Below are 56,015 nucleotides of genomic sequence, written 5' to 3' on the forward strand. Positions count from 1 at the left end.
GCCGCGGCAACGAGCATGAGCACCGCCGCCACGGCGCCGGTGATCGTCACACCGGAGTCGAACGCCGCACGAGCGCTCTCGAGCAGCGCCTGACCGGCCGAGCCTCCGAGGTCGGCGGCGGCCGACACGGCACCGCCGAGGGTCTCCTGCGCCGCTGTCCGGGCCGAGCCGGCGAGGGCGTCCGGCACCACGACGTGCGACCGGTACGCGGTCGCGAGGATCGTCCCGAGCACGGCAGTGCCGAGCACCGCGCCGATCTCGTACGCGGTCTCGGACACCGCCGACGCGGCACCGGCCTTGTCCGCGGGGGCCGTCGAGATGATGAGGTCGTTCGTGACGGTCTCGGACGCCCCGATGCCGATGCCGAGCAGCACGAAGGCGAACGCCAGCGCGACGATCGACGCGTGGTGTCCGAGGACCGACACCATCGCGTACGCGGCGGCCGAGAACGTCAGGGAGACGGCCACGACCCAGCGGGGTGCCACCCGCGCGACGATCGGCACGACGACGAGTCCGGCGACGATGGTGAGCACCGAACCGGGCACGAGCACCAGACCGGACGCGAAGGGGTCGAGCCCGGCGACGAGCTGCAGGTGCTGCGCGATGAAGAACAGGAAGCCGGTGAGCGAGAACATCGCGGCCATGTTCATGAGCACGCTGCCCGTGAACGCGGTGCTGCGGAACAACCGCAGGTCGAGCATGGGCGCGCGGGAGCGGAGCTGGCGGCGGACGAAGGCGATCCCGCAGAGCACGCCGACGGCGAGCAGCGCGATCGCGAACCCGCGCTCCTCGGGGTGCACGACCGACTTGATCGCCCAGGCGGTGGGGGCGAGGGCGCCGAGCGACAGGAGCATGCTCGGGACGTCGACGGGGCCGGGCTGCGGGTCGCGCGACTCCGGCACGGTGAACGGCACCGCGACGAGCATGACGACGAGGATCGGCACCGCGACGAGGAACACCGCACCCCAGTGGAAGTGCGCGAGCAGGACGCCGCCGACGAGCGGGCCGAGTGCGTTGCCGGCCGCGAACATCGTCGACCAGACGGCGAGCGCCATCCGCCGTTCCCCGGCGTCGACGAAGACGTTGCGGATGATGGAGAGCGTCGCCGGCATGAGCATCGCACCGAAGACCCCCATGACGGCGCGGGCTGCGACGAGCATCCAGGCCTCGGTCGCGAAGGCCGCCGCGACGGACAGCAGTGCGAACCCGGTCGCGCCGATCACGAGGATCCGGCGTCGCCCGATGCGGTCGCCGATGCTGCCCATCACGACGAGCAGGCCGGCGAGCACGAGGGGGTAGGCGTCGACGATCCAGAGCTGGGTCGTCGCGCTCGGGTCGAGGGCGCGCGCGATGGTCGGCAGCGCGAAGCTCAGCACGGTGTTGTCGACGGAGATGAGCAGCACCGGCAGCATCAGGACGGCGAGCGCCGCGAACCGTCGGGCGCGGCTGCCGGTGACGGCGGTGGCGACGGGGCTGGTGAGCAGAGTGGACACGGTGACTCCCTGGGGAACGAGCCGGACCAGGTCGACGGCGGACACTTTCGGTGGGGCAGACGAGACGGGACGCGGAAGTGGTCACGCGCCCCGTCAGGACTCCATGAGTGTACCGTCTGGACGGTTGTGGTTGCAAGTGCAACCAACGGGCGGACGGGAGGCCCGTGGCCGGACCGCCACGAGCCTCCCGTCCGCCCTCCGCTCCCGTCGGCGACCGTGCGCGCTCAGGCGGACTCGCGCACCAGCAGCCGGTGGCGGACCGTGCGCTGCACCGCCGCGCCGGAGCGCGGCAGGTCACCGGCCAGCATGCCGATGGCGAGGTCGAGGGCCTCGCGCGCGACCGCGTCGAGGTCGACCGCGAGCGTCGTGAGGGTCGGCGCGACGAGCGTGCCGATCGCCAGGCCGTCGACCCCGACCACCCGCACGTCGCCCGGCACGTCCACGCCGGCCCGGCGGCAGGCACCCAGGACCCCGAGCGCCATGAGGTCGTTGAAGGCCAGCACCGCGTCGACGCGACGGAAGCGCTCGAGCGCCCTGGTCGTCATCGCCGCGCCCAGCTCCGAGGTCGGGGCGTCGGCGATCGCGATCTCGGGCAGGTACCCACGGCGCCGGAGGGCGTCGAGCATCAGCCGGCCACGACCGCTCGGACGGCCGGTGTCCGACGCATCGACGATCACCGGGTGCCGGACCCCCGTGTGCACGAGGTGGTCGGCGAGGTCCTCGACCGCCTCGGCGGGGTCGATGCGGACGGCACCGCGGAGGACCTCGCCGGCAGGGTCGAGCTCCACCACGGGGACGGTGCCCAGACGCTCGATGAGCTCGGGCGCCCGGGCACCGAGGTAGCCGAGCACCACGTCCGTCTGGACCCCGAGCGCCTGGACCGCGCGGTCCGAGTCGCCTGCGAGCCCCGCGTCGGCCAGCATGACGTCCCACCCACGACCCGCAGCGAGCCGGAGCACCGCCGCCGCGAGCTCCGGCGAGTACGGGTTCCGGAGGTCGTCGACGACGAGACCGAGCTGGCGGTCGCCACCCGTGACGAGCCCACGGCCGAAGCGCGACGGGCGGTAGTCGAGCGCCGCCGCCGCCGCGAGCACACGCTCCTTCGTCGCCGGGCTGATGCCGTACAGGCCGTTCACCGCGCGGGTGACCGTCTGGCGCGAGACCCCGGCCGCGGCCGCGACGTCGTGGATCGTGGCGCGCGCCGGGGTCCGGCCGACGGTGCGGCTCAGGCGCGCAGGTCCAGCCACGCGACCTGCTCCGCGCTGAGCTCGACCGACAGCCCCGTCATCGAGGAGCGGGCCTCGGCGATCGTGCGCGGCCCGAACAGCGGGAACGTCGGGAACGGCTGGTGCAGCACGTACGCCAGGGCGATCGCCGTCGCCGGCACGCCGTACTGCTCGCCGAGCTCACGGGCGCGACGCAGCCGCTCGAAGTTGTCGTCCGAGTAGTAGCAGCGCACCAGTTCGGCGTCGCTCGTGTCGTCCGGGGCGGCGCGGCCGGTGAAGAACCCGCGGGCCTGCGACGACCACGGCAGCAGCGGCACCTGGCGCTCCTCGAGCCAGCGCTTCGACGCCGGGTCCGTGGCGTGCTCGCAGCCGTCCCACGGCACGTCGTACGCCTCGGCCAGGCCGAAGTGGTTGCTGAGGACCTCGAAGCCGTGCTTCCCGTTCGCCGCCGCGTAGGCGTTCGCCTCGTCGAAGCGCGCCGGCGTCCAGTTCGATCCGCCGAAGACGCGGATCCGGCCGGCGCGACGGTGCTCGTCGAGGACGTCGACGAACTCCCCCACCGGCACGTCCGGGTTGTCGCGGTGCATCATGTAGATGTCCGCGTGGTCGGTGCCCTGACGCTCCAGGCTCTCCAGCAGCTGCCGGGTCAACGACTCCGGGTCGCAGTACGGCGTGTGCGCACCCTTCGTGATGACCACGACGTCGTCGCGGATGCCGCGGTTCTGGATCCACTGGCCGAGTCGTCCCTCGAGCACCCCGCCGCCGTAGACGTAGCCGGTGTCGAAGACGTTGCCGCCCTGCTCGACGAACATGTCGAAGATCGCGCTCGCGTGGGCGAGGTCGGGCTGGTTGTCGACACCCATCACCAGGCGGGACATGCGCTTGCCGACGCCGGGGACCTCGCCGTAGCGCATCGGGGCGTCGTCGCGGACGCGCAGCGGACGGCCGCTCACCGTCGGGACGTCGGCGGTCTCGGCCTCGAACGGGTAGCGCAGGCCGATCGCGGCGCGCCAGCGGTCGAGCGTGCGGGCGGTGGCGAGGCTCTCGTCCAGGGTCATCTGCGCCGCCTCGACCGCGCCTGACGCCAGCGCCGCCGTGGTCGCGTCGGCCTCGAGCGCGTAGGGCTGCGCACCGGCGAAGGACACCGTGCGGGGCTCCTCGTCGACCGTGTGGACGGTGATCGTCGGGTCGGTGGAGAGCGTCCACGGGTCGGTCAGCACGATGCGGCCGCGCGAGCCGTGCACCGTGACGGCGTTCTCGTCCTGCACGCGGACGCCGGTGCGGACGCTGGCGGTGGTGCCGTCGCGGTAGGTCAGGTGTGCGACCGTCCACTCGTCGACGCCGGTCGGCCCGAGGGTGCCGGTGGCGGTCAGCTCGACGGGCTCGGCGACAGCGACGCCCGTGGCGGCCTGCACGACCGCGGCGGCCATGGTCACCGGGTACCCGCCGACGTCGAGGATCCCGCCGCCGGCCGTGGCGACGTCGAACAGCCGACCGGTGCGCTCCCCGCTGCGGAACGCGAAGGACGCGTCGACGTGCACGACGTCACCCACGACGCCCTCGCGCACGAGGTCGAGCAGTGCGACGGTCTGCGGGTGGAAGCGGTACATGTACGCCTCGACCAGCGGCAGTCCGACCTGGCGGGCGGCGTCGGCCAGGGCCATCGCCGTGCCGTGGTTCGGGGCGAGGGGCTTCTCGCAGAGCACGGCCTTGCCGGCGTCGAGGGCGCGGAGCACCAGGTCGGCGTGGCCGGTGTGCACGGTCGAGACGTACACCGCGTCCACGGCGGTGTCGGCGAGCACGGCGTCGTACTCCCCCGCTCGGACGTCGGTGAAGCCGTGGTCGGCCGCCTCGTCCGCGAACGCCTGCGCCCGGTCGGTCGAGGAGCTGCCGGCGGCCACGAGGGTACCGGTGCTCGCGGGCAGCTGGGAGAGGAAGCGGCGGGCGATGCCACCCGGACCGAGGACGGCCCAGCCCGCTCTGGTCGGGGCCGGGGTCGCCGAGCCGTCCGGACCGGGGCCGTCGGCGGGCGTGCTGGAGGGGGTCGCGGTCTGCGCTGACATGCGGATCCTGTTCGTGTCGTGAACCTTCACGGTCACGGCGACGCTAGCCGCGCAGATGCTGCGGGACAACCCGTTCGTGAACGTTCACGGAACCCGGCGGTCGTCACGGTCCGGACGGTTCCCTAGACTCGTCCGCATGGCAAGTGCCCGAGACCGTGTCCTGGACAGCTTCGTCGCCATCGTGTGCGAGGAGGGCGAGCGTCCGGCGACCCTCGACGCCGTCGCCGCGCGGGCCGGTGTCTCGAAGGGCGGGCTGCTCTACCACTTCGGGTCGAAGGCAGCGCTGGTCGAGGGGCTGTGCGAGCGCCTGTCCGACCTGTCCGCCATCGACGTCGACCGCATGCGCGACGCCGAGGACGGCGCTGCGCGGTACTTCGTGCGCAACTGCCTCTTCGTGGGCAGCGAGCTCGACCTCGCCCTGCTCGCGGCCAGCCGGCTGCAGCAGGCCGGGTACGAGGAGGCCGGGCGCACCCTCGACGAGACCGAGAACGCGTGGCTGGAGACCCTGGTCGACGCACTCGGGGACGTCCCCACGGCGCAGGCGGTCAAGTTGCTCGGCGACGGGCTCTACCACCAGGCGTCCCTCGGCGCCGCGATCGCGACCGACGTCCGCCCGAACCGCGGCACCGTCGACATGGACGCCCTGCTCGCGGTCGTCGACCGGCTCATCGCGACCCGGCCGGCAGCCTGACGTCGGCGTCTCCCGGACGTCCGTGAACCGGTCCGCTCCTTCCTGGGGATAGACTGGTCCCGATCCACCCGCTCGAACCGGAGGTACCACCGTGGGCCGCGTCATCGCCGCTTTCTTCTCGATCCTGCTGCTGCTGGTGTCGATGTACCTGTTCGGGTTCGCGTTCCAGGTGCAGTCGGGGCAGGCCTTCGTCTTCATGGGCGGCCTCGTCCTCATGAGCCTCTCGTTCTTCCTGCCGATCCACGTCTTCGGCAAGAAGTAACCACAGCCGTACCGCGACGGCCCCGCACCTCTCCGGAGGGTGCGGGGCCGTCGTCGTCCGTGCGGGCGCCGTGGCGGACGGACGGGCGGTCTGGACGACGGTCGGACGGGCACGAGCACGTCGTGGTTGCAACTGATCCAGCACAACGGGAAGCACCTCGCGCCACGCAACTGCGTGGCGCGAGGTGCTTCCCGTTGCGCGGTGGGCGCGAGGAGGTGACCCTGACGCCCCGCAGGGCTCGTGCCCGCTCGGCCGCTCCTCGTCGCGGGTCAGGCCATCTGGCGCAGGCTCCGCAACGAGAGGGCCGTGGCGATCGCCGCGTGCGCGGCCTCGGCGCCCTTGTCCTCCTTCGACCCGGGCAGACCGGCGCGGTCGATGCCCTGCTGCTCGTCGTCCAGCGTCAGCACGCCGAAGCCGACGGGCTTGCCGGTCTGCAGCGCGACGCTCGTCAGACCGTCCGTCGCCGCACTCGACACGTACTCGAAGTGCGGGGTGCCCCCGCGGATGATCACCCCGAGGGCGACGACCGCGTCGAACCCGCTCTCGAGCGCCGCCTTCGCGACGACCGGCAGCTCGAAGCTCCCCGGCACCGGGACGACCTGTGCGGTCGCGCCGAGGCGCTGCACCTCCCGCTGGGCTCCGGCGAGGAGGCCCCCGGCGATCGTCTCGTGCCACTGCCCGGTCACGATCGCCACCCGGACGCCCGTCCCGTCGACGTGGTCGCGCTCCGCCGCTCCTGCTCCGCTCATCGTGTCGTTCCCTCCTGGGGTGCGGACTCCGCCGCCGCCCGGTCTGCCGCCTCGAGCCACTCGACGAGTGCGGCGATGGTGATGACGGGCACGCCCTCGCGCGCCCCGAGTTCGACGAGGCCCGGCAGACGCATCATCTCGCCGTCCTCGCCGACGATCTCGCAGATCGCCGCCGCGGGCCGGAGCCCGGCTGCGGTGACCAGTTCGATCGCGGCTTCGGTGTGCCCGGCGCGTTCACGGACGCCGCCGGGTCGGGCCCGCAGTGGGACGACGTGTCCCGGGCGGTGCAGGTCGTCCCGGACCGAGGTCGGGTCGGCGAGCACCCGCAGCGTCCGTGCCCGGTCGTGCGCGCTGATGCCGGTCGTCACACCGACCGCAGCGTCGACCGTCACCGTGTACGCGGTGCCGCGGACGTCCTCGTTGTGCGCGACCATCGGGGGCAGGTCGAGCGCATCGGCGATCTCGGCGCTGACCGGGGCGCAGATGAAGCCCGACGAGTGCGCGACCGTCCACGCGATCCACTCCGGCGAGGCCGTCTCGGCGGCGAGGATCACGTCGCCCTCGTTCTCACGGTGCTCGTCGTCGGCCACGATCACCGGACGCCCGGCGGCGATCGCCGCGACCGCGTCGGCGATGCTCGACAGGTGCGGCCCGACCGCCTGCTCGGCGTGCGGGGCGTCGACGGCGCTCACCGTGCCTCCGGGACGAGAGCCGTGGCGGCGTCGAGCCGGAGCATGCGGCGGACGTGTCGCGCGAGGACGTCGGTCTCGATGTTGACCCGGTCGCCGGGCACCCGGGTACCGAGCGTCGTGGCCTCGAGTGTCTCCGGGATGAGGCTGACCTCGAACCAGGCATCGGTCGGCGGGACGTCCTCGGCGGAGACGGCGCTGACCGTGAGCGAGACGCCGTCGATCGCGACCGACCCCTTGTCGACGACGAGCGGGCTGAGGTCGGGGGCGAGCGAGAACCGGACGCGCCGCCAGCCGTCACCGTCGGCGGTCTCGAGCACCGTGGCGGTGCCGTCGACGTGCCCCTGGACGATGTGGCCGCCCAGTCGGTCGCCGACCGAGGCCGCTCGCTCCAGGTTGAGTCGATCACCCACGTCGAGCGCGCCGTGCGCGCTCATGTCGAGCGTCTGCTTCATGACGAAGGCGGTGAAGGTCTCGTCCGTCTGCTCGACCACGGTCAGGCAGACGCCGCTCGTGGCGATGGAGTCGCCGTGCCGCGCGTCGGCGACGACCTTCGGGCCGCGGACGGTGAGCGCGACGGAGTCGCCGTGCTGCTCGACGGCGGTCACGGTGCCGAGTTCCTCGATGATGCCGGTGAACACTGGTGTCCTCTCAACGGGACTCCGGGGGTGCTCGACGATCGTCGGCATGGACGGACGGGTCGCGGCACCCCGGGTACGAGGGCACGTCCTGTCCGCCTGCGCTTCCTCCCGTCCGGACTCTCACCGTCGGTCCCGGAGTTCCGCCGGGTCAACATCGGCGGGGTTCGCACCCTGCGTCAGCTCGTGGACTGTCACCACCGGTTCGGAATTGCACCGACCCCGGAGCGCTTGCGTGACTGAAATGATACCCCACACACCGGGCGCCCGTCCGGGGCCGTTGCCCCGTGTGACGCGGAGATGCCTGCCGGGCACGGGACGGACGGGAGGCGCGGGGCGGCGCCGCCACGGGCCTCCCGTCCGTCCCGTGGTGCGTGCGGGACGCCGGCGTCGGTCCGACACGGCCGGACCGGTCTCAGCTCCGCCCGCGGACCAGCGCCACCGCCTGCCGCAGGGACAGGTCCGGCAGGTAGGCCCGCACGACGGCGACACCGATCGCCGGGAGCGCCACCGGGTCCGGGTAGGCGAGCACCAGCGGGTGCAACTCCGGCCCGAACTTCGCCTTGAAGCGCAGCAGCGAGCGGAACCCGTAGACCGGTTCGAGCACGCCGCCCACCAGGTCGAGCAGGTCCTGCACACCCTCGCCCGTGGGGGCACCCTCCGCGGACTGCGCAAGCGGTGCGGCGGACAGGCTGAGCCGCTCGACGCCGTCCTCGCGCATCCGCTGCGCCGCACTCGCGACGAGGAACTCCATCACCCCGTTCGGGGCCGCGCCCGTGCGCCGCATCACGTCGAGCGTCCACCCCACGACCCTGCCGGCACGGTGGCTCGGCAGCCAGCTCGTGACGGCGAGGACGGTGCCCTCGGGGTCGAGCGCGACGAGCGTGCGCACCGCCGGGTCCCGCATCTCGTCGACGCCACCGAGCGTGAAGCCCATCTCGGGCAGCTCGCGCTCCGAGACCCACTCCTCGGAGATCGCCTCGATCTGCCGGACCGTCGCCGGGGGCAGGTCCTGCCACGAGGACCACAGGGCGGTGATGCCCTCGCGGTCCGCCTTGTTCACGGCGGTGCGGACGTCCTGCTTCTTCTTGCCGCTCGTGGTCCACGTGCGGGGGTCGAGGTCGGCGTCCTCCGCGACCGGCAGCGTCTCCCACCCCTGCGCGGTGAGGGTCCCGGCGGCCTCGGTCCCGATGCCGTAGAAGACGGCGGTCCAGCCGTTGTCGTCACACCACCTCGCGAACGCGACCATCGCCGCGTCGCGGGCGTCCGGCCACCCGAAGGGACCGCCGACCGTCACCGCGACCCGCCCGTTGCGGCGGAACGCGACACCGGCGCGGCCGTCCTCGCTGAACCAGTACGCGTTGCCCTGCCAGGTGGTCATCCACCCGAAGGTGTCGCCGCCGGCGGCCTCGAGCAGCGTGCGGGCGCGGAGTCGGCTCTCGCGGAGTCCGTCGACGTCGGCGTCCGGCTCGACGGCGCCCGTGGGACGGACGGCGGCACCGGCCACGACCAGCCAGAGCACCGGGCCAGCGGCGCCGAGCACGAAGCGCAGCGCCGGGTCGAGGGACGCCAGCCGGTCCCAGAACACCACGGGCGACAGCGGGCCGAGCGCCGCGACGACGAGCCGCAGCGGGTCCGCGACCGTCTCGCGCGTGGACGCCGCGGTGACGAGCACGACGGTCGTCACCACGCCGAGTGCGACGAGGACGACCACGGCGAAGGTCACGACGCGTCGCCGTGCGGGCAGCACCGTGAACGAACGGCGGAGCAGCACGAGCACGAGCGCGGTGGCGAGCGGCACGACGACGGAGGCGGTCACCGAGACGGTGACCACGAACCGGTTCTCGGCCCCGTGCAGCTCCGCCGCCCCGGCGGGCAGGAGCCCGTAGGTCACGGCGGCCGCGACGGCGAGCACGACGTCGACGACCACGGCGAGCCAGACCGCGAAGCGACTCCCCCGGAACAGCCCGAGGCCGGCGACGAGGAGCACGAGGAGCGGTGCGACCGCGAGCACGAGCGTCCACGGGTCGGTGGCCCGGTACGCCAGCAGCCCCCGCAGGCACTCGCCCGACGCGCTGTCCGCGTGGCAGCCGTGGACGGGGGTGACCGGCCCGGTGCCGACGACGGCCGCGAGCGGGGCCAGGAGCCCGACGCGGGCACGGGAGAGGAGCGCGATGACCGGACCCACGGCCGACACGAGGACCACGGTGCCGAGCAGGACCCGGGTCTCGCGGTGCGAGCTCCTGGTCCAGCCGATCCGGGCGGGGCCCCGGCGGAGCAGGTCGCCGAGCAGCCACCCGGCCGCCGCCGCGAGCGATGCGTAGAGGTCCGAGGCGTGTCCGGCGTACAGCAGCAGCGCGGCGACGACGGCGACGACGTTGACCCGGATCCGTCGGCGCCACAGCGGGCCGGCGAACGCGCTCGCGGTGACGATCGTCCCGACGATGGCCGTCCACGGGTCGAAGCTCGTCGCGCGTCCGAGCAGCAGCGCGCCGGCCGCGCGGTCGTCCTGGTCGACGAGGGCCGTGAGGGCGCCGAGCCCCGTGCCGACGACGGTGGTCACGACGAACGCGAGGGCCGTCCGCCTGCTGCCCATCAGTCGCTCCGACGCCCCGACGAGCGCCACGACCCCGGCGAGGGTGAGGACGAGCGCCAGCGCCCCGGTGGTGACGGCGAAGACCCGGAAGGGTCCGAAGTGCACGGTGTCCAGGGAGCCGGTGTGCCCGACGACGCGGACGACGAGGCCCGCGATCGAGGTGAGGAGCACGAGGACGAAGACGACCGCCGTGACCGGGTGCCGCCGGGTCGACCTGACGATCCGCGACCCGAGGGCGGCCGCTCCTGACGTGGTCCTGCTCACAGCGCACCGTCCTCCTGCGGGAGACCGAGGTGTGCCAGGACGACCGGCAGTCCGTGGGCCAGCACGTACCGCACGGTGTTCCAGTCGTGCGCCGAACCCGGCGACACGATGACCTGCGTCTGCATGCCCGCACGGACCGCTGCGGCGTGCAGGGTCTCGGTCGACGCCCGGTAGGGGGCGTCGTCCTGACCGTAGCCGAAGACGGTGAGGTGGTCGTGGTACGGCCCGTGCGCCGCCATGATCGCGACGGGCGCCGCGGCACGGTAGGCGGCAGCCGAACCACCGAACGCCAACGCGGTGCTCCGCTGCGCGTCGCCGGTCACCGGGGCGAGCTCGCTCGAGATCGCCAGGGCCGCACCGAAGACGTCGGGGTGCTCGGTGGAGAACTGCATCGTGCACGTCGCGCCCTGCGAGAACCCGAGGATGCCCCAGGCTCCTGCTCCGCTGGCGACCGGCAGGTGCCGCTCGATCCACTGCACCGTGTCGGTCATCACGTAGGTGGCGCTCCTGCCGAGGCGCCGGGAGTCCACGCACATCGGGTTCCGGTTCGGCGCCGCGAGCTGGTCCGGCGACACGACGATCGGGGCGAGGCCGTGGTGCGCGGCGGCGTAGCGGTCGAGGAAGCTGCCGAGGTCGCCGGTCTGGAACATGTCGGCCGGTTGCCCGGGCTGCCCGGAGAGCGCGACGAGGACGGGCAGCCGCGGCGGGTGGGCCACCTGTGCGGCCGGCGGGAGCCAGACCACCGCCTTGCGCGCCCGGAAGTGCGACACCGTCCCCGGGATCGTCACGCTGATGGTCTCGCCCTTCGACGGCATGCCCGCCGGCGCGTGCCAGTCCGCCGCGTCGACCTCGAGGTGCGACCCCGGGTCCGACAGCGGCGGCAGGTCCCGGCTCCGGTAGGGGTTGGTCGCGACGGCCTGCTCGATGTTCTTGTAGAACCCGAAGTCCACGTTGACGCCGAGGCCCGCCGACAGCACGAGCGCACCGGCCGCGGCGACGGCGAGGACCCGTGCGAGCCACCCGCCCTGCACCGCCACGACGAGCAGGAGCGCCACACCCGCGAACGCGAACGCCACCCACATCCGGGTGACCGGGGTGAACTGCACGCCGAAGTCGTCCTGCACGTCGCCGGTCCACCACACGGCGACGAGGCCGATCGCCGCTCCGACCGCCGCTCCCCCGACCCGGACCGCGGCACGACGCAGCCGGTGCCGCTCGTGCACCGGACCGACCAGGACCCACCCGGCGAGGAGGGCTGCGAGGACGTACACCGGGACGAGCAGGCGGCTGCCGGTGATCGGGACGCGGAGGAGTTCGTGGAGCACGGGTTCATCGTGGCCCCGCACCGCTGCCGCACAGCCTCGGAAGCGCTTCCACTGCGCACAGGTTGAGCACTGATCGCTCCCAGGGATGCTCCAGGCGCTCCACAGCGGCATCCGGTTCGCGGACACGGGTCGGAGGGGCGCCGCGGACGACGCCCCTCCGACTCCCTGGTGTCAGGCGGTGCGCCTGCGGAGCACGAGCACGCCGGCTCCGAGGAGCAGGAGCAGGAACGCGATGCCCGCCGGGACCGTCTGCGAGCCGGCTCCGGTGTACGCGAGCTCCGGCTGCGCCGCCGGCGCAGCAGCGGCGGTCGTCCCCGTCGAGGACGCCACGGTCGACCGGGAGGCGCTGGTCGCCGTGACCGCGCCGGCCGCGGTGACCTCCGTGCTCGCGACCGGGACGGTGGTCGCCTCCGGCACCGAGGTGCCGGGGGTCGTCCCGCCCGTCGTGTCACCGGGCGTCACGCCCGGGTCCGTACCGGGGTCGGTCCCCGGGTCCGTACCGGGGTCAGTGCCCGGGTCCGTACCGGAGTCAGTACCCGGGTCCGTACCGGGGTCCGTACCGGGGTCAGTACCGGGGTCGGTGCCCGGGTCCGTACCGGGGTCGGTGCCCGGGTCGGTACCCGGGGTCGTGCCCGGGGTCGTGGTGCTGGTGCCGTCACCGACGATGCCGATGCCGTTCCCGCCGACGGTGATCGGCACACTGATCACGGGGATCACCTGCGTCCCGCCGAGCAGACCACCGTCGCCGGAGGTCGTGCCACCCGCGGCCGGGGTCGATCCCGATCCCGAGCCGGTGCCGGTCGTGCCGGTGCCGGTGCTGGTGCCGTCACCGACGACGCCGATGCCGTTCCCACCGACGGTCACCGGGATCGCGACCACCGGGGCGACCTGCGTCCCGGAGCCCACGCCGTCGTCACCCGACGTCGTGCCACCCACGACCGGGGTCGAACCCGAACCCCCGCCGGTGCCGGTCGTGCCGGTGCCGGTGCTGGTGCCGTCTCCGACGACGCCGATGCCGTTCCCGCCGATCGTGATCGGCAGGTCGACGATCGGTGACACCTGCGTGCCACCGAGCACAGCGTCGTCACCGGACGTCGTGCCACCCGCGGTCGGGGTCGAACCCGAACCCGAACCCGAACCCGGGGCAGCGGTCGGCGCCGTCCCCGTCGCGGAGCCGTCACCGAGCACCCCGATGCCGTTGCCGCCGACGGTCACGGGGACGGACACGACCGGGGCGACCTGCGTCCCGGACGCGATGCCGTCCGAACCGGACGTCACCGGCTCGGCTGCCGGTTCCGGGACCGCCGGGCTGCTCGTCGCCGCGGCCGGAGCGGACGCCGGAGCGGCTTCCGCGTCACCCACGACACCGACGGCGTTGCCGGTGACCGACACCGGAGCGGTGACGTCACCGACGACCTGCGTCCCCGACGCGACAGCGTCCGAGCCGGTCGTCGTCGGAGCAGGAGCAGGAGCCGGGGCGGGCGCGGGAGCCGAAGCGGGCGCCGGAGCGGTCGCCACGGCGTCGCCCGCCACGGCGACCGCGTTGCCGGTCGCCTGCACCGGTGCCGTCACGACGGGCGCGACCTGGGTGCCGGACGCGATGCCGTCGTCACCCGAGGTGCCCGGCGCAGGGGCAGGGGCAGGAGCCGGAGCCGGAGCAGCCGGAGCGGGAGCCGGAGCCGAGCCGGTCGTGGACACGGCGTCGCCGAGCACCCCGAGGGCGTTCCCGGAGACGGACACCGGGGCACTGATCGACGGTGCCACCTGGGTGCCGGACAGGAGGCCGTCGTCACCGGAGGTCGTGGCGGCGTTCGCCACCGCGGTCCCCCCGAGCGTCAGGCCGCCGACGAAGAGGGTGAACCAGAGCCCTCTCGAGACGTACTTGTTCATGGTCGTTCGTTCCTCACTGATCGAGATCTGTCCTCCGACCGCGATCGCGGTCGGGTGGTGCATGCCTGCCGTGCTGGACAGGCGCACCGATCTCAGTCAGGAGCGACGTCGTGGTCGCCGACGACGGACGCGGGGACCACGTCGTCGGCGAGGCTGCCGCGTGACCCCACAACGAGGGAGAACCGGACACCGGAGGTGCCGTCGAGCCCGACGGGCGCGGCGCCCGCGGAGCCGGAGGTGGCACCGCCCGCGGCACCGGAGACGCCCGGGCCGGACGGGAGGCCGTCGTGGCCGTCGCCGTCCGCCGGGACGAGCAGCGCCGCCCCGCCGACGGTCGCCGCGGCCGGCACCGGAGCGGCCGGGGCGGCAGCACCGACGACGGTGGCGACCGCCACGTGCTCGATGGCCGGAGCGACGTCGCGTGCGACGTCACCCGGTACTGCCGGGACACCGGCCACCGTCAGTGGGCCGCTGGCGCCGTCCACGGCGACGGCGGAGGCCGGGGTGGGCGCGTCGTGCCGGACGCGCACCGGCTGCTCGTCCGTGCCGCCCACCGGGGTCGGCGCGGTCCCGGGGACGGGCGCCGTGCCTCCCGGCAGGAGGGGCGGCAGCGGGGCCGGCGAGACGGGGAGCGGCAGGACCGGCGTCACCGGGAGCGGCAGGACCGGGAGCGCGTCCTCGACGGGCGGGAGGACCTGCTCGACCGTGCCGGGCAGCGATCCGACGGTCGTCCCGACACCGTCGACCACGTCGTCGAGCGCTCCGGTGACCGGCGCGGTGACGGTGCCGACGGTGTCGTCACCGAGCAGGTCGCGGGTCACCGGGAGGGCGCCGACCACGCTGTCGACCGTGTCGACGACGCCCGTGACGGGCCGTGCTCCCGTGACCGTCTGCACCGTCTCGGTGACGGGGCGGAGGGCGCCGGTGAGGGTGTCGGTGAGCGGCCGGGAGGCACTGCTCGCCACGTCCTCACCACCGGCGGTCGTCGGCGTGGCCGGGATCGCGGCGGTGCCGGTCGGCGGAGTCGGCGACGCCTGCGGCGTGGACGGGGCCTGCTGGGCCGCCGGCGTCTGCTGTGCGGTCGTCGTCTGCTGGGCCGCCGGCGTCTGCGGGCTGGTCGCTGGGACGGCCGGTGCGGCGTGCTGCACGACCGGCGGTGCCGGCGGGGCGGGACGCGCCGGGGCGGGAGCCGCGGCGGCAGGAGCCGGAGCGGCAGCGACGGGAGCCGGAGCAGCGGGGGCGGGAGCCGGAGCCGCTGGCACCGGGGCAGCGGCGGGCAGTGCGACGGCCTGCCGCACGGGGGCGACCGCACTGTCGACGGCCTGCGTCGCTCCCTGCACGGTGTCGCCGACGTCCTGGACCAGCCCGCTGACCAGCCCGCGCTGCTGCGGAGCCCCCTCGGCTGCTGCGGCCGGACGGGCACCGAGGAGCAGCGAGAGCAGCACGAGCGCAGCGGCGACCCCGACGCCCACGAGGGCGGTCCGGAGCAGCGCGCGCCAGAGGTCGCGCAACGGCTGGTCCATGCGCTCACCTCCTGATCTCGGCTGCGCACGTAGAGTGGTTGACCGGCACTGTACGCCGATCGATCCCGGACCGGAACCGGTCACGGAAGAAATTCTCAGGAAAGGCCGCACGTGGTCTCGATCTTCTCCGCCCCGACGCGCAACCTCGACATCGTGACGCTGCACGAGATCCTGCGGCTCCGACAGGACGTGTTCGTCGTCGAGCAGGAGTGCGCCTACCCGGACATCGACGGCCGTGACCTCGAGCCGGGCACGGTGCAGTTCTGGGCAGGGCAGGGCTCGGTGGACGCCACGCTCCGGCTGCTCCGCGAGGACGACGGCACCGAGCGCATCGGCCGCGTCGCCACCGCCCGGCACGCGCGGTCGCAGGGGCTCGGGGCGCAGCTCATGGAGGCGGCGATCGCCGAGTCCCGCTCGTCGTCGATCGCGATCAACGCGCAGGCGCACCTCGAGCAGTGGTACGGCCGGTTCGGCTTCGTGCGGTCCGGCGACGACTTCCTCGAGGACGCCATCCCGCACGTCCCGATGACGCGCACCCGCTAGGCGACCTGCCGTCCGCGTCCCGGGTCGGTGCGACGTCGTCGGCCCGGGTCAGGCGCGCCAGCGGCGGAGCTCGTCGAACGACCGCCCCTGGTGCGCGCGGTCCGCGACGAGCCGCTCGAACACGATGTTCGTCTGTGTCGTCGCGACGGCGGGGTCCCCGCTCAGCTCGTCGGCGACGAAGTCCCGCAGCTGCTCCGTCGACGTGCAGGCGATGTGCACGAGGAAGTCCTTGTCGCCGGCGAGGAACGCCACGTCCTGCACGACGGGCACCCGGAGCAGGCGCTTCGCGAAGTCGCGCAGTTCGTGCCGGGCCGCGGCGTGCACCCGGACGGACACCATCGCCTCGATCGCGAACCCGAGCTTCGCGACGTCGACGTCGGCCCGGTAGCCGCGGATCACCCCGGCGTCCTCGAGCGCGCGCACCCGCGTCAGGCACGTGGACGGCGCGACCCCGACCGCGGCGGCCAGCCGGTTGTTCGGCATCCGGGCGTCGCCGGCGAGGGTCCAGAGGATGCGCTCGTCGACCTCGTCGAGGCGCGGTGCGGGATCGGGGCGACGGACGGTTCGGTCGGACACGCCCCGACGTTACCGCTGGTCGACCCCCGCGCTACATCGCCAGCGTCATCCCGACCACGGCGACCGTCATCGCGAAGACCTCACCGCTGCGGACGGCTCGACGGTCCTCGCGCGCCCACTCGTACCGGAGCAGCCACCCGCTGAACGCGCAGTAGCCGATCACACCGGCTCCGAGGACCGCGGAGAGCGCGATCCCGTGTCCGGCGTGCCCGTCGGACAGCCCGGTCGCGTGCCCCATCAGGAGCATGCCGGCCATCACGACCGACGACAGTGCCCGGTGCACGTCCATCGGCTCCGCCCGACGCCCGTCCGGCCGACGGCGCCGCAGCACGGGCAGCGGCGCGAGGAGCAGCAGCGTCGCCGCGGCCAGCAGCGTCCACGAGGCGCCCGCCTGCACGACGGGGAGCACCATCGCCACGAGCATCACCGCGGCGGGGACGATCACACCCGGTCGGGGCCGGTAGCGGTCCCCCACGATGCAGCAGACCGATGCGAACTGCGGCACGACGAGCATCGCGTCGGCGACGGTCTCGTGCACGGCGGTCACGGCGAGCGGCGTCCGGGTCGGTCCGGTCGGTCAGTCCTGGGCGCGCGCAGCGGCCTTGTCGGCACGCTCCTGCTTCACGCGGGCGTTCTCGGCGTGCACCTCGGCCTGCGTCGCACGCTCACGCACGAGCCACTCGGGCATCTCCTGCAGGAGGGCCTTGACCTCGGCGGTGGTCAGGGGCTCCTCGACCCCGGCACGCACCAGGCCGGAGATCGACACGCCGAGCTTCTGCGCGACGACCGGACGCGGGTGCGGCCCTTCGCGACGGAGTTCCTCGAGCCACGCCGGCGGCTGCGTGCGGAGCTCGTCGAAGGCGGTCCGGGTGACCGGCTCCGCGCGGAACGACTCCGGGGCTGCCGCCAGCAGGATGCCGAGCTTCTTCGCAGCCGTCTCGGGCTTCATCGTCTGTTCCTGCGCCATGCGTACCAGGGTACGGCCCCTACACTCGGTTGCATGACCGCGGCCCTCACCATCGCCTTCGTCCCGGGGGTCTCCCCCGCGAAGTGGGTCCGGGTCTGGCGGGAACGCTTCCCGGACGCCGAGCTCGGCCTGCTGCCGATCGGACCGACCGAGGTCGACGACGCGCTCACCGGCGAGGCCGACATGGCCTTCGCCCGGATGCCCGTCGGCGCCCACCTCAACGCCATCCCGCTCTGGACCGAGACGGCCGTCGTCGCGATGCCGAAGGACGCGTCCCTCGCCTCCTCCGACGTGGTGACCGAGGCCGACCTGGCCGACGTGCACGTCGTCGACGCCGGGCCCGTGCCGGAGGACGTGTCCGCCGCCCTCGACCTGGTCGAGGCGAACGTCGGGGTCGTCGTGCTCCCCCAGTCCCTCTTCCGCGCGGCCAGCCGCAAGGACCTGGTGGCGAAGCCCCTCGACGGCGCAGCGGGCACCCGGATCGCCCTCGTCTGGCGCGACGCGGACGCCTCCGACACCACCGAGGAGTTCATCGGTGTCGTACGCGGTCGCACCGCCAACAGCTCGCGGAACGCCGCCGACCGACCGGGAGGCACGACGAACGCCGACGACGCCGGCTCGCGCGGAACGCGGGACGGCTCCGGAGCCGGTCGCGGCAGCACCGCCCGCGCCGGTGGTGGCAAGGCCACCGCGAAGCAGGCCGCCGGCGGCAAGGCGGGCGGCAAGGGCGCGCGCAAGCCGCGCGGGACCGGACGACCGGGCACCCAGCGACTCGGCAACGGCAAGCCGAAACGCGGGTCCAAGGGCAACCGGTGACGGACACGCGGCTCGTCCCGATGCCGGCCACGCGCCTCCCGGCCTGGCTGGACCGCACGATGGCGGAGTACGTCGGATCGCGCATGCGGGCCGGTGAGACCCGCGAGCAGGCCGAGGCGAACAAGCAGCGGTCGCTCGACCAGTGGTTCCCGGACGGGGCACCCCTGCCCGACCACTTCGTCTGGGACCTGGTCGACGACGCGGACGCCGTCGTGGGGTACCTCTGGATCGGACCGTTCTCGTCGGGCAGCACCGAGTGGTGGGTGTTCGACGTCGAGGTCGACGAGCCGTTCCGTCGCCGCGGTCACGCCCGACGGGCGCTCGAGGCCGGGCAGCGGGTCGCCCGTGAGCACGGCGCCACGAGCATCGGGCTCAACGTGTTCGGGTACAACACGGGCGCGCAGGACCTGTACGCCGCGCTCGGCTACCGCGTCACCGCGACGCAGATGCAGCTCCCGCTCGACTGATCGCGGCCTGTCAGGCCCAGACGCCGGACGTGCCGCGTCGGTGACTGCCGACCAGGTGCGTGTCGACGATGCCGAGTGCCTCCATCAGGGCGTGCATCGTCGTGGGCCCGACGAACGCGAACCCGCGCTTCCGCAGGGCCGTCGACAGCGCCACGGACGCCTCGCTCGTCGTCGGGACCTCGGCGATCGTCCGCGGCGCCGGTGTCGCGTCCGGCTGGAAGGACCACACGAGGTCGGCGAGCCCACCGTCGGCGCGCAGGGCGATCGTCGCGTTCGCGTTCGTGATCGTCGCGCGGATCTTCGCCCGGTTCCGGACGATGCCGGCGTCCGCCATCAGGCGCTCGACGTCGTCGTCCCCGAAGACCGCGACCACGTCCGGGTCGAAGTCCGCGAAGGCCGCGCGGAACGCCGGGCGCTTGGCCAGGATCGTGCGCCAGGACAGCCCGGACTGGAACGCCTCGAGCGACAACCGCTCGAACACCCCGCGCTCGTCGCGGACCGGCATGCCCCACTCGGTGTCGTAGTACTCGCGGAGCATCGGGTCGGTCGCGGCCCAGACCGGGCGCGCGAGGCCGTCCTCTCCGGTCACCAGGCCGTCGGGGATCATCGTCGGGTCGTCGCTCACGCGTCCATCCTGGCCGACCGCACCGACGACCCCGGGGTCACCGGTCGGTGCCGTCGCCCGTCATCGCGGCCTGGTCCATCCAGACGTACTCCCACCGGTGGCCGTCCGGGTCGGTGAAGCTGCGCTGGTACATGAAGCCGAGGTCGGTCTCCGGGCGGTCCTCGTTCCCGCCGCTCATGACGGCGGCGTCGACGATGCGGTGCACCTCGTCCTTCGAAGCTGCGCTCAGCGAGTTGATCACCTCGACCGTCCCGGGGGCGGCGATCGTCCCGTCGGTGAACTCCTGGAACTTCGCATGCGTGAGGAGCATCACGTACACGGTGCTGCTCACGACGATGCACGCGGCGGTCTCGTCGGTGAACTCCGGGTTCACCGTGTAGCCGAGCGCCTCGTAGAAGCCGACTGCCCGGTCCAGGTCGGTGACCGGCAGGTTGATGAACACCATCTGCTCCACGGTGGTTCCCTTCGTCGAGCACCAACCTGGCGCAGCCGCCCGTCGAGCGCAACCGTTCCTCTCTGCAACCGACTGGAACGTCATACTCTGGTCACGTGGAGCGGGCCTACGTCGACGAGTCCGAGCCCGGCGGTGGGCTCGATCACACCAGCTACGTCCTCGCGGCGGTGGTGGTCGTTCAGTGCCGAGCCGAGACTGCGCGTGCGGCGGTCCGGTCAGCCAAGCCCTCCCGCATGCGGAAGCTGCACTGGTACGAGGCGCTCCGGACACAGCGCATCTCCTGGCTGGACCTGCTCGCCGTCGCGGCAGCGGTCTTGGTCGTTCGCTACGACGGTGCCCCTGCGCGAGCGGAGCGGCGACGTCGGTCGTGCTTGGAGCGCCTCGTGTGGGAGCTCGAGGTCCGCGGGGTGCAGCACGTCGTGCTCGAGTCGCGAGGAGCCTCCTGTGATGCTGCCGATCGGTCGATGTTCGATGCGCTCCGTCGACGAGGCGTCGGTCGATCGGTCCGGTACGAGCACGTCCGAGGGACGGACGAGCCCCTTGTCGCCCTCGCAGACCTGGCCTGCGGCGCGTACGCGTCCGGGATGCACGAGGAGATCGGCGCAGAGATCGTCGTCGTGCGCTGAAGCGACTCGTCGTGCGATGGAGCGAACCGACGTGTCGTGACACCGGGCCCCGAGGCCCGGACAGCGCGAAGCCCCGGGCCCGCGCTGGCTGCAGGCGTATCCGGGGCTCACTTCCGGTCGAGCAACACGCGACCGACATGTCAATGCTAGGAACGATGACCGACGCCGTCAACCGCCCCGTGCCTCCTGGCCGCCCGGTGTTTCCCAGAACGCTCGAAGTGGGAAGCGAGAACGGGCGTACCTGGTCGGATGATCCGACCCGGTACGCCCGTTCGTGCCGGGTACGCCCGTTCGTGTCAGGCGGGCCGTTCAGCCGCGCAGCCGCGCGCAGCGGGGTCAGACCCGCTCGCGCCCCTCGCCTGCGGCGCGCTGGTCGGCCTCGGCCTCGGCCTGCCCGACGATGTCCTCGGCAGGCACCGGGTTCAGCCGGTCCCACAGGAAGAAGAGCAGCCCGCCGACGAGCAGCGACAGCCCGACCCACAGGTTGATGTGGATGCCGCCGGTCTTCTCGGGGTCGGTGTCCCAGTGGACGATGCCGACGATGGTGGTGATCACGCCGTAGAGCACGAACAGGCCGCCGAGGATGCGGCGCAGGTCGAGTCGGCGGGTGGAGCGGACGAGCGCCGCCTGCTCCTCGGTGAGCTTCGTGGTGTCCTCACGCATGGGAGTACTCCTTCGGGTCCGGGCCTAGAGGAACGGCAGGTAGAGGGCGACGCACAGCACGAGCGCGACGGTGCCGAGCAGCGCGGGCGAGCGGTACCAGGCGGTGTCCGTCGCGACGGCACCGGCGGTCATGTCGATCTTGCCGACGCCGTACACCAGGCCGCCGAGCTCCGACACGTCCTTCGGCTTCGTGGCGAGCGAGACGAGCACGCCGACGACGAGCACCGTGACGAACGAGATGATCGCGCCGTACATCGTCTCCGCCGTCGCCGTCGAGAACAGCGACGGGTTGACGAGGTACGCGATCCAGGTGATCGTCGGCGTCACGATGCCGAGCACGTAGCCCCAGAGCGCGCCCTGGGTGGTCATCCGCTTCCACAGCAGTCCGAGGATGAAGACGCCGAAGAGCGGTGCGTTGAAGAACGAGAACAGCGTCTGCATGTAGGTCATGATGTTGCCGGCCTGCGCGGCGAGGAACGCCGTGCCGATGCCGACGACCACGCCGACGACCGTGACCCAGCGACCGGTCTTCAGGTAGTGCAGGTCGGGCATGTTCGGCTTGATGTACCGCTGCCAGATGTCGTACGTGAAGACGGTGTTGAACGAGGAGACGTTCGCCGCCATGCCCGCCATGAACGAGGCGAGCAGACCCGTCACCGCGATGCCGAGCACACCGGTCGGCAGGTACATCTGGATGAGCTTCGGGATCGCGTCGTTGTAGGTCAGCTCCCCCGAGGCGAACTGGTTTCCCACGACGGCCGCCGCGATGAGCCCCGGCACGACGACGATGAACGGGATGAAGAGCTTCGGGATCGCCGCGATGAGCGGGGTCCGGCGGGCTGCCGACATGTTCTTCGCCGAGAACGCGCGCTGCACCTCGGTGAAGTTCGTCGTCCAGTAGCCGAAGGAGAGCACGAAGCCGAGGCCGAGCACGATGGCGAGCCAGTTCGCCCCGATCGGGTTCGTGACGTCGCCGATGCCGGTGCCCGTCCAGGCCTGCAGGTGCTGCACGCCCTGCGTCTCCTTGATCGCCTCGGTGAGGCCGCCCCAGCCGCCGACGCGGTGCAGGCCGACGATCGTCAGCGGCACGAGGCCCGCGATGATCACGAAGAACTGCATGACCTCGTTGTAGATCGCGCTCGAGAGCCCGCCGAGGGTGATGTAGGCGAGCACGAACGCGGCGGACACCAGGATCGCGAGCCACTCCGGCCAGCCGAGCATCGCCTCGATGACGATCGCCATGGCGTAGAGGTTGATGCCGGCGATGAGCACGTTCGACACCGCGAACGCGATCGAGTTCACCAGGTGCGGCGCCTTGCCGAAGCGGCGGAGCATGAACTCCGGCACCGACCGGACCTTGGACCCGTAGTAGAAGGGCATCATCACGAGCCCGAGGAACACCATCGCGGGCACGGCACCGATGAGGTAGTAGTGCAGCGTCGCCATGCCGATCTGCGCGCCGTTCGCGGCCATGCCGAGGATCTCGGTCGCGCCGAGGTTCGCGGACACGAACGCCAGGCCCGTGATCCAGGCCGGCATCGAGCGGCCGGACAGGAAGAAGTCCATGCTCGTCCGCACCTGCTTGCGGGCGGTGAACCCGATGCCGATGACCACCGCGAAGTACACGATGATCATCAAGTAGTCGACCCAGCCCAGTTCGAGCCGGATCCCGTTGGTCGCCGCAGCGAGAACCATGCGATCTCCACATCAGTGTGTTGCAGTCGGCAACTGCGCCGACCCGAGCGGGAACGTTACACCGCGATGTGACCGTTCACATAGCTCGCGCATCCGTCGCCGTCGCTGCAGCCCCGCCGCTCGGTAGGCTCTCCCCATGAGCGAGCCGGTCACCGACACCACGACACGCCCCCGGCGGATCCTCGTCCTGAACGGGCCGAACCTCGACATCCTCGGGCGTCGCGACCCGGCACAGTACGGCACCGTGACGCTCGCCGAGCTCGAGGCGATCGTGCACACCGAGGCGGCGGTCCACGAGCTCGAGGCGGACTTCCGGCAGACCAACCGCGAGGGCGAGCTCGTCGAGTGGCTGCACGAGGCGCTCGACGACTTCGTCGCGGTGGTCATCAACCCCGCCGCCTACGCGCACACCTCGGTCGCGCTGCACGACGCGGTCGAGGCACTGAGCGTCCCGGTCGTCGAGGTGCACCTCTCGAACACGTGGAAGCGCGAGCCGTTCCGGCACGTCGACCACGTCGCGACCGCGGCGACCGCGGTCATCGCCGGTGCGGGCGCCGACGGATACCGCCTGGCGGTCGCCCACGTCGCGTCACTGGTGGCCGACCCGACCGACTGACGGCCTGGAGGCGCGGCACCCGCCCGCCACGCGCCTCCCGTCCGCCCCGCGTCCAGACGTGCCGTCCGTCCCGTCCGTCCCGTCCCGTCCCGTCCCGGTGAGGTTCCGAACGGGCGATGTACGTCACGGTCGCGATCGACCGTGACGTACATCGCCCCCTCGGCGGACGACGCGCGGCGTGTCGTGCCCGCTCGGCGGCGCGACCGGCGGCGCGTCGTGCGACCGCGAGCGGCGGGCGGGCGGCGGCTAGAAGTCGGCGGGACGGCGGACGTCGTCGGCGCCGACGGCGGCGAACCCTCCGCGGACGATCGGCAGCGCGCGCCGGACCGCCTGGTCGATGCGCAGCTCGAGGTCGACGCTGGCGATGTCGTACCCGCCCTCGCGCTTGGTGAAGTCGCGCTCGTTCCCGAACACGCCGAGCGGCAGGGTCGTCGACTGGAAGAAGCCGAACAGCGGCCGCATCTGGTGCTCGACGAGCAGTGCGTGCCGGTCACTGCCGCCCGTGGCGGTCAGGAGCACCGGGGTGTCGACGAGGTCGTACTGCCCCACCCAGTCGAAGAAGAGCTTGAAGGCACCGGAGTAGGCGGCCCGGAACGCCGGGCTGCCGACGACGAGCACGTCCGCTGCCTCGACGGTCTCGAGCGCTCGCCGGGTGCGGTCCGACATCGCCTCGCGGGAGGGCGCGGCACCGAGGTCCGCGAGCAGGGGTCCGATCTCGACCTGTGCGGTCCGGGCGTCCGGCAGGTCCTCCGCCATGCGCGCCACGGTCGCCCCGACCAGGGTCGAGGTGCGCGAGGGGTCCGATGGGCTGCCGCTGACGCCGACGACGAGTGCTCCGTCCATGCGGTCGATGCTCACACGTCGTTCGAGGGCCCGTCCGGGTGTGACGACTTGTGTCGCCCACCAGCACGCGCGGGTACCGTCCGGGTGATGCAGACGTTCCTGCCGTACGCCGACTTCCGCGCCTCGGCCGAGGTCCTCGACGACAAGCGACTCGGCAAGCAGCGCGTCGAGACCCTGCAGGTGATGCGGGCGTTGACCCTGCCGGACTACGGCTGGCAGCACCACCCCGTCGTCGCCATGTGGCGCGGGTACCGCCCGGCGCTGATGGCCTACCAGGACGCGACGTGCCGGGTGTGGCTCGAGCGCGGGCACGCCGACACCTGCCTGGAGAAGACCCTGGCCGACCTCGGGCTGGTCCCCGAGGACCTGGTCGCGTACGAGCGCGGCGACTTCGCGGTGCCCGCGTGGAACACCGACCCGGCGGTGCACGCCTCGCACCGGTCGAAGCTCGTGCAGAAGGCGCCGGAGCACTACCGACCGTTGTTCCCCGACGTACCCGACGACCTGGACTACGTCTGGCCGGGCGTCCCCGAGCCGCCGGCACGCTGACACGCTCACCCCCGGGCACGACGACCGGGCGGCCGCCGCTCGACGGCGGGACGGCAGCTGCGCGGCCGTTCGACGCCACCGCGACCCGTCGTGGACTGACAGGGGGTGCGGCGCCGGTCAGGGTCCGGCGCCGCGTCCACGACGGGCGCGGCGGCCGCTCGGGCACGACGACAGGGGATGTCGTGTCCGGCGCCGGACGCGGTCAGGGGTTCTGCGTCCGGTCATGAGCACCGCGGGCCCCGGGGGGACGGGACCGCGCGGTGCTGGCCTCGGGTGGTGGGTTCCTCAGAGGTGTTCGGTGTCTCCTCGGTACCGGTCCGTCTCGCTAGGGGCGGGCATGGCCCGACGGAGTGCCGCGGTGCCGACCGTCGGGAGCAGGGCACTCACGACGGTGGCGAGTGCCCCCACGGTCGCGATGGCGCCGAGCGGGGCGGTGCCGAGGTCGTGCTGCGCGGCGAGTGCGATGGCGACCACGGTCGCGGGTGCCGGCAGGAGCTGGACCGCACGGAAGGGGACCTCCTGTCGGCCCCGGGTGGTGATCGCGTTCGCCATGGCTCCATGGTGACGGACGATCGCTGTCCGCAGAAGGGGGGACATCACCCCCAACTGTGGAGTAGAACGTCTAGTACACTCAGCTCAGGCGCCGAACCGCGGCGACCGACTCGGCGACCGCCCGCACCACGACGGCCACGTCCTCGTCCGTGAGCCCGTCGTCGAACGTCAGTCGCAGGGCCGTGCGCGCGGTGTCCTCCGACAGCCCGAGGGCGGTGAGGACGTGTGAGGCCTCGGTGCTCCCCGCGGCACAGGCGCTCCCGGAGGAGGTCACGACGTCGCGCTCCTCGAGTTCGAGCAGCACGGTCTCGCCGTTGACCGCCGGCGGACCACCCGGCACCGCCGGGAAGCAGAACGACGCGTGCCCCGGGAGCCGACCCGCCCCGCCCTGCGCCGACCCGACCGGCGCCGCCCCGGTCAGCACGGCACCGAGCACCGACGCCAGCACGCCCTCGACCACGGCGTCCCGGGTCACGGTCGCACGGGCGGCAGCGGCGTCCCGGGTGCCCTCGACGAGCGACACCGCGGTGGCGAGGGCGACCGCTCCGGCGACGTCCTCGGTCCCCGACCGTCTCCCCCGCTCCTGTCCCCCGCCGTGCAGCAGCGGCTCGAGCGGTACCCCGCCCCGGACTGCCAGTGCACCGGTGCCCTTCGGTGCGCCGAGCTTGTGCCCGGAGAACGACAGCGCGTCGACGCCGAGCCGGTCGAGCCCGAGGGGCAGCCACGGAGCGCTCTGCACGGCGTCGGTGTGGAACCGGGCCCCGACGCGGTGCGCGACCGCCGCGAGGGCCGGGAGGTCCTGCACGGTGCCGACCTCGTTGTCGGCGTGTGCCACCGAGACGAGCGTGGTGTCCGGACGGACGACCCGCGCGAGCGCCTCGGGCGTCACGGTCCCGTCGCGTTCGACCGGCACGAGCGTGACGGTGAACCCGTGGTGGCGCTCCAGGTACCGGCAGCTCTCGAGCACCGCCTCGTGCTCGATCGCGCTCGTGACGACGTGCCGGCCGCGGGGTGCCGCGAGCGCGATGCCCTTGACCGCGGTGTTCGCACCCTCGGTGCCGCCGGTGGTGAGGACGACCTCGCCCGGACGGCACCCGAGGAACCGGGCGATCGTCGCCCGGGCGTCGGCGAGTCCCCGGGCGGCCGCCTCGCCCACCCCGTGCGTGGACGACGGGTTGCCGAAGACGCCGGTGAGGTACGGCCACATCGCCTCGAGCACCTCGCGGCGGACCGGGGTGGTCGCGGCGCGGTCGAGGTAGAACACCGGGTCAGCCGCCGGTCACGTCGACGTCGAGCCCGAGGTCGAGCGCCCGCGCCGAGTGGGTGAGTGCGCCGACGGAGACGACGTCGACCCCGGTGCGCGCGATCGCGCCCACCGTGTCGAGCGAGACCCCGCCGGAGGCCTCGACGAGCGCACGGCCCGCGACCAGCCGCACGCCCTCGACGAGCTGCTCCGGCGTGAAGTTGTCGAGCATGATCGTGTCGACACCGGCCGCGACCACGGGTTCGACCTGGTCGAGCCGGTCGACCTCGACCTCCAGGTGGACCGTGTGCCCGAGCCGACCACGGGCTCCGCGGACGGCGTCGCCGATCGCGGTGCCGCCGGCGAGCAGCACGGCCAGGTGGTTGTCCTTGGCGAGGACGGCGTCGGACAGCGAGTTCCGGTGGTTGTGGCCACCGCCGCAGCGCACGGCGTACCGCTCGACGGCCCGGAGGCCCGGAGTGGTCTTGCGGGTGTCGACGATCCGTGCGCCCGTCCCCGAGACGGCCGCGACGTACCGCGCGGTGACGGTCGCGATGCCGGACATCCGCTGCACCAGGTTGAGCCCGACCCGCTCGGCGCGCAGGACCGAGCGCGCAGGGCCGTGCACCGTGGCGAGGACCTGTCCGGCGTCGAAGGGCTCGCCGTCGGCCAGGTGCAGCTCCGTGCGCACCGTGGGGTCGACGGCGTGCATCACGGCGGCGAACACCGCGCCGCCGGACAGCACGCCGGGTTCGCGGGCGGCCAGGGTCGCGGTCGCGCGGGCGTCGACGGGGATGAGCGTCTCGCTCGTGACGTCACCCCACGGAGCGTCCTCCTCGAGCGCCGTCTCGATCACGCGACGCAGGGCGTGCGGCGGGATCGTCCCGGGGTCGGCTGCGGTGGTGGTGGTCATGCGGGGACTCCCTGCTGGACGGGCGCGGTGCTGCTGGACTGCGCGGTGCTGCTGGACTGCGCGGTACTGCTGGTCGGGACGGAGGCCGGGGCGCTGCCGCGCCGGACGGCGCGGACCCACCCGCTCGACACCGGCGCGGAGGGATCGGTCTCCGGGTGGTCGGTGCGCGCGTGCGACCCGCGCGACTCGGTCCGGGAAGCCGCCGCGAGCGCGGTGACCCGCGCCAGGTCGAGCAGGGCGCGGTCCTCGTGGTCCCGCACGGTGCGCGCCACCGGCGACCGGAGCGCAGCGAGCGCGCGACGTGCGGCGGCGAGTCCGTCCGCGTCCCGGAGCAGGCCGACCCGCTCCGTCATCTCGGTCTGGACCGCCTGCCGGAGGTCGGTGGCACGGTCCGGGTGGGCGGTGCCTCCAGGCCGTCCGCTGCGGTCCGTCCCGTGCGGCGTCGATCCCGGCACCCCTCCGTCCGGCCGGGAGGCACGGTGCGGCTCCGCCTCCGTGCCCACCTGGTCGTCGGGCACGGTGCGCACGGGCAGGGCCGCGTCGCCGCGCAGGCGCAGCTGCGCGGGTCGTGGGGCACCGATCGCGTCGGCGGTCCGCACGCCGAAGACGAGCCCCTCGAGCAGGGAGTTCGACGCGAGTCGGTTCGCGCCGTGGACGCCGGTGCATGCGGCCTCGCCGACGGCGAGCAGTCCGGGGAGGCTGGTGCGCCCCTCGCTGTCGGTGGCGATCCCGCCCATCGCGTAGTGCGCCGCCGGGGCGACCGGCACGCCCTCCCGCGTCCAGTCGAAGCCGGCCGCGCGGGTCGCGCGGGTGAGGCCGGGGAAGCGTGCGACGAGCCGGTCCGCGCCGAGCCCCGTGGCGTCGAGGAGCACGGGGGCGCCGCCCTGGTCGCGGACGGCGGCCGCGATGCCGCGGGCGACCACGTCGCGCGGCGCCAGCTCGGCGTCCGGGTGCACGGCGCTCATGAAGCGTCGTCCGGCGGCGTCGCGCAGGACGGCACCCTCGCCGCGGACCGCCTCGGAGACGAGCCCACCGTCGGGCACGGCCAGCCGGGTCGGGTGGAACTGGACGAACTCCAGGTCGGCGAGGACGGCCCCCGCCCGCCAGGCCGCTGCGACGCCGTCGCCGGTCGCGACCAGCGGGTTGGTCGTCTCGCGGTACAGGTGGCCGGCGCCCCCGGAGGCGAGCACGACCGTGTCCGCCTCGATGCGTCGGGGCTCGCCGAGCAGGTCGAGCACGTCCACACCGACCACCGCTCCGTCCCGGACGACCAGGTCGGTGAGGCAGGTGCGCTCCAGGACCGTGACGTGCTGCCGGTGCAGGGCGGCGACGAGCGTGCGCTCGACCGCGGCGCCCGTGGCGTCGCCGTCGGCGTGCAGGACGCGCCAGCGACCGTGCGCGGCCTCGCGCCCGCGTGCCAGGTCGTCGCCGTGGCGGTCGAGGGACGCGGGGTCCGACGTCCGGTCGAACGGGACGCCCAGCGCGAGCAGGTCCCGCACCCGGGCGGGCCCGTCGGCGCAGAGCAGCGCGACGGCGCGCGCATCGGCCCCACCGACGGCCGCGACGTGGGTGTCGTGCTCGTGCAGCGCGACGGTGTCGTCGGCGCCGAGCGCGACGGCGATCCCGCCCTGGGCAGCGGCGGTGGCGCCGTCGGCGAGCCCGCCCTTCGTCACCAGGGTGACGTCGTGGCGGGCGCTGGCGCGGATCGCGGCGGTGAGCCCGGCGATGCCGGACCCGACGATGACGACGTGCACGGTGCGGTCCCCGGTGTCCTCGCGCGGGGCCGTCAGCCGCGGGGCTTCGCGGCGAGCATGCGCTCGAGCGCGACCCGGGCGTCGGCCTGCACGTCGGCGGGCACCGTGATCTCGTTGAGGACCTCGCCGCGGACGAGTGCCTCGAGCACCCAGGCGAGGTAGCCCGGGTGGATCCGGTACATCGTCGAGCAGGGGCAGACGACGGGGTCGAGGCAGGTGATCCGGTGCTGCGGGTACTCGGCCGCGAGCCGGTTCACCATGTTGATCTCGGTGCCGATCGCGAACGAGGTCGGTTCGGTGGCGGCGGCGACGGTCCGGCGGATGAGGTCGGTGCTGCCCGCAGCGTCCGCGGCATCGACGACGGCCATCGGGCACTCGGGGTGCACGATGACCTGCACACCGGGGTCCTCCCGACGGGCCTGGTCGATCTGCTCGACCGTGAACCGGCGGTGCACCGAGCAGAACCCGTGCCAGAGGACCACCTGCGCGTCGAGCAGGGTCTGTGCGTCGTTGCCGCCGAGCGCCTTCCGCGGGTTCCACATGGGCATGCGGTCAGTGCTGATCCCCATGGCCTTCGCGGTGTTCCGCCCGAGGTGCTGGTCGGGGAAGAACAGCACGCGCTGCCCCCGCTCGAACGCCCACTCGAGCACGGTCGCCGCGTTCGACGACGTGCAGACGATCCCACCGTTCCGGCCGCAGAAGGCCTTGAGGTCGGCGGCGGAGTTCATGTACGTGACGGGGATCACCGGCACGCGGCCGTCGGCGTCGGGCTCGGTGCCGTACACGGCGGCGAGCTCGGCCCAGGCCGCCTCGACGCTGTCGATGTCGGCCATGTCCGCCATCGAGCACCCGGCGGCGAGGTTCGGCAGGACCACACGCTGGTCGTCACGGGCGAGGATGTCCGCCGTCTCCGCCATGAAGTGGACGCCGCAGAACACGATGGCCTCGGCGTCGGGCCGGGTCAGGGCGGCGTTCGCGAGCTGGAACGAGTCGCCGAGGAAGTCCGCGTGCCGGACGACCTCGTCGCGCTGGTAGAAGTGGCCGAGCACGACGACCCGGTCCCCCAGCGTCGCCTTCGCCCGCTCGATGCGCTCGTGGAGTTCCGCGTCGCTCGCGGTCCGGTACTCGTCGGGGAGCTGCCCCTGCCGCGGTGCGGAGGTCGGGATGACGTCGGACATCGACGAGCCGGGGCCGTAGCCCGGGCGGCTGTCGAAGTCCCAGGTCGGCGCGGCGAGGTCGGGGGTGCAGGTGCTGCCGTCGGCCTTGCCGTTGGAGATGAGCTCGATCGTGGTGGCGATGGACACTGTGGTTCCTATCGGTTCTGCGGGTGGTGCTGCCGGGGGTGGGCGGGCTGCAGCGGGCCGTTGTCCGCGTAGGCCAGGTCGGGGTTCGAGCGGTACAGCCGAGCCGGGCGGTGCCGGTCACCGCTCGTGGTCTCGTCCGTCGCGATGACGGCGTCGGACTGCGCGACCTGTCGACGGAAGTTCGCGGGGTCGAGCGTCCGCCCGAGCACGGCCTCGTACACCCCGCGCAGCTCGGCGAGGGTGAACCGGTCCCCGAGGAACGCCTGCGCGATCCGCGAGTACGACACCTTGTTGCGGAGCCGCCAGAGGGCGTAGGCGACGATGTGGTCGTGGTCGAACGCGAGTGCGGGGTGCTCGTCGGCCAGGAACCAGCGGACGTTCCAGTCGTCGGGGACGGACTCGGCCTCGTCGGGGTGGACGAGCGCCCAGTAGACGATCGACACCACGCGGCTCGGCGAACGGTCGACGTCGCCGAACGCGTACAGCTGCTCGAGGTACCGCGGCTGCACGTTCGTCGTCTCGCGCAGGCGCGCCGCGGCGGAGTCCTCGAGCCCCTCGTCCGGGCCGACCCAGCCACCGGGCAGCGCCCACGACCCCTCGAACGGATCGGCGACACGGCGCACGAGCGGCATCCACAGCGCCGGGGCACCGGTGTCGGGGTGCGGGCGCAGGGCGACGATCACGGTGGAGACCGCGACGCGGATGCTGGTGGGATGTGTTTGTGTCATGATGACTCGAAGTGTTCGGGTTGCAATGACACTATCAGGCGGTTCACGGAACCGGAACAGCGCCGTAACGTGCAGGGTCCCCGACGTGCCTACATTGGCGCCATGACGACGGTGACGAGGGTGCACGCCGTGGTGTCCGGCTCGGTGCAGGGGGTCGGCTTCCGGTACTGGACCGCACGCAAGGCAGACGGGCTCGAACTCGACGGGTACGCCAGGAACCTGTTCGACGGGACCGTCGAGGTCGAGGCCGAGGGGCCGTCCGAGGCGGTCGAGGCCCTCATGGCGTTCCTCCGCACCGGTCCGCCGACCGCCACGGTCACCGACGTCGCCCGACGCAGCGTGGTCCCGCACGGCGACGGCGACGGGTTCGCGATCCTGCGCTGACCGCGCTCGGGGTGGACCTGTTCACGAGGACGACACACGGAAGCGGAATACTCGGATCCGTTCAGGCGGTTGCCCTGTCTGCGCGATCCGCGCGCCCTCGTCCTCTCCGCCGTACTCCCCCGTCACTCCCCAGGAGCCCCGCATGACCCAGGCCGTCGATTCCGCCCCGCGCACCGGGAGCGTCTCGCAGCCCTCCGCCGGCGAGACCAGACTCGTGATCGGGCTGCTGCTCGTCTCCGCGTTCGTCGTCATCCTCAACGAGACGATCATGGGCGTCGCGCTCCCCCGGCTCATGGAGGACCTCGACATCTCGGCGGCCACCGGGCAGTGGCTCACCACGGGCTTCCTGCTCACCATGGCGGTGGTGATCCCGATCACCGGGTTCCTGCTCCAGCGCTTCAGCACGCGCCAGGTCTTCATCGCGGCGATGGCGCTGTTCAGTCTCGGCACGCTCGTCGCCCTCGCGGCACCCGGCTTCCCCGTGCTGCTCGTCGGCCGCATCGTGCAGGCCAGCGGCACCGCGATCATGATGCCGCTGCTCATGACGACCGTCCTCAACCTGGTCGAGCCCGCGCACCGCGGCCGCATCATGGGCAACATCTCGATCGTCATCTCGGTGGCGCCCGCCGTCGGCCCGACCATCTCGGGCCTGATCCTCAACGCGTTCTCGTGGCGCTGGCTCTTCGGGTTCGTGCTGCCGATCGCCGTCGCCGCGCTCGTGCTCGGCGTGCTCAAGGTCCGCAACGTGACCACGCCCCGCCGCGCGCCGCTCGACGTCCTGTCGGTCGTGGTCTCCGCCGTGGCGTTCGGCGGGATCGTCTTCGGGCTGTCCAGCTTCGGCGAGGCCGGGTCGACCGGGCCGCTCGTCCCCGTCCTCGCCCTGGTCGTCGGCTTCGCGGCACTGGCGTTCTTCGTCGTCCGGCAGACCCGCCTGCAGCGCACCGACAGCGCCCTGCTCGATCTCCGGACCTTCCGCACGAAGGGCTTCACGGTCCCGATCGTCGCGATGGGCATCAGCTTCATGGCGATGTTCGGCACGCTGATCCTGCTGCCGATCTACCTCGAGCGCGTCCTCGGGCTCGAGGTGCTGACCGTCGGGCTCCTGCTCCTGCCCGGCGGCCTGATCATGGGGCTGCTCTCCCCCGTCGTCGGCCGCATCTACGACCGCCGCGGCCCCCGCGTGCTCCTCGTGCCCGGGTCGATCATCATCAGTGCCGTCCTCTGGGCGCTCTCCACGGTCGGGGTCGACACCAGCGTGTGGTTCGTCCTCGGCGCCCACGTCGTGCTGAGCATCGGCCTCGCGCTCACCTTCACCCCGCTCTTCACCGCCGCGCTCGGTGGCCTGCCGCCGAAGCTGTACTCGCACGGCAGCGCGGTGCTCGGGACGACGCAGCAGCTCGCAGGTGCCGCGGGCACAGCGCTCTTCGTCACGCTCCTGACGATCGGTACGGCCACGGCGGGAGCCGACGCGGACGCCGCCGGGGTCGCCGCCGCGACCGCCTCGGGCGTGCAGACCGCGTTCCTGGTGGGCGGCGTCATCTCCCTCGTCGGCATCCTCACCTCGGCGTTCGTCCGCCGCCCGGCGACGCCCGAGGGCGCACCCGCCGGCGCCCCCGCGATGCACTGACCCGCAACACCACCGGACCGCGCCGACGGTCCGCGATGCCACGTCGCCGACGGCGTGGCATCGTGGGCCGTATGCGGTCGACGGCGCGCGAGGTCAACTGGTCCGGTACGGTCACCTACTCGGCCGAACGGGTCGAACGGCCGCGCACCCTGGAGGAGGCCGCCGAGGTCGTCGCCCGGTCGCAGCGGGTGCACGGGCTCGGCACCCGCCACTCGTTCAACGACGTGGCAGACGCCCACGGGGTGCTGCTCGACCTGACGGGGCTCCCCACGGACCTCGTCGTCGACGCCGCCGCCGGCACGGCCTCGATGGGTGCCGGTACCCGGTACGGGGTGGTCGCGCCGGAACTCGACGCCGCGGGGGTCGCCCTGCACAACACCGGCTCGCTGCCGCACATCTCGATCGGCGGCGCGATCGCCACCGGGACGCACGGGTCGGGCACGACGCTCGGGTCGCTGAGCACCGCCGTCCGGTCGTTCGAGCTCCTCGGGGCGGACGGTGCCGTGCGGACGGTCCGTCGCGGTGACGACGACTTCGACGGGGCCGTGCTGCACCTCGGGCTGCTCGGCATCGTGACGCGCGTCGAGGTGGACGTCGAACCGTCCTACCGGATGCGCCAGGACGCGTACGGGCCCGTCCCGTGGGACCGGTTCGTCGCGCACGTGGCCGACGTGCACGCCGCGGCCTACTCGGTGTGCTCCTACACGGTGTTCGGGGACGAGGTCGGCGAGGTGCTGCTGAAGTCCCGCGTGCCGGACGGCGCCGACGACGTCGACGTCCCGGAGGCCCTGCTCGGCGCACCGCGGCTGCCGGGACGCCCGGCCGACGGTCACGTCACCGCTCGCGACGGCACCGTGGGCCCGTGGTGGGACCGGCTGCCGCACTTCCCGATCGACGCGGTGCCGAGCGTCGGGTCCGAGGTGCAGAGCGAGCACTTCGTCCCGCTGCGGCACGCTGCCGCCGCACTGGGGGCCCTCCGCGGGCTCGCCGACCGCATCCAGCCACACCTGCACGTGTGCGAGCTCCGCACGATGGCCGCCGACCCGTCCTGGCTCAGCCCGACGCAGGGCGAGGACGTCCTCTGCATCGCGTTCACCTGGCGGAAGCACCCCGAGGCGGTCGCGGCGCTGCTGCCGGACCTCGAAGCACGGCTCGCGCCGTTCGACGGCCGGCCGCACTGGGGCAAGACGAGCTCGCTCGACGCCGACGCGGTCGAGGCCCTCTGGCCGCGCCTGCCGGACTTCCGCAGGCTGGTGGCGGCGGCCGACCCGGAGCGGCGGTTCGCGTCCGTGTTCGGTGAGCGGGTGCTGCGGACCTGAGCCGCGCCTCCCGACCGGGGCCACCCCTCACGCGACGGGGGTGACCGTCTTCGTCTCGCCGTCCCAGTGGCGGACCCCGCCGACGGTCAGGGTCTCCGGCAGCGGGGTCGCCCGGAGCGCCGCGACCGCGGCGGGCAGGTCCTCGTCGCGCACCCGACGGGCGAAGGTGACGTGCGGCGACCAGCCGCCGGGCAGCGAGGTCTCCACGGCGTCGGGTGCCCGCCGGTGCACCGCCGCGTGGAAGGCCGCGAGGACCGGGTCCACGACGACGGCACGGACGAGCACGGACCGCCCGGCGCCGGCGGGGAACAGCAGGAGGCCACCGAGCCGGAGCGTCGTCGGCACCGCGGCGTCGAACCCCTCCGGGACCGGCAGCGCGTCGCCGGCCGCGAGGGTGACGTGCGGGTCGTTCGTCCCCGACCGGCCGAGGCTCGGCAGGTCGGCTGCCGTCAGGGCGTCCCACGCGGCGCGGACGGCGGCGTCGGAGTCGGGGTCGAGGACGAGTTCGAGGCTGCGCACGCTCCGAGTCAACCAAGCCCCGCAGCGCCCGGTGCTCGCCGTGCGGCACCTGTGGAGAACGGCACGGATGTAACACGGCGGAACGGATCGTGCGTGTCGCGCCGCGGGCAGCCACACTCGGAACCTGGCCGCGGCATCCCGCGGCTCCCCACGCACCGCCCGTGCACGCCGCCGTCCGGGCTCGCCCCGCCCGGCCCCGCCCCACCCGTCCGGGCACGTCCCCCACGAGGAGCACCCATGTCCGCAGCACCCGTCCTGCCCCAGAAGCCGAAGGGCAGGCGCCCCGTCGGCTGGATCATCGCCGCCGCGGTCGTCGTGGTCGCGATCGTCGTCGCCGTCGTCGTGGCGGCCGTCCGCTCCGGCGGGTCCGAGGGCGCTGCCTCCGGTGACGGCGCCGGGAAGACCGTGACGATCGGCGTCGCCGACAAGTCGCTCGGCTACTGGAGCACGTACACGAAGCTCGCGAAGGACGAGCTCGGCGTGACGGTGGAGCTCACCAACTTCTCGGACTACTCGCTGCCGAACCCCGCACTCAAGGACGGCCAGCTGGACATCAACCAGTTCCAGCACATCCAGTACCTGGCGGACTACAACGTCACCTCGGACGACGACCTGCAGCCGATCGGCTCCACCGCCGTGTACCCGCTGCCGCTGTACGCCACGCAGTACTCGAAGCCGAGCGAGCTGCCCGAGGGTGCGAAGGTCGCGATCCCGAACGACTCGATCAACCAGGCGCGCGCGCTCCTCATCCTGCAGTCCGCGAAGCTCCTCGAGCTCGAGGACGGCGGCTCGGCCTTCTCGACCACGACCGACATCGAGTCGTCGAAGGTCGACGTCCAGCCCCTCGACGCCTCGCAGACCGCGAACGCGCTCCAGCAGGGCTCCGTCGCCGCCGCGGTCGTGAACAACAACTTCGCCACCGCCGCGAAGCTCCCGACCAGCGACATCGTCTTCCAGGACGACCCGGCCAGTGCGAGCGCCGCCCCCTACGTGAACGTCTTCGCGGTGCGCGACGCCGACAAGGACAACAAGACCTACCTCGACCTGGCGAAGCTGTTCCAGGACCCGGCGGTGCAGAAGGCCTTCGCCAAGGACCTGCCCGAGGCCGTCGCCCGCGACGAGAGCGCCACGAAGCTCCAGGCCGAGCTCGCGACGGTCGAGCAGGACGCGAAGGCGGCCAAGCAGTAGTGCCCGCCCTCGTCGAACTCCGCGGCGTCTCGAAGCACTACCGCCGCGCCGACACCGGCGAGACCGTGGTGGCCGTCGAGGACGTCTCCCTGGACGTGCACCAGGGAGAGGTCCTCGGCGTCATCGGGTACTCCGGTGCCGGCAAGTCCACCCTCGTCCGCCTCGTGAACGCCCTCGAGCTCCCCTCGTCCGGCACGGTCACCGTCGGCGGCAGGGAGCTCACCGCGATCCCGGAGAAGGAACGCCGCCTGGCCCGCCGGAAGATCGGCATGATCTTCCAGCAGTTCAACCTGTTCCGCTCGCGGACCATCGCCGGCAACGTCGCGTACCCGCTCAAGGTCGCGGGTGTCGCGAAGGCCGAGCGGGACCGCCGTGTGGCCGAGCTCCTCGACTTCGTCGGGCTGCTCGAGCGCGCGCACGCGTACCCCGAGCAGCTGTCCGGCGGGCAGAAGCAGCGCGTCGGCATCGCCCGCGCGCTCGCCTCGAACCCCGAGCTGCTCCTCGCCGACGAGGCCACGAGCGCCCTCGACCCGGACACCACCTCCGAGGTGCTCGCACTCCTCCGTCGGGTCAACCGCGAGCTCGGAGTCACCATCGTCGTCATCACGCACGAGATGGACGCGGTCCGCCGGATCGCCGACCGGGTCGCCGTGATGGAGAACGGCCGCGTGGTCGAGGTCGGCGACGTCTACGACGTGTTCGCCTCGCCGCAGACCGGTGCGGCGCAGCGCTTCGTGCGCACCGCCCTGCACGACCGCCCCTCGGCGGAGCAGCTCGCGCGGCTGCGGGAACACCACCGCGGCCGCCTGGTCACGGTGCAGATCACCGACGAGGTGGGCCTGCAGAACCGGATCGACGCGGCCTTCCGCACCGCCGGGGTGTCGGCCGAGCTCGTGTTCGGCGGCGTCGGCGAGATCCGCGAACGCCGCATCGGGTCGCTGACCTACGAGTTGACCGCGGACGACCCCGCCGCCGTCGACCGCGCGATCGGGGCACTGCGCGACGGACACGTCACCGTCGACGAGGAGGTCGCAGCATGAACGGCAACGGCTTCCAGAGCGTGATCGACACGTCCGACGTGTTCCTCGCCGCGATCCGCGACACCCTCGTGATGACGCTGGTCTCCCTGGTGTTCGCCGGTGTGATCGGCCTCGCGCTCGGACTGGTCCTGTACGCCACCCGTCCGGGCAACCTGCTCGGCAACCGGGCGGTGTACACGGTCGTCAACGTGCTCGTGAACATCGTGCGCCCGATCCCGTTCGTGATCTTCCTGGCCGCGATCGCACCGCTGTCGCGCGTCGCCGTGCAGACCACGATCGGCGTCCCCGCGGTGACGTTCGCGATCTCGCTCGCGGCGTCCTTCGCGGTGTCCCGGATCGTCGAGCAGAACCTGCTCGCCGTCGACCCGGGCGTGGTCGAGGCAGCGCGGGCGTCCGGGGCCCACCCCGTGTCGATCCTGCTGACGGTGCTCATCCCCGAGGGCGTCGGACCGCTCATCCTCGGCTACACGTTCATCTTCGTGGGCATCGTCGACATGACCGCGCAGGGAGCCCTGATCGGTGGCGGTGGCCTGGGCGAGTACGCGATCGTGTACGGCTCGCAGCGGTACGACTGGTGGATCGTCTACGTGTCCGTGGCGGCGATCGTGGTGATCGTCCAGCTCGGGCAGTTCATCGGCAACCGGCTCGCGCGGGCGACGCTGCGTCGCTGAGGCGCGGACCGGTCGCCCCGGCGATCGACGACGGACGGGAGGCACGGTGCCAGCTGGCACCGTGCCTCCCGTCCGTCGGCGGTGGCGTCCCGCCGCGGGGGTCGCGCCGAGCGAGCACGATCCGTCACGCCAGGCGGTGCTGGCAGCCGAACGTGCCCGCTCGACGGACGGACACGGCACGTCACGCCCGTTCGGCGGGACGGTGCCGGAACGCGGGCGAGGGACAGCGAGCACCCGGCCGTGGCGGCCTCAGGCGGCGGGGGTCTCCGGGACCTCGACGGCGGCGGTCGCGACGCCGGGGTGCTCGTAGTGCGCGCGGACCAGGATCGGCCGGTGGTCGGAGATGCCCGCGGGCAGGGTCTCGACGCCGGCGATGTGCAGCCCGACACTCGTCGCGAAGTCGAAGTGGCCGGTGAACTTGCGGTAGCGCAGGTAGGTCGGCTGGTCGGACAGCGACAGCGCGAAGCCGTGCTCCTCGATCTTCCGGCGCAGGTTCGTCTGGAACCACGGGTAGTTGAAGTCGCCGACCATGATCGCCGGAGCCTCGTCGGACAGCTCACGGACGAACTGGTGGGCCGCCTCGATCTGCTTGCGTCGCAGGGAGTTCGTGGCCGTCAGCGGCGAGGCGTGGAACGAGGCCACGATGACCTCCGTCTCCGCCTCGGTGTCGCGGAGCCGCATCGCGATGAGCCGTTCGTGCGCGGGGGCGAGCACCCGGTCGTGCAGCGACTTCTGCAGCGAGTGGATGCTGAAGTCCTGCACCTCGAAGCGGTCGTCGCGCTTGTAGATCGCGAGACCGAGTCGGTTGGCCTTCGTGGAGGCGGCGAGCGAAAGCCCGGCGACCTCCGGCGCGAGGTCGTTGCTGTCGCACTCCTGCACGCAGATCACGTCCGCCTGCGACGCTTCCGCCAGGGCGGCGAGCTCGCTGTTGGCGGTGTGCTCGCGGAGGTTGTAGCTGACGACGCGCAGCTCGGTCGGCTGCACGGCGGTGCCGTCGGCGATCGTCCCCTGCTGCTGTGGCCCGGCCATGCTGCCTTCCGTCCTGGGTGTCTCGGTCACCCTGCCGCGGCAACCGTACTCGGCTGTCGCGGACAGTTGCTGTGACCGTAGCGCACCCGGGGTCCCCCGCGGGTGACCGTGTCGCGAACGGACAGCGGACGGCCGACAGCCCCGCCGGTCAGCGGACGGCTGACAGCCCCGCCGGACAGCGGACGGCTGACAGCCCCGCCGGGCAGCGGGACGGCGTCCGTCAGCGCGCCGCGGCTCGCACCCGGCGCGCCGGTCGCACCGTGTCCCCCGCGGTCCGGCTCATCAGGACACCCTCGACACAGGCCACCACGAGGAGCACGGCGATCACCCAGAAGGCCACGTCGTAGGGCCCGGTCCCGCCGAGCCCGGCCGCAGCCCGGATGGCCACGGCGGCGACGGCGACCCCGAAGCCCGCTGCGACCTGCTGCAGTGTCGACGAGAGTGTGTTCGCCGGCGTCATGTCCGCCTGCTCGACGTCGGCGAAGGCGATCGTGTTGTACGCCGTGAAGCCGACCGACCGCGCGGCGCCGCTCACCACGAGCAGCACGGCGAGCAGCCAGAACGGGGTGTCCTCGGTCAGGAACACCATCGCGACGACGCTCAGCGCTGCGATCGCGCTCGACACGACGATCACCGGCCGGTAGCCGAACCAGCGGAGGAACGGCGTGGTCATCGGCTTGATCCCGAGGTTGCCGACGAAGACCCACAGCACCGCGGACCCGGCGAGCACCGCGCTCCAGCCCCAGGCGTCCTGGAAGAGCAGCGGCAGCACGAAGGGCACGGCCGACACGGCGAGCCGGAACAGGCTGCCCCCGGCGTGCGAGACGCGGAAGGTCTCGAGCCGGAACGACCCGAGGCCCATGATCGGGTGCGGGGCCCGACGGAAGTGCCGCACGGCGAGCCAGCAGCAGACGCCCCCGACCACGCCCGACACGACGACCGCGACCAGGGGGATCTCGTCGAGTGCGAGCAGGGACGCCATCACCACGAGCGAGCCGAGTCCGAGGCAGGCGAGCAGCGACCCACGCCAGTCGAACGGGACGCGTTCCGGAGCGCGCTCCTGCGGCACGAGGACCAGTGCGGCGACGAAGGCGATCACCCCGAGCGGGATGTTGACGAGGAAGATCCAGTGCCAGCTGAGGGTGTCGACGAGCACGCCGCCGACGAACGGGGCGATGATCGGTGCCGCGAGTGCGGGCCAGGTGAGGATCGCGATGGCGGTGACGAGCTGTTCGCGTCCGGCACTCCGCAGGACGACGAGCCGTCCGACGGGCACCATGAGTGCTCCGCCGAGCCCCTGCAGGATCCGCCAGAGCGTCAGCTCGACGAGCCCCTCCGACGCCGCGCACAGGGCGGAGGCCACCGTGAAGAGCGCGATCGCGCCGGTGAAGACCGTGCGGGAACCGACCCGGTCGGTGAGCCAGCCGCTGACCGGGATGAACACCGCGAGCGTGACGAGGTAGGCGGTGATCGCGACACCGATCGCGGCGGAGTCGACGCCGAGGTCGCGGCCCATCGCCGGGGCTGCGGTCGCGAGGATCGTGCCGTCCAGGAGCTCCATGAAGAAGGTGCCCGCGACGAGCACGGCCACCGCCGTGCTCCCCCGTCGTCGTGTCGTCGTCATCGTCGTCATCACGTCGAATGCTATGCCCGCTCGGTTTCTGCCCGACGCAGCCGGCAGGCGCCGGGGCGTACCACCGTTCTGCACCGCAGAATGGGCGGGACGAGGACGTTGCCCGGTGGACCCGGCACCGGGAGCGTTGCCCCAGGAGCACACCGCACGACGCAGGAGGACCGATGACGACCACCCCCGCAGCAGCAGGGCACCCCGTCCGCCCGCCCGGCACCGTCACGACGAAGGGCGCAGCCGACCCCGCCGCCCCCGTCCTCGGCCGGCACGTCCTCGACCACGCGCACCTCCCGGTGATGACGCTCCGCGAGTCCGCCCTCGCCCACAACACCGCCGTCATGCAGTCGTACGTCGACCGCCACGGGCTGCTGCTCGCCCCGCACATGAAGACGCACATGGCCCCGGCCCTCGCCGACCGCCAGGTCCGTGCCGGCGCCTGGGGCGTCACGGTCGCCTCCGTCCAGCAGGCCATGGTCGCGTGGGCACACGGCGTGCACCGGATCCTCGTCGCCAACGAGGTCCTCGACCCCGCCGGCCTCGCCTGGCTCGCCTCCCGCCGGAGCGTCGACCCCGACGCCGACGTGCTCTGCAACGTCGACTCCGTCGCCGGTGTCACCGCGGCGGCGAGCGCCGCCCGCTCCGTCGACGGCACCGTCCACGTGCTGGTCGAGGTCGGGTTCCCCGGCGGCCGGACGGGCGTGCGCTCGGCCGAGCAGGCGCGCGAGGTCGCCGTCGCGGCGCACGACGCGGGTCTCGTCCTCCGCGGGGTGACCGGGTACGAGGGGGGCCTGCCCGACGTCGACACCGCACGCGCCTGGGTCGCCGAGGTCCTCGCGATCGCCAGCGACGTGCGTCGTCTCGTCGCCGGCCGAACCCTGCTCAGCATGGGCGGCAGCGCCTGGTTCGACGGGGTGGTCGACGCCGTGGAGGGCCGTCCGGACGACGTCGACGTGCTCCTGCGCTCGGGCGCCTACCTCACGCACGACGACGGCTTCTACGCCGAGCGCACGCCGTTCGGCCGCCGCCCGGAGGAGGGCTCGCTCCGCCCGGCGATCGAGGTGTGGGGCCGCGTCACGTCCTGCCCGGAGCCGGGCCGCGCGCTGGTCGCGGTCGGCAAGCGCGACGTGTCGTTCGACGAGGGCCTGCCGGTGGTGCGCGGCGTCCGGCCGGGAGGCGCGGCACACGACCCGCAGGTCGTCCCACCACCCGGGGCGGTCACCGTCACCCGCCTCGACGACCAGCACTGCTACCTCGCCCTGGATGACGGGGCGCCCGGGCTGACGCCCGGCGACGTCGTCGTGCTCGGGGTCTCCCACCCGTGCACGGTCTTCGACAAGTGGCGGCAGGTGCAGGTGCTCGCGGACGACGACACCGTCACCGAGACGATCGCGACGTGGTTCTGATGCCCGACGACGAGCAGTCGCCGCCGTCGCCCGTGCCCGCGCGCAACGCCGCACTGTCGCTCCGCCGGGGCCTGACGGTCCTCGACCACGTGGCCGACCGCACCCGGAACGGCGCCGCCTCGGTGTCGCTCGGCGAGCTCGCGACGACCCTGGGCACCGCGAAGTCGACCGTGCTGCGCCTGACCGCGCCGATGGTCGAGACCGACCTGCTCCGCCGCACCCCGGACGCCGGCTTCACCCTCGGGCTCGGCGCACTGCTGCTCGGCCAGAGCTACCTCGAGGGCATCGACCTGCGCGCCGCAGCGGCGCCGTTCATGCGGCGCACCGCGGAGTCGACCGGCCTGACCTGTCACCTGGTGGTGCCGGACGGCACGGACATCGTCTACGTCGACAAGGTCGAGACCCGCGGAACGGTCCGGATGGGGTCACGCATCGGCCACCGCCTGCCGATGCGGAACACCGCCTCCGGCAAGGCGATCGTGGCGTTCGGCGACCCCGGGCTCCTCGGCGCGGTGCTCGCCGTGCCCGCGACCGCGATGACCGACCAGTCGATCACCGACGACGGACGCTGGCGGCAGGAGGTCGACCGCACCCGGGCGCGCGGGTACGGGATCGACGACCGCGAGAACGAGCCGGGCATCCGCTGCGTGGCCGCGCCCGTGCTCGACCACGCGAACCAGGTCGTCGGCGCGATGAGCATCTCGGGGCTGGCGTCCCGCTTCCCGGCGGCGGCGGTCCGCGAGCTCGGCGACGGTGTCGTGCGGACCGCGCTCGAGATCTCGGTTGCGCTCGGGTCCTCGTCGGCACAGCTCGCCCTGCGTCGCACGGCACCGGGTGGGGTGACCCGGTGAGCGCGGGCACGGGGGTCCTCACCCTCGGCGAGACGATGCTCCTGCTGGCCGGCCCCGGTGTCGGCGAGGTGTGCGACCTCGACCACATGCGCGTCGACACCGGCGGGGCGGAGAGCAACGTCGCGATCGGGCTGGTCCGCGCGGGTGTCCCGGCCACGTGGGTCGGACGCGTGGGGTCGGACCCCGCCGGTGACCGGGTCCTGCGGGACGTCGGGCAGGCCGGCGTCGAGGTCGCCGCGGTCGTCGACCCCGAGCGTTCGACCGGGCTCATGATGAAGGAACGACTGCGGGACGGCCGGACCCGCGTGACCTACCACCGTCGACACTCCGCGGGCTCGGCGCTCGCACCGGAGGACGTCCCCGCCGGGCTCGTCGAGCGGTCGGCGCTCGTCCACGTCAGCGGCATCACGCTCGCGCTCTCGGAGTCCGCCCGGCGGACCGTCACCACGGTGCTCGACCGCGCCGAGGCCGCCGGGGTCCCGGTGTCCTTCGACGTGAACCACCGGCAGAAGCTGCTCGACGCCGCGGTCGCCCGGGAGCACTACCGCGCCGTCGCCGCCCGTGCCGCGGTGGTCTTCGCCGGCGACGACGAGGCCCGCATCCTGCTCGGTGACCCGGACGGTGCCGGGGACGACGGGGCGAGCCCGCTGCAGTCCGACGAGGACCTCGCCCGTGGGCTCGCCGACCTGGCCCGTGGTCGTGCCGTGGTGAAGCTCGGCTCCCGCGGCGCCGTCTCGGTCGTGGACGGGCGGACGACCCGCCGCGCGGCGACACCGGTCCGGGTCGTCGACCCGGTCGGTGCCGGTGACGCGTTCGTGGCGGCCTGGCTCGCGGCGACGCTCACGGGGGCCGACGCGGACACCGCGCTCGACCGGGCCGCCGACGCCGGAGCGCTCGCCTGCACCGTCCCGGGCGACTGGCGGTTGCCCGGCCCCGGCGCGACCCCCGACCCGCTCCCCGCCGACGCGCCGGACCCGTCGGACCCGTCGGACCCGTCAGACCCGTCGGACCCGTCAGACCCGGCCGGCCCCCGAGCAACCGCTGTCGACACGGCGGTGCACGACCGCGTCGACCGCTGACCGCGACCACCACCCGTCCGGCACGAACCCGCCCGACCGATCCGAGGAGCCACACCGTGAGCACCCACCACACGTCCACCGGCGACAGCCCGTCGGTGCCGCACCACGGCACCCGGCACGGCGCGGGTCCGGCCGTCGCGATCCTCCGCGGCGGCACGGGCGAGCACGTCGAGGCGGTCGTCGACACCCTGGTGGGCGCCGGCGTCCGCGCGGTCGAACTCACCACGAACACCCCGCGCTGGCGCGAGGGCACCGCCTGGACCGCGCGACGGTTCGGCGACGGCGTCTCCGTCGGGGTGGGCACGGTCCTCGACCCGGAACAGGTCGACGACGCCGCCGACCTGGGGGCGTCCTTCGTCGTCAGCCCGCACCTCGACCCCGCGATCGGCGAGCGTGCCCACGAGCGGGGCCTCGGCTGGTACCCGGGGGCAGCGACGCCGACCGAGATCGTGCGGGCGTGGCGGCTCGGCGCCCGGGCGGTGAAGGTGTTCCCGGCGGCACAGCTCGGCGGCCCCGCGTACCTGCGGCAGGTGCTCGCCCCGCTCGACTTCGTCGACGTGGTCCCGACCGGCGGCATCGGGATCGACGATGCTGCCGACTACCTGGCAGCCGGTGCGGTGGCGGTCGGACTCGGCTCCCCCCTGGTCGGTGACGCCCTGGGCACCGGGGACACGGTCGCGCTGCGGTCCCGCGCGGAGCGGCTCGTCGCGGGGCTCGCCCGGTGACCACCACCGCGGAGGCCGGTGCGCCGTTAGTGCTCCGCGGCGGGTCCGTCGTCGACCGGGACGGCCCCACCCGCGCGGACGTGCTCGTGGAACGCGGTCGGATCACGGCGGTCGGTGCGACGCTCCCCGTGCCGGACGACGCCAGCACGATCGACTGCGGTGGCCGCACGGTCCTCCCCGGGGCCGTCGACGCGCACTCGCACGCCGGGTCCCGGGTCTTCGACGAGGACGTCCAGCTCGCGCTGCTCCGTCAGGGCGTCACGTCGATCGTCACCGGCCAGGACGGCGTCGGCCCGGCCCCCGGCGACGGCAGGTGGGCGGGCCGGTACTTCGCGGCGATCGACGGCCCGCACCCCCGGTACCGCGGCGGCGGCACCACCGGCCTGCTGGCGACGTACGACGGAGCCACGCCGCTGAACGTCGCGACCCTGGTGCCCGCCGGGACGATCCGGCACGAGGTGCTGGGCGACGAGGACCGACCCGCGACCGCCGAGGAGACCACGGCGATGCGCGCGCTCGTCCGCCGCGAGCTCGCCGAGGGAGCGCTCGGGCTCGCCACCGGGCTCGACTACGTGCCGGGGCTGTACGCCGACACCGCCGAGCTCGCGGCGCTCTGCGCGGAGGTCGCCGCCGTCGACGGCGTCTACGTGTCGCACGTCCGCGGCGGGTACGAGGCGAACCTCCGCGTCGGGCTCGATGAGGTCGCCGAGATCGTCCGGTCGAGCGGGGTCCGTGCGCACGTGTCGCACCTGCACGCTCCGGTCGACACGGCCCTCGGCGTGCTCGAGGACCTGGCGGCCGCGGGGGTACGGCTGACCTTCGACGCGTACCCGTACTCCCGCGGGTGCACGATCCTGTCGATGCTGCTGCTCCCCGCCGCGCTCGCGCGCCCCGGCACCGACGACCTCGCCCGCGCGGTCGCCGACGACGCCGGACGCCGCCGGGTCCGCACCGCCGTGCTCGACCGGGTCACCGCGCGCCCGGACCTCGGACCGGGCTGGGCGGACCAGGTCACGCTCTCCCACGTGCCCTCACCGGCGCACCACGACCTGCAGGGCCGCACCCTGACCGACGCCGCCGCGGTGCGACGCACCGAACCCGTGGACCTGGCGATCGACCTGCTCGTCGCCTCCGACCTGCAGGTGACCGCGATCATGCGCGTACCGCACCCGCGCTCCCCCGCCGACCTCGCGCCGCTCGTCCGGCACCCCGGGCACACCGCGGGGTCGGACGGCATCCACGTCGGCACGCACCCGCACCCGCGGGCCACCGGCACCGTGGCGCGGTACCTCGGCGACTTCGTGCGTGCCGGGCTGCTGTCGTGGCCGGACGCCCAGCGGCACCTGTCGACCACCGCCGTCGAGCACCTGCGGCTGGGCGACCGCGGGGTCGTGCGTGCGGGGGCGGTCGCCGACCTCGCGGTGGTCGACCCCGAGCGGGTGGCGGCGCGGTCGACCTACGACGACCCGACGGCCACGGCTGTGGGGACGGACGACGTCCTGGTGGCGGGCGTGCCGGTGCTCGCTGCCGGACGTCTGACGGGCACCACCCCGGGCGCCGGGATCCGGCGTGCGGGCGCGACGGCACCGAGGGGCACCGGAGGTCGGTGAGGTTCCGCTCAGGGAGCGGGACGGCGGGTGACGATCAGGAGGCGCTGGGCAGCACCGCGACGACGTCGATCTCCACGAGGATCCCGGCCAGGTGCGACTGCACGGTCGTGCGGACCGGGTACGGCTCCGAGAAGTGCTTCGCGTACTCCTCGTTGAAGGCGGCGAAGTCCCGGTCCGAGTGCTCGAGGTGGACGGTCGACTTCACGACGTCGTCGAGGGTCGCGCCGTGCTCGGCGAGGACGGCGGCGACGTTGGCCAGCACCTGGGCGGTCTGTCCGGCGACGTCGTCGGCCATCGCCCCCGTCGCCGGGTCCTGCGGCCCGAAGCCCGCGGTGTAGAGGAACCCGCCGGCCACGATGCCCTGGCTGTACGGGCCGGCGGGTGCCGGGGCGTTCGCGGTGACGATGGCGGTCTTCGGCACGGGGACTCCTCTGGTCGTCGGACGCGGTCCGTCCGGGTGGGCCTCCAGGCTAGGGCCGGCCCCACTGCGCGGACCGACCACCCGCCGGAGCCGTTGCGGTGTGCAGAACGCGGGACGGGCCTCCCGGCCGACCACCGACGACCGACCCGTCCGCGACCGGCCACCGGCGTGCCGGAGGGTGCCAGGCGACGGTCGGTACGCTCGGTCCGTGCCCACCGAGAGCCCTGCGCCCGCCGGAGCGGGCCGGTGAGCCGCACCGACGGCGCCGTCACCGGGACGCTCGCGAACGGTCGACGTCGCATCGTCGACCTGGCGACGAGCCTGCCCGTCTGGGCCGCGGTGCTGCTGGTGTGGGGCGGCGGCCGTCTCGTCTCCACGGTCTGGCTGGCGCTCGCCTACCCGCTGATGGCCCGGCAGATGCCGGACAACGCCATCTGGGGCAACGAGCACGGGTTCGGGTCGTTCCTCACCGCGTGGGACGGCCAGTACTACGAGCAGATCTCGGTGCACGGCTACCCGACGACGTTGCCGCTCGATGCCGCCGGGCACGTCGCCCAGAACGCGTGGGCGTTCCTGCCGGCGTTCCCCTTCGCCATCCGCATGCTGACGGCCTCGACCGGGGTGCCGTTCGCCGTGGGGGCGCCCCTCGTCGCGCTGGCCGCCGGGCTCGTGGCGACGTTCCTGCTGCACCGGCTGGTGAGCGACCGTGCCGGCAACGCCGCGGGCATGTGGGCGGTCTTCTTCTTCACGTGCGGTCCGCTGTCGTTCCTGCTGCAGGTCGGCTACGCGGAGAGCACGTTCCTGGCACTGACGTTCGGCGCCCTGCTGGCGCTCGAACGACGGCGCTACGGCCTGCTGACGGTGCTCGGCGTGGTCGCGGCGTTCACCCGTCCCGGGGCGCTCGCGCTGCCGCTCCTGCTCGGGGTCGTCGCACTCGTCCGCTGGGTGCGTGCACGACGAGCCGCCGCGGGCACCGGTGTGCGGTCCCTCGAGGCCTTCCCGGTGGCGGAACGCGTCCGGGTCGTCGCCGCCGGCGTGGTGATGGCCGCGGCGGGGCTGGCCTGGCCGGCCATCGCGGCGCACGTCACCGGGCGGTCGGACGCCTACCTGGAGACCGAGATGTCCTGGTGGGTGAACTTCATCGGGCGGGTCGACTTCACACCGATGACGCCCTGGTTCCTGATCGCCGGGCGGTGGCTCGGGGTCGGTGGGGTCCTGATCGTGGTCGTCCTGCTCGTGGCGTACCCCGTCTGGCTGCTGCGGCGCTCGACCCGGGCGCTCGGCTCGACGACCGTGCTGTACTCGGCCGCCTACGCGCTCTACATCTTCGCGGTGTCCCTGCCGATGGCGTCCACCCCGCGGCTCCTCATGCCGCTCGCGCCGTTGTTCGGCTCCCCCGAGCTCGTCGCCCGGCCCTGGATGCGCTGGACGTTCGTGAGCTGCGCGCTCCTCGGGCAGCCGGTGCTCGTCGCGGTGCTCTGGCTGCTCGGCCCGCCCTGACCCCGGTCGCGGAGCGGTCGGAAGGCCCGCGAAACGCAACGTCGGCGGTTCCTCGCAGGGCTGTACCGCTGCGAGGGACCGCCGACGTTGCGTGGTGCGGAAGGGGGACGGGCTAGAGCTCGACGGTTCCGTGGTGGCCGGTGTCGGGCTGGCTCTGCTTGCCGATCGCGGCCTTCAGGGTCTGCACGAGGCTGCCGACCGGGCCGGTGTCCTGCGTCCAGTACTCGACCGAGTCGCCCTCGACGGTGAGGAGTCGGATGGTCGGGTCCTGTCGGCCGTCCGGGAACCACGCCTCGGCGAACGGGGACCAGAGTTCGTCGATGACGGACTCGTCGCGGGTGACCGTCGCCGTGCCCGCGATCGACAGGTACCCGCCCTGCGACTCGATGGCGACGTTGACGTGCGGATTGCGCGCGATGTCCTCCACCTTCTCGCTGCCGTCCTGCACCAGGAAGCGGAGGGTCCCGTTGAACGCCTTGTCCTGCACGGCCAGCGGACGGGCGTGCAGCTGGCCGTCGTCGCTGACGGTGGTGAGCAGGGCGGTTCGAGCGCCGTGGACGATGTCCGAGATGGCTGCGCGGTGGTCTGCCTGCGTGTCGGTCATGATGCTCCTGTTCGTCGTGCGCCCCGTTGTGCTCGACGTCCGGCCGGGCACTGCCCGGGCGCGTTCCGTTCCCGCCAGTGTGCCCCTCGTCGCTGGGACCTGCCCGCCCGGGTTCCGGCCCCCGCACGAGTGGCTGCGGCGCGGACGCGTGACGCGCGTGACCGGGCGTGCAGGGCGGGAACGGGCGCACCTGGCGAGATCGGCGCACCTGGCGAGAACGGCGCACCTGGCGAGAACGGGCGTACCTGGCGAGAACGGGCGTACCTGGCGAGGACGGGCGCACTTCGCGGGAACGGGCGTACCTGGCCGTCCGAGAACGGGAGGTACGCCCGGAACGATCAGGTACCGCGGTCGTCATGGGAAGGAACGGGCACGGACGGACACCCACACGCTCCGACCCAGCGGCCCCACACCGCGCCGCCCCCGGGGCCGAGGGTGACGCGTCAGGCGGCGGGCTCGCGGATCGTCGTCTCGACGTCGACGACCTGCGGGACGCGCGGCATCGAGGCGAAGCCGAACGCCACGGGCGGGTCGAGCGGGGCCAGGGACCCGAGCGGTTCCCCCGCCCAGGACCCCGTGACGGCGGTGACGTCGTGCGCCCCGGTCACGCCGTAGTACTCGCGGCGGCCACCACCGGCGGTGCCGGCCGTGCCCGCGCCGGGAGCGACCAGTCGTGCGACCGGGTCGATCACGCTGAGCCACCGCGGATCACGCGCGATCGGCTTCGGCACCATGCGGAGCACCCGCCCGAGCGGTGAGATGGATCCGACGTCGATCGAGGCGCGGAGCGGGCCGGCGTCGAGCTCGAGACCACGAGCGGTGCGGCGGGCGTCGATGTCGACCACCGACACCGTGTCGAAGCGGTAAGTCCCGGAGACGTACGCGGCCACGATCTCGTCCGGAGCGAGCAGCACGCTCGACCCGTCCGGCTGCTCCACGAAGACGTCCGTGAAGGCTCCGAACGGCGACCGGTCCCACATGCCGACGACGAACCGCACGCCGGACGTCGTGCCGACGCCCATGATGCGGCCACGGAACCGACGCTCGACGATGTTGGGGCGGGGCGACATGCGGTGGACGGTACCCGGCGCTGCCGTGAGTCGGCGTGACGGCGGTGGGGCGCGCCTCCCGGCCGACGGGACGCTGCCGGACCCGGCCCAACGGGAAGCACCCCGCGCCACGGAATCCCGTGGTGCGGGGTGCTTCTCGTTGTGCACGAGCAGGCCGCACCGGCCCGCCCCGAGCCGCACCGGCCCGCACCGGCCCGCCCCGAGCAGCACCGGCCCGCACCGAGCCGCACCGGCCCGCCCCGAGGAGGCGTCCGCCTACGGCACCGGCACCGGCTCGGCGAGCAGCTCGCGCACCCGCGGTGCGACCCGCGTGCCGTAGAGCTCGATCGACCGCATCATGTCCTCGTGCGGCAGGCGACCCGTCGCGTACCGCATGTCGAAGCGCGAGACGCCGAGGATCCGCATGTTCCGGGCGATCTTCCGCGCCACCGTCTCCGGCGACCCGACGTACAGCGACCCGCCGGCGGACAGTCCCGCCTGGTACTGCGCGGCGTCGAGGGGCGGCCAGCCGCGCTCGCGGCCCAGCCGGTCGGTGACGGCCTTGTGGTACGGCCAGTAGCGCTCGGCTGCCTCGGCGTCGGTCTCGGCGACGAAGCCCGGCGAGTGCATCGCGATGGGCTGCTGCGGGAGCTCGAGCTGCGTGAGCGCCTGGCGGTACAGCCGCGAGAACGGGGCGAACTGCGCCGGCTGCCCGCCGATGATCGCGAGGAACAGCGGCAGGCCGTAGGACGCCGCACGGATGACGGACTGCGGCGAGCCACCGACGCCGATCCAGGTCGGGATCGGGCCGTGCTCGAGCTTGGGGAAGACGTCCTGGTCGACGAGCGCCGCGCGCTTCGTGCCGGACCACGTGACCGCGTCCCCACCGCGCAGGGCGTTCCAGAGCTGCAGCTTCTCCTCGAACAGGACCTCGTAGTCGGCCAGGTCGTAGCCGAACAGCGGGAAGGACTCCGTGAACGAGCCGCGGCCGAGGATCACCTCGGCGCGCCCGTCCGACAGGGCGTCCACGGTGGCGAAGCGCTCGTACACGCGCACCGGGTCGTCCGAGGACAGGACGGTGACGGCGGAGCCCATGCGGATCGACGAGGTGCGGGCGGCGATGGCGGCGAGGACGACCTCGGGGGCGCTGACCACGAAGTCCTCGCGGTGGTGCTCCCCGACGCCGATGAAGTCGATCCCGACCTGGTCCGCGAGGACGGCCTGGTCGACGACGTCGCGGATGCTCTGCGCGTCCGAGCGGAGCGACCCGTCGGCACGCTCGGTGACGTCTCCGAAGGTGTCGAGGCCGAGCTGGACCGGCCCGATGCGCTCGGGTGCGGGCGGCGGGACGTCCGACGGGCGGTCGGTGCCGAATGCGTTGCTCATGTGCGCCTCCTGATCGATGCGTTTGCATGAACTGTAGCACCGCGGGAGCCGGACGTACAGCCCCGACGGCGCGCGCCCGGCGGGTCACCAGACCGCCGGCGTACCGTGCCGCGCATGGCGAACATCCCCGACCAGACCGGCCGTCGCATCGTCGTGACCGGCGCGAACAGCGGCACGGGCAAGGAGACCGCGAAGCGGCTCGCCGGTGCCGGCGCGAGCGTCGTGCTCGCCGTCCGCACCACCGCGAAGGGCGAGGACGCCGCGACCGAGATCCGCCGGGAGCACCCGGGCGCCGACCTCGAGGTGCGCGAGCTCGACCTCGCCGACCTCGCCAGCGTCCGCCGGTTCGCCGCGGGCATCGCCGACGACGGTCGCCCCCTGCACGTGCTGGTGAACAACGCCGGCGTGATGGCCCCGCCCGAGCGCTTCGAGACCGCGGACGGCTTCGAGCTGCAGTTCGGCACGAACTTCCTGGGACACCTGGCGCTCACGAACCTGCTGCTGCCGACGTTGCTCGGCACGGCCGCGGGCAGCGACGACGCACGGCCCCCGCGCGTCGCGACGATGTCGAGCCTCGCCGCCATCCCCGGCAGCATCCGCTTCACCGACCCGCAGTGGGAGCGCGGCTACAACGGCTGGCGGGCCTACTCGCAGTCCAAGCTGGCCGACCTGCTCCTCGCGCTGCACCTGCACCGGCTGTCCGTCGAGCGGGACTGGCCACTCGTCAGCACGGCGGCCCACCCCGGCTACACGCGCACGAACCTGCAGTCCACCGGCCGCTCGCTCGGCCGGTCGCGTCCGGTCCGCGCGAGCGACCGCGCGCTCCCCTTCACGCAGGCGGTGGAGCAGGGCGCGGAGCCGCTCCTGTACGCCGCCGTCGGTCCGGCCGCGGTCGGCGGGGCCTACTACGGGCCGTCCGGGTTCGGGGGCCTGACCGGACCGACCACGACGGTCTCGGTGCCGCGCTCGGCGCGCAGTGCGGACCTCGCCCGGTCGCTCTGGGCGGTCGCCGAGGACCTCACCGACACGCACGCGCCCGCCTGACCGCTGGCTCGGCACCCGCACCGGCCGGGAGGCACGACCCGACCGCGCCCCGTCGGCGTCAGAACCGCAGGTGGTCGCGAGCGAACGCGTCGATCACCCCCGCCTCGAGGGCACGCTGTCCACGGGCGGTCGGGTGCACGTCGTCGGACTGCATCCACTCCGGGTGACCGGACAGCGGCTGCCCGACGTCGACGTAGGTGCCGCCGTCGCGCCGGGTCGCCCGCTGCAGGGCGTGCGAGATCGTCGCCAGCTGCGCCGGCGGGGCCTGCTCGTTCCACACGGCGCTCAGCCCCACCACCCGGGCTCCGGGCAGGTCGCGGTGGACGAGGGCCACGAGCTGGTCGGTGGCGCTCGTCACCTGTGCGTCGTCCTCGCCCAGGTCGTTCGAGCTCGCCTGCACGAAGACGACCCGGGGGCGCAGGTCGACCGCACGCTTGACGAGCCCCGGGTAGGCACTGGCGCACGCGTCCGGGTCCCCCGCGGCGACGACGCCGGCCCCGTCGCAGGACAGGTTCGTCAGCTGCCACCGTTCGGTCCGGGCGAGGAGCGCGGGCCAGGCCTGCTCCGGCGTCAGGCCGTGGCCGCCGCTCACCGAGTCGCCGATGACGACGATCCGCTCCCCCGGGGCGTGGTCCCAGGCGCGGCCGGTCGGGCTCGGCGAGGAGGCCGCGGCCACCGAGGAGTCCTCGCTGCAGCCGACGAGGGCGAGCGCGGTGAGGGCGGCGAGCGTCGTCGCGAGGACGGCTCGACCGCGGGGACGGCGCCGCGGAGCAGGGTCACCGATGCCCGCGACGGTGCGCGGGGACGGCCGTGTGGTCGGGGTCACGACGGGGACCGTACGCCGCCGGACCACGGCGGGACCGGCCGGTGCGCTGCTGCTCCTCACAGCATCGGGGACGTCCGGGCGGGACGATCACGCCCGGTGCAGCTCCACCGAGCCGTCGAGGCGTCCCGGGTGGGCGAGCCGCGCGTGCTGCAGCACCGTCCGACCGGGCCCGACCGCGGCGGCGACGACGGACAGCGTCGCGACGTGGCCGTCCGGCTCGACCGCGTCGCGCAGGATCGCGTCCGGGTGGTCCGGGGGCAGGGCCGCGGAGTCGGCGAGCACGCCGAACCAGCCGCTCCAGCCGTCGCCCGCGTCGTCGCCGAGGTCGGCGGTGCGGAGTTCGTCGAACGGGCCGAGCGCCGGCGGTCCGGCCGGCGCCGGGGCCGCGCGGAAGGCCTCGAGCCACCGGCCGACCCGCGGCGCGGCGGGGTCGTCCGGGGCTCCGTGGGTCACCATGTGCACGCCGGCCTCGAGCAGGGTCGTCCGCACCGCCCTGCCGTCCCAGGTGTCGACGGCGGCGCCCTCGGCCGTGGCCCGTACCAGGTTGAACGCACGCGTGGTCGGGAGCGAGCCGCCCGCGCCCGGCGCCGCGCCGGTCAGCGCGTCGAGCGGCAGCACGCCGCGGGTGGTCCAGGTGCCGTCGTCGCTCGGCACCGGTTCGACACGGTTCAGCACGACGGCGAGCCCCGCGGCGTCGGACGCGGCGAGCCACGCTCCGCCGGCCGACCGGTCGCGCACACCCCGGACGGCGGGGTCGAGCTCGGGCCACCAGGCGGCGGGCGGGTCCCAGGGACGGTCGGGCGACTCGTCACGGAGCGCCAGCACGGTGACGGGCCACGCGGCGCCGGGGTCGACGCGGACGACGACGGTGCACATGGGCTCGATCCTCGCACGGCCGTCCGGGTAGCGTGACCGACGTGGATGCTGCAGCAGGTCGCCGTCTGTCCGTCGTCGTCGGGATCACCGGGGGCATCGCCGCCTACAAGGCCGTGGGGGTCGTCCGCGACCTCGTCAAGCGCGGCCACGACGTGCACGTCGTCCCGACCGAGGGTGCACTCCGCTTCGTCGGACTGCCGACGCTCGAGGCGCTGAGCCGGAACCCGGTCACGACGAGCGTCTGGGACGACGTGGCCGAGGTGCGGCACGTGGCGCTCGGACGCCGGGCGGACCTGGTCGTCGTCGCGCCCGCGACCGCCGACTCCCTGGCGCGGATGGCCCACGGACTCGCCGGGGACCTGCTCGGGACGACGCTGCTCGCGACCGAGGCGCCCGTGGTCGTCGCCCCCGCGATGCACCCGCAGATGTGGGAGCACCCCGCGACCCGGGCGAACGTCCGGACCCTGCGCGACCGCGGGGTGCACTTCGTCGGGCCGGTGGTCGGCGCGCTGACGGGTGACGACGCCGGGATCGGCCGGATGGCGGAACCCGAGGACATCGCGGCCGCGGCGCTGGCGGTGCTCGACCGACCGACCGAGGCGGGCCGACGGGACCAGGGCGGCGCGGGCCTCCCGGCCGGTGCCGCAGCGGGGTCGGGGACGGGGGCGCGGGGCGACCAGGGCGACCTCGCCGGGGTGCGTGTCGTCGTGAGCGCCGGAGGGACGCGCGAGCCGTTCGACCCGGTGCGCTTCGTCGGCAACCGGTCGAGCGGACGCCAGGGCGTGGCGATCGCCGCGGACGCCGTCCGACGCGGCGCGACCGTGACGCTCGTCGCCGCGAACGTGGACGCCGGGCTCACCGCGGAGCTCGGTGCGACCGTGGTGCCCGTCGGGTCCGCCGAGGAACTCGCCGACGCGGTGCACGCCGCGGCGGTCGACGCCGACGTGGTGGTGATGACCGCCGCGGTCGCGGACTACCGACCGGCCGAGGTCCGCCCCGACAAGCTGAAGAAGGACGACCAGGGCGACACCATGACCCTCGAGCTCGTCCGCAACCCCGACGTGCTGGCCGACCTCGTCCGAGCACGCCGCACGGGTCAGGTCATCGTCGGGTTCGCGGCGGAGACCGAGCCCGACCGCGAGGCCCGGATCGCCCTCGGACGCGCCAAGATCGCCCGGAAGCCGGCCGACCTGCTCGTCGTGAACCACGTCGGGTGGGACGCGGGCTTCGAACGCGAGGAGAACGCGATCGAGGTGCTCGTGCCCGGCGGCGACGTCGTCCGGGAGACCTCCGGCAGCAAGGCGGACGTCGCCACGGCGGTGCTCGACCTCGTCGCGACCGCCCTGACCTGAGCGACGCCCGACACCCGCTCGGGCGAGGGCGTGCACGATGGGCGCATGCGACGACGCGAGCGCGCCCGACGTGCCACCCGGACCGCCACCATGCTCGCCGTGCTCCTCGGCGGAGCCGGCGTCACCCACTTCCTGCGCCCGCGGGGCTACGACCGGATCGTGCCGGAGGGCCTCCCCCCGCGCCTGACCACGGTCGCCTCCGGCGTGGCCGAGCTCGGCATCGCCGCCGGACTCGCCGTGCCGGCCACCCGTCGCGCGTCCGGCTGGGCGGCGGCGGCACTGTTCCTGGCGGTCTTCCCCGCGAACGTCAAGATGGCCGCCGACCTCCTCGACAGCCCACGCGCAGGGCGCGCCGCACGGCTGGTCGGCGTCGCGCGGCTCCCGCTGCAGGCGCCGCTCGTGGCCTGGGCCGTGCGCGTCGGACGACACGCGCCACGACGGTGACCGACTTGGTCCGACAGCGGGCGGCGGTCCCGCTCGTGCACCGGCCCGTCGCCGTGCACGCGTGGGAGGACATCGTGTTCGCGCACTGGCGGCGG

Annotated in this window: 57 protein-coding genes and 1 riboswitch (2 of these 58 cut by a window edge); of the genes, 24 read left to right on the top strand and 33 right to left on the bottom strand. The window is 73.6% G+C overall.

Translation table 11 applies throughout. From position 1 onward, the window contains the following. From M3677_RS01315 to M3677_RS01325, 3 genes are all read right to left on the bottom strand, one after another. Window positions 1–1,493, bottom strand: partial view of an MFS transporter gene (locus tag M3677_RS01315; RefSeq protein ID WP_066658484.1) — the 5' portion only. It extends 31 nt beyond the left edge of the window; the window shows 1,493 of its 1,524 coding nt (coding positions 1–1,493); it begins with the start codon at window positions 1,491–1,493; its stop codon lies beyond the left edge, outside the window. Between the two features lie 224 nt (window positions 1,494–1,717). Further along, entirely contained in the window at window positions 1,718–2,740 is a 1,023-nt protein-coding gene (locus tag M3677_RS01320) for a LacI family DNA-binding transcriptional regulator (RefSeq protein WP_251159594.1), read from the bottom strand. Next, window positions 2,719–4,782, bottom strand: a complete 2,064-nt coding sequence (locus M3677_RS01325; protein WP_251159595.1) for an aldo/keto reductase — start codon at window positions 4,780–4,782, stop codon at window positions 2,719–2,721. The genes M3677_RS01320 and M3677_RS01325 overlap by 22 nt, the downstream gene beginning before the upstream one ends. 136 nt (window positions 4,783–4,918) lie before the next feature. Between M3677_RS01325 and M3677_RS01330 the strand changes: the two genes are divergently transcribed. Both M3677_RS01330 and M3677_RS01335 read left to right on the top strand, forming a co-directional pair. Further along, window positions 4,919–5,473 carry a TetR/AcrR family transcriptional regulator gene (locus tag M3677_RS01330; protein WP_066655324.1) on the top strand — a complete coding sequence of 185 codons (555 nt, stop codon included), beginning with the start codon at window positions 4,919–4,921 and terminating at the stop codon, window positions 5,471–5,473. Window positions 5,474–5,564: 91 nt separating this feature from the next. Further along, complete coding sequence (locus M3677_RS01335) at window positions 5,565–5,735, top strand: hypothetical protein (RefSeq protein WP_153257430.1); 171 nt, start codon at window positions 5,565–5,567, stop codon at window positions 5,733–5,735. Between the two features lie 269 nt (window positions 5,736–6,004). On the opposite strand, the gene ribH is transcribed toward M3677_RS01335, so the two are convergent. From ribH to M3677_RS01370, 7 genes are all read right to left on the bottom strand, one after another. Then, complete coding sequence (gene ribH / locus M3677_RS01340) at window positions 6,005–6,484, bottom strand: 6,7-dimethyl-8-ribityllumazine synthase (RefSeq protein ID WP_066655326.1); 480 nt, start codon at window positions 6,482–6,484, stop codon at window positions 6,005–6,007. Then, a complete protein-coding gene (gene ribB / locus M3677_RS01345; RefSeq protein ID WP_209685030.1) occupies window positions 6,481–7,176 on the bottom strand; it encodes a 3,4-dihydroxy-2-butanone-4-phosphate synthase in 696 nt (231 codons plus the stop codon). The genes ribH and ribB overlap by 4 nt, the downstream gene beginning before the upstream one ends. Further along, on the bottom strand, window positions 7,173–7,814 hold the full coding sequence (locus M3677_RS01350) for a riboflavin synthase (RefSeq protein ID WP_209685029.1): 642 nt from the start codon (window positions 7,812–7,814) through the stop codon (window positions 7,173–7,175). The genes ribB and M3677_RS01350 overlap by 4 nt, the downstream gene beginning before the upstream one ends. A gap of 96 nt (window positions 7,815–7,910) precedes the next feature. Further along, window positions 7,911–8,044: riboswitch (FMN riboswitch) on the bottom strand. A 182-nt stretch (window positions 8,045–8,226) separates the two neighbouring features. Further along, window positions 8,227–10,671: a DUF2156 domain-containing protein gene (locus M3677_RS01355; protein ID WP_251159596.1), complete on the bottom strand. Its 2,445-nt coding sequence runs from the start codon at window positions 10,669–10,671 to the stop codon at window positions 8,227–8,229. Further along, entirely contained in the window at window positions 10,668–11,996 is a 1,329-nt protein-coding gene (locus M3677_RS01360; RefSeq protein ID WP_251159597.1) for an esterase family protein, read from the bottom strand. The genes M3677_RS01355 and M3677_RS01360 overlap by 4 nt, the downstream gene beginning before the upstream one ends. 171 nt (window positions 11,997–12,167) lie before the next feature. Further along, window positions 12,168–13,949, bottom strand: a complete 1,782-nt coding sequence (locus M3677_RS01365; RefSeq protein ID WP_251159598.1) for a hypothetical protein — start codon at window positions 13,947–13,949, stop codon at window positions 12,168–12,170. 29 nt (window positions 13,950–13,978) lie between these two features. Continuing rightward, the gene (locus M3677_RS01370; protein ID WP_251159599.1) at window positions 13,979–15,409 is read right to left on the bottom strand and encodes a hypothetical protein; all 1,431 of its coding nucleotides are present in this window, start codon (window positions 15,407–15,409) and stop codon (window positions 13,979–13,981) included. 111 nt (window positions 15,410–15,520) lie between these two features. On the opposite strand from M3677_RS01370, the gene M3677_RS01375 reads away from it, so the two are divergent. Continuing rightward, window positions 15,521–15,952 carry a GNAT family N-acetyltransferase gene (locus M3677_RS01375; RefSeq protein ID WP_126892230.1) on the top strand — a complete coding sequence of 144 codons (432 nt, stop codon included), beginning with the start codon at window positions 15,521–15,523 and terminating at the stop codon, window positions 15,950–15,952. A 48-nt stretch (window positions 15,953–16,000) separates the two neighbouring features. Here the strand turns inward: M3677_RS01375 and M3677_RS18275 are convergent, their stop codons facing one another. From M3677_RS18275 to M3677_RS01390, 3 genes are read right to left on the bottom strand one after another with little or no spacing between them, the layout of a single operon-like run. After that, the gene (locus tag M3677_RS18275) at window positions 16,001–16,528 is read right to left on the bottom strand and encodes an Lrp/AsnC family transcriptional regulator (protein ID WP_066655337.1); all 528 of its coding nucleotides are present in this window, start codon (window positions 16,526–16,528) and stop codon (window positions 16,001–16,003) included. A gap of 31 nt (window positions 16,529–16,559) precedes the next feature. Further along, window positions 16,560–17,075 carry a hypothetical protein gene (locus tag M3677_RS01385; protein WP_066655339.1) on the bottom strand — a complete coding sequence of 172 codons (516 nt, stop codon included), beginning with the start codon at window positions 17,073–17,075 and terminating at the stop codon, window positions 16,560–16,562. 30 nt (window positions 17,076–17,105) lie between these two features. After that, window positions 17,106–17,495 carry a DUF5997 family protein gene (locus tag M3677_RS01390; RefSeq protein ID WP_066655342.1) on the bottom strand — a complete coding sequence of 130 codons (390 nt, stop codon included), beginning with the start codon at window positions 17,493–17,495 and terminating at the stop codon, window positions 17,106–17,108. Window positions 17,496–17,528: 33 nt separating this feature from the next. Between M3677_RS01390 and M3677_RS01395 the strand changes: the two genes are divergently transcribed. Then, window positions 17,529–18,311 carry a LysR family transcriptional regulator substrate-binding protein gene (locus M3677_RS01395; protein WP_209685023.1) on the top strand — a complete coding sequence of 261 codons (783 nt, stop codon included), beginning with the start codon at window positions 17,529–17,531 and terminating at the stop codon, window positions 18,309–18,311. Further along, complete coding sequence (locus M3677_RS01400) at window positions 18,308–18,778, top strand: N-acetyltransferase (protein ID WP_066655347.1); 471 nt, start codon at window positions 18,308–18,310, stop codon at window positions 18,776–18,778. The genes M3677_RS01395 and M3677_RS01400 overlap by 4 nt, the downstream gene beginning before the upstream one ends. Before the next feature lie 10 nt (window positions 18,779–18,788). Here the strand turns inward: M3677_RS01400 and M3677_RS01405 are convergent, their stop codons facing one another. Together M3677_RS01405 and M3677_RS01410 are read right to left on the bottom strand one after the other, a co-directional pair. After that, complete coding sequence (locus M3677_RS01405) at window positions 18,789–19,385, bottom strand: DNA-3-methyladenine glycosylase I (protein ID WP_251159654.1); 597 nt, start codon at window positions 19,383–19,385, stop codon at window positions 18,789–18,791. 55 nt (window positions 19,386–19,440) lie between these two features. Further along, entirely contained in the window at window positions 19,441–19,848 is a 408-nt protein-coding gene (locus M3677_RS01410; protein WP_245172227.1) for a VOC family protein, read from the bottom strand. A 104-nt stretch (window positions 19,849–19,952) separates the two neighbouring features. Here M3677_RS01410 and M3677_RS01415 point away from each other — a divergent pair, with 104 nt between their 5' ends. Beyond that, entirely contained in the window at window positions 19,953–20,483 is a 531-nt protein-coding gene (locus tag M3677_RS01415) for a DUF3800 domain-containing protein (RefSeq protein WP_251159600.1), read from the top strand. Between the two features lie 336 nt (window positions 20,484–20,819). Here the strand turns inward: M3677_RS01415 and M3677_RS01420 are convergent, their stop codons facing one another. Then, window positions 20,820–21,146 (bottom strand): hypothetical protein, encoded by a 327-nt coding sequence (locus M3677_RS01420; protein WP_194074877.1) that lies wholly within the window; start codon window positions 21,144–21,146, stop codon window positions 20,820–20,822. A gap of 24 nt (window positions 21,147–21,170) precedes the next feature. Next, a complete protein-coding gene (locus tag M3677_RS01425; protein WP_251159601.1) occupies window positions 21,171–22,841 on the bottom strand; it encodes a sodium:solute symporter family protein in 1,671 nt (556 codons plus the stop codon). A gap of 136 nt (window positions 22,842–22,977) precedes the next feature. Here M3677_RS01425 and aroQ point away from each other — a divergent pair, with 136 nt between their 5' ends. Further along, complete coding sequence (gene aroQ / locus M3677_RS01430; protein WP_209685021.1) at window positions 22,978–23,457, top strand: type II 3-dehydroquinate dehydratase; 480 nt, start codon at window positions 22,978–22,980, stop codon at window positions 23,455–23,457. A gap of 246 nt (window positions 23,458–23,703) precedes the next feature. Here aroQ and M3677_RS01435 read toward each other — a convergent pair whose 3' ends face one another. Further along, the gene (locus M3677_RS01435) at window positions 23,704–24,300 is read right to left on the bottom strand and encodes an NAD(P)H-dependent oxidoreductase (protein WP_209685020.1); all 597 of its coding nucleotides are present in this window, start codon (window positions 24,298–24,300) and stop codon (window positions 23,704–23,706) included. An 87-nt stretch (window positions 24,301–24,387) separates the two neighbouring features. Between M3677_RS01435 and M3677_RS01440 the strand changes: the two genes are divergently transcribed. Next, on the top strand, window positions 24,388–24,849 hold the full coding sequence (locus M3677_RS01440) for an MSMEG_6728 family protein (RefSeq protein WP_209685019.1): 462 nt from the start codon (window positions 24,388–24,390) through the stop codon (window positions 24,847–24,849). A 285-nt stretch (window positions 24,850–25,134) separates the two neighbouring features. Here M3677_RS01440 and M3677_RS01445 read toward each other — a convergent pair whose 3' ends face one another. From M3677_RS01445 to M3677_RS01470, 6 genes are all read right to left on the bottom strand, one after another. Beyond that, window positions 25,135–25,401 carry a hypothetical protein gene (locus M3677_RS01445; protein WP_251159602.1) on the bottom strand — a complete coding sequence of 89 codons (267 nt, stop codon included), beginning with the start codon at window positions 25,399–25,401 and terminating at the stop codon, window positions 25,135–25,137. A 79-nt stretch (window positions 25,402–25,480) separates the two neighbouring features. Further along, on the bottom strand, window positions 25,481–26,665 hold the full coding sequence (locus tag M3677_RS01450) for a cysteine desulfurase family protein (protein ID WP_251159603.1): 1,185 nt from the start codon (window positions 26,663–26,665) through the stop codon (window positions 25,481–25,483). A gap of 4 nt (window positions 26,666–26,669) precedes the next feature. Further along, window positions 26,670–27,557, bottom strand: a complete 888-nt coding sequence (nadC, locus tag M3677_RS01455) for a carboxylating nicotinate-nucleotide diphosphorylase (protein ID WP_209685017.1) — start codon at window positions 27,555–27,557, stop codon at window positions 26,670–26,672. Then, complete coding sequence (locus M3677_RS01460; RefSeq protein WP_251159604.1) at window positions 27,554–29,311, bottom strand: FAD-binding protein; 1,758 nt, start codon at window positions 29,309–29,311, stop codon at window positions 27,554–27,556. The genes nadC and M3677_RS01460 overlap by 4 nt, the downstream gene beginning before the upstream one ends. A gap of 32 nt (window positions 29,312–29,343) precedes the next feature. Beyond that, window positions 29,344–30,615, bottom strand: coding sequence for a quinolinate synthase NadA (gene nadA / locus M3677_RS01465; RefSeq protein ID WP_066655365.1), 1,272 nt, complete (start codon window positions 30,613–30,615; stop codon window positions 29,344–29,346). A gap of 8 nt (window positions 30,616–30,623) precedes the next feature. Continuing rightward, window positions 30,624–31,343 carry an NUDIX domain-containing protein gene (locus M3677_RS01470; protein WP_066655366.1) on the bottom strand — a complete coding sequence of 240 codons (720 nt, stop codon included), beginning with the start codon at window positions 31,341–31,343 and terminating at the stop codon, window positions 30,624–30,626. A 102-nt stretch (window positions 31,344–31,445) separates the two neighbouring features. Between M3677_RS01470 and M3677_RS01475 the strand changes: the two genes are divergently transcribed. From M3677_RS01475 to M3677_RS01485, 3 genes are all read left to right on the top strand, one after another. Beyond that, complete coding sequence (locus tag M3677_RS01475) at window positions 31,446–31,727, top strand: acylphosphatase (protein WP_066655367.1); 282 nt, start codon at window positions 31,446–31,448, stop codon at window positions 31,725–31,727. A 142-nt stretch (window positions 31,728–31,869) separates the two neighbouring features. Next, a complete protein-coding gene (locus tag M3677_RS01480) occupies window positions 31,870–33,354 on the top strand; it encodes an MDR family MFS transporter (RefSeq protein ID WP_209685014.1) in 1,485 nt (494 codons plus the stop codon). A gap of 71 nt (window positions 33,355–33,425) precedes the next feature. Further along, window positions 33,426–34,673, top strand: a complete 1,248-nt coding sequence (locus M3677_RS01485) for a D-arabinono-1,4-lactone oxidase (protein WP_251159605.1) — start codon at window positions 33,426–33,428, stop codon at window positions 34,671–34,673. 27 nt (window positions 34,674–34,700) lie between these two features. On the opposite strand, the gene M3677_RS01490 is transcribed toward M3677_RS01485, so the two are convergent. Then, entirely contained in the window at window positions 34,701–35,192 is a 492-nt protein-coding gene (locus M3677_RS01490; RefSeq protein ID WP_251159606.1) for a 2'-5' RNA ligase family protein, read from the bottom strand. Window positions 35,193–35,429: 237 nt separating this feature from the next. On the opposite strand from M3677_RS01490, the gene M3677_RS01495 reads away from it, so the two are divergent. From M3677_RS01495 to M3677_RS01505, 3 genes are read left to right on the top strand one after another with little or no spacing between them, the layout of a single operon-like run. Then, a complete protein-coding gene (locus M3677_RS01495) occupies window positions 35,430–36,380 on the top strand; it encodes a MetQ/NlpA family ABC transporter substrate-binding protein (protein WP_209685011.1) in 951 nt (316 codons plus the stop codon). Next, window positions 36,380–37,420 (top strand): methionine ABC transporter ATP-binding protein, encoded by a 1,041-nt coding sequence (locus M3677_RS01500; RefSeq protein ID WP_209685010.1) that lies wholly within the window; start codon window positions 36,380–36,382, stop codon window positions 37,418–37,420. Before M3677_RS01495 ends, M3677_RS01500 begins: the two co-directional genes overlap by 1 nt. Next, window positions 37,417–38,091, top strand: a complete 675-nt coding sequence (locus M3677_RS01505; RefSeq protein WP_066655373.1) for a methionine ABC transporter permease — start codon at window positions 37,417–37,419, stop codon at window positions 38,089–38,091. The genes M3677_RS01500 and M3677_RS01505 overlap by 4 nt, the downstream gene beginning before the upstream one ends. Window positions 38,092–38,340: 249 nt before the next feature. Here M3677_RS01505 and M3677_RS01510 read toward each other — a convergent pair whose 3' ends face one another. Continuing rightward, window positions 38,341–39,120, bottom strand: a complete 780-nt coding sequence (locus M3677_RS01510) for an endonuclease/exonuclease/phosphatase family protein (RefSeq protein ID WP_209685009.1) — start codon at window positions 39,118–39,120, stop codon at window positions 38,341–38,343. A 220-nt stretch (window positions 39,121–39,340) separates the two neighbouring features. Further along, window positions 39,341–40,753 (bottom strand): MFS transporter, encoded by a 1,413-nt coding sequence (locus M3677_RS01515; RefSeq protein ID WP_235426351.1) that lies wholly within the window; start codon window positions 40,751–40,753, stop codon window positions 39,341–39,343. 164 nt (window positions 40,754–40,917) lie between these two features. Here M3677_RS01515 and M3677_RS01520 point away from each other — a divergent pair, with 164 nt between their 5' ends. Genes M3677_RS01520 through M3677_RS01540 form a run of 5 tightly spaced genes read left to right on the top strand, consistent with a single transcriptional unit; the run spans window position 40,918 to window position 46,418 of the window. Then, on the top strand, window positions 40,918–42,153 hold the full coding sequence (locus tag M3677_RS01520) for an alanine racemase (protein WP_251159607.1): 1,236 nt from the start codon (window positions 40,918–40,920) through the stop codon (window positions 42,151–42,153). Beyond that, window positions 42,153–43,004, top strand: coding sequence for an IclR family transcriptional regulator (locus M3677_RS01525; protein ID WP_066655376.1), 852 nt, complete (start codon window positions 42,153–42,155; stop codon window positions 43,002–43,004). The genes M3677_RS01520 and M3677_RS01525 overlap by 1 nt, the downstream gene beginning before the upstream one ends. Beyond that, window positions 43,001–44,083 (top strand): sugar kinase, encoded by a 1,083-nt coding sequence (locus tag M3677_RS01530; RefSeq protein WP_251159608.1) that lies wholly within the window; start codon window positions 43,001–43,003, stop codon window positions 44,081–44,083. Before M3677_RS01525 ends, M3677_RS01530 begins: the two co-directional genes overlap by 4 nt. Before the next feature lie 56 nt (window positions 44,084–44,139). Next, window positions 44,140–44,808, top strand: a complete 669-nt coding sequence (locus M3677_RS01535; RefSeq protein ID WP_200884104.1) for a bifunctional 4-hydroxy-2-oxoglutarate aldolase/2-dehydro-3-deoxy-phosphogluconate aldolase — start codon at window positions 44,140–44,142, stop codon at window positions 44,806–44,808. Further along, window positions 44,805–46,418, top strand: coding sequence for an amidohydrolase family protein (locus M3677_RS01540; RefSeq protein ID WP_251159609.1), 1,614 nt, complete (start codon window positions 44,805–44,807; stop codon window positions 46,416–46,418). Before M3677_RS01535 ends, M3677_RS01540 begins: the two co-directional genes overlap by 4 nt. A 34-nt stretch (window positions 46,419–46,452) precedes the next feature. Here the strand turns inward: M3677_RS01540 and M3677_RS18280 are convergent, their stop codons facing one another. Beyond that, the gene (locus M3677_RS18280; RefSeq protein ID WP_066655379.1) at window positions 46,453–46,839 is read right to left on the bottom strand and encodes a RidA family protein; all 387 of its coding nucleotides are present in this window, start codon (window positions 46,837–46,839) and stop codon (window positions 46,453–46,455) included. A gap of 246 nt (window positions 46,840–47,085) precedes the next feature. Here M3677_RS18280 and M3677_RS18285 point away from each other — a divergent pair, with 246 nt between their 5' ends. Beyond that, window positions 47,086–48,339 carry a hypothetical protein gene (locus M3677_RS18285; protein ID WP_251159610.1) on the top strand — a complete coding sequence of 418 codons (1,254 nt, stop codon included), beginning with the start codon at window positions 47,086–47,088 and terminating at the stop codon, window positions 48,337–48,339. 112 nt (window positions 48,340–48,451) lie between these two features. Here the strand turns inward: M3677_RS18285 and M3677_RS01555 are convergent, their stop codons facing one another. From M3677_RS01555 to M3677_RS01565, 3 genes are all read right to left on the bottom strand, one after another. Further along, window positions 48,452–48,943 (bottom strand): pyridoxamine 5'-phosphate oxidase family protein, encoded by a 492-nt coding sequence (locus M3677_RS01555; RefSeq protein ID WP_209685002.1) that lies wholly within the window; start codon window positions 48,941–48,943, stop codon window positions 48,452–48,454. 443 nt (window positions 48,944–49,386) lie between these two features. Then, a complete protein-coding gene (locus M3677_RS01560) occupies window positions 49,387–50,013 on the bottom strand; it encodes a hypothetical protein (RefSeq protein ID WP_251159611.1) in 627 nt (208 codons plus the stop codon). 255 nt (window positions 50,014–50,268) lie between these two features. After that, complete coding sequence (locus M3677_RS01565; RefSeq protein WP_235426353.1) at window positions 50,269–51,378, bottom strand: LLM class flavin-dependent oxidoreductase; 1,110 nt, start codon at window positions 51,376–51,378, stop codon at window positions 50,269–50,271. Between the two features lie 114 nt (window positions 51,379–51,492). Here M3677_RS01565 and M3677_RS01570 point away from each other — a divergent pair, with 114 nt between their 5' ends. Continuing rightward, on the top strand, window positions 51,493–52,422 hold the full coding sequence (locus tag M3677_RS01570; protein ID WP_066655390.1) for an SDR family oxidoreductase: 930 nt from the start codon (window positions 51,493–51,495) through the stop codon (window positions 52,420–52,422). A gap of 58 nt (window positions 52,423–52,480) precedes the next feature. On the opposite strand, the gene M3677_RS01575 is transcribed toward M3677_RS01570, so the two are convergent. Next, a complete protein-coding gene (locus tag M3677_RS01575; protein WP_251159612.1) occupies window positions 52,481–53,248 on the bottom strand; it encodes an SGNH/GDSL hydrolase family protein in 768 nt (255 codons plus the stop codon). 87 nt (window positions 53,249–53,335) lie between these two features. After that, window positions 53,336–54,124, bottom strand: coding sequence for an NRDE family protein (locus M3677_RS01580; RefSeq protein WP_251159613.1), 789 nt, complete (start codon window positions 54,122–54,124; stop codon window positions 53,336–53,338). 65 nt (window positions 54,125–54,189) lie between these two features. On the opposite strand from M3677_RS01580, the gene M3677_RS01585 reads away from it, so the two are divergent. The 3 genes in view from M3677_RS01585 to M3677_RS01595 are tightly spaced (at most 45 nt apart) and all read left to right on the top strand, a layout consistent with a single transcriptional unit that may run on beyond the window. Further along, complete coding sequence (locus M3677_RS01585) at window positions 54,190–55,476, top strand: phosphopantothenate--cysteine ligase family flavoprotein (protein WP_251159655.1); 1,287 nt, start codon at window positions 54,190–54,192, stop codon at window positions 55,474–55,476. Window positions 55,477–55,521: 45 nt separating this feature from the next. Further along, complete coding sequence (locus tag M3677_RS01590) at window positions 55,522–55,920, top strand: hypothetical protein (RefSeq protein ID WP_066655395.1); 399 nt, start codon at window positions 55,522–55,524, stop codon at window positions 55,918–55,920. A gap of 5 nt (window positions 55,921–55,925) precedes the next feature. After that, window positions 55,926–56,015: the start of a DUF2071 domain-containing protein gene (locus M3677_RS01595; protein ID WP_251159614.1), read on the top strand. 699 nt of this gene lie beyond the right edge of the window; only the first 90 of its 789 coding nucleotides appear in the window; its start codon is at window positions 55,926–55,928; its stop codon lies beyond the right edge, outside the window.

This window comes from Curtobacterium sp. P97, from assembly GCF_023712445.1.
Taxonomy (GTDB): Bacteria; Actinomycetota; Actinomycetes; order Actinomycetales; family Microbacteriaceae; genus Curtobacterium.

Excerpts from the sequence above, each read along its gene's own strand:
- M3677_RS01330 (WP_066655324.1), top strand. The coding sequence starts at position 4,919 with ATGGCAAGTGCCCGAGACCGTGTCCTGGACAGCTTCGTCGCCATCGTG.
- M3677_RS01505 (WP_066655373.1), top strand. The coding sequence starts at position 37,417 with ATGAACGGCAACGGCTTCCAGAGCGTGATCGACACGTCCGACGTGTTC.
- M3677_RS01445 (WP_251159602.1), bottom strand. The coding sequence starts at position 25,401 with ATGGCGAACGCGATCACCACCCGGGGCCGACAGGAGGTCCCCTTCCGT.
- M3677_RS01365 (WP_251159598.1), bottom strand. The coding sequence starts at position 13,949 with ATGCACCACCCGACCGCGATCGCGGTCGGAGGACAGATCTCGATCAGT.
- M3677_RS01570 (WP_066655390.1), top strand. The coding sequence starts at position 51,493 with ATGGCGAACATCCCCGACCAGACCGGCCGTCGCATCGTCGTGACCGGC.
- M3677_RS01470 (WP_066655366.1), bottom strand. The coding sequence starts at position 31,343 with ATGACACAAACACATCCCACCAGCATCCGCGTCGCGGTCTCCACCGTG.
- M3677_RS01390 (WP_066655342.1), bottom strand. The coding sequence starts at position 17,495 with ATGGCGCAGGAACAGACGATGAAGCCCGAGACGGCTGCGAAGAAGCTC.
- M3677_RS01580 (WP_251159613.1), bottom strand. The coding sequence starts at position 54,124 with ATGTGCACCGTCGTCGTCCGCGTCGACCCCGGCGCCGCGTGGCCCGTC.
- aroQ (WP_209685021.1), top strand. The coding sequence starts at position 22,978 with ATGAGCGAGCCGGTCACCGACACCACGACACGCCCCCGGCGGATCCTC.
- M3677_RS01435 (WP_209685020.1), bottom strand. The coding sequence starts at position 24,300 with ATGGACGGAGCACTCGTCGTCGGCGTCAGCGGCAGCCCATCGGACCCC.
- nadC (WP_209685017.1), bottom strand. The coding sequence starts at position 27,557 with ATGACCACCACCACCGCAGCCGACCCCGGGACGATCCCGCCGCACGCC.
- M3677_RS01370 (WP_251159599.1), bottom strand. The coding sequence starts at position 15,409 with ATGGACCAGCCGTTGCGCGACCTCTGGCGCGCGCTGCTCCGGACCGCC.
- M3677_RS01495 (WP_209685011.1), top strand. The coding sequence starts at position 35,430 with ATGTCCGCAGCACCCGTCCTGCCCCAGAAGCCGAAGGGCAGGCGCCCC.
- ribH (WP_066655326.1), bottom strand. The coding sequence starts at position 6,484 with ATGAGCGGAGCAGGAGCGGCGGAGCGCGACCACGTCGACGGGACGGGC.
- M3677_RS01515 (WP_235426351.1), bottom strand. The coding sequence starts at position 40,753 with ATGACGACGATGACGACGACACGACGACGGGGGAGCACGGCGGTGGCC.
- M3677_RS01510 (WP_209685009.1), bottom strand. The coding sequence starts at position 39,120 with ATGGCCGGGCCACAGCAGCAGGGGACGATCGCCGACGGCACCGCCGTG.
- M3677_RS01475 (WP_066655367.1), top strand. The coding sequence starts at position 31,446 with ATGACGACGGTGACGAGGGTGCACGCCGTGGTGTCCGGCTCGGTGCAG.
- M3677_RS01325 (WP_251159595.1), bottom strand. The coding sequence starts at position 4,782 with ATGTCAGCGCAGACCGCGACCCCCTCCAGCACGCCCGCCGACGGCCCC.
- M3677_RS01565 (WP_235426353.1), bottom strand. The coding sequence starts at position 51,378 with ATGAGCAACGCATTCGGCACCGACCGCCCGTCGGACGTCCCGCCGCCC.
- M3677_RS01440 (WP_209685019.1), top strand. The coding sequence starts at position 24,388 with ATGCAGACGTTCCTGCCGTACGCCGACTTCCGCGCCTCGGCCGAGGTC.
- M3677_RS01480 (WP_209685014.1), top strand. The coding sequence starts at position 31,870 with ATGACCCAGGCCGTCGATTCCGCCCCGCGCACCGGGAGCGTCTCGCAG.
- M3677_RS01420 (WP_194074877.1), bottom strand. The coding sequence starts at position 21,146 with ATGCGTGAGGACACCACGAAGCTCACCGAGGAGCAGGCGGCGCTCGTC.
- M3677_RS01395 (WP_209685023.1), top strand. The coding sequence starts at position 17,529 with ATGACCGCGGCCCTCACCATCGCCTTCGTCCCGGGGGTCTCCCCCGCG.
- M3677_RS01410 (WP_245172227.1), bottom strand. The coding sequence starts at position 19,848 with ATGGTGTTCATCAACCTGCCGGTCACCGACCTGGACCGGGCAGTCGGC.
- M3677_RS01425 (WP_251159601.1), bottom strand. The coding sequence starts at position 22,841 with ATGGTTCTCGCTGCGGCGACCAACGGGATCCGGCTCGAACTGGGCTGG.
- M3677_RS01560 (WP_251159611.1), bottom strand. The coding sequence starts at position 50,013 with ATGTCGCCCCGCCCCAACATCGTCGAGCGTCGGTTCCGTGGCCGCATC.
- M3677_RS01525 (WP_066655376.1), top strand. The coding sequence starts at position 42,153 with ATGCCCGACGACGAGCAGTCGCCGCCGTCGCCCGTGCCCGCGCGCAAC.
- M3677_RS01590 (WP_066655395.1), top strand. The coding sequence starts at position 55,522 with ATGCGACGACGCGAGCGCGCCCGACGTGCCACCCGGACCGCCACCATG.
- M3677_RS01485 (WP_251159605.1), top strand. The coding sequence starts at position 33,426 with ATGCGGTCGACGGCGCGCGAGGTCAACTGGTCCGGTACGGTCACCTAC.
- M3677_RS01520 (WP_251159607.1), top strand. The coding sequence starts at position 40,918 with ATGACGACCACCCCCGCAGCAGCAGGGCACCCCGTCCGCCCGCCCGGC.
- M3677_RS01555 (WP_209685002.1), bottom strand. The coding sequence starts at position 48,943 with ATGACCGACACGCAGGCAGACCACCGCGCAGCCATCTCGGACATCGTC.
- M3677_RS01405 (WP_251159654.1), bottom strand. The coding sequence starts at position 19,385 with ATGATCCCCGACGGCCTGGTGACCGGAGAGGACGGCCTCGCGCGCCCG.